Consider the following 55,760-nt stretch of genomic DNA (forward strand, 5'->3'; position numbering starts at 1 on the left):
GGTTGCGGTTGAGCTCCCACTCGCCGACCTCGATCAGCGGGTAGTCCTTCTTCGACCACACCTTGGTGAGGTCGAAGGGGTGGAAGCGGTAGTTCTCCGCGTCGGCCTCCGGCATGACCTGGATGAACAGCTTCCACTTCGGGAAGTCGCCGCCCTCGATCGCGTCGAAGAGGTCGCGCTGATGCGACTCGCGGTCCTTGCCGACCAGGGCCTCGGCCTCGGCGTCGGTGAGGTTCTTGATGCCCTGCTGGGTGCGGTGGTGGAACTTCACCCAGAACCGCTCGCCCTGGTCGTTGATCAGGCTGTACGTGTGCGAGCCGAAGCCGTGCATGTGCCGGTACGAGGCGGGGATGCCGCGCTCCGACATCACGATGGTCACCTGGTGCAGGGCCTCGGGGAGGTTGGTCCAGAAGTCCCAGTTGTTCTCGGGGTCGCGCAGGTTCGTGCGCGGGTCGCGCTTCACCGCGTGGTTGAGGTCGGGGAACTTCAGCGGGTCGCGGAAGAAGAACACCGGGGTGTTGTTCCCGACCAGGTCCCAGTTGCCCTCGTCCGTGTAGAACTTCAGGGCGAAACCGCGGATGTCGCGCTCGGCGTCGGCCGCGCCGCGCTCACCGGCGACGGTGGAGAAGCGGGCGAACATCTCGGTCCGCTTGCCGATCTCGGAGAAGATCTTCGCGTTCGTGTACCGCGTGATGTCGTGCGTGACCGTGAAGGTGCCGAACGCGCCGGAGCCCTTGGCGTGCATACGGCGCTCGGGGATGACCTCGCGGTCGAAGTGGGCGAGCTTCTCCAGGAACCACACGTCCTGCAGCAGCATCGGGCCCCGCGGCCCGGCGGTCACCGAGTTCTGGTTGTCGGGAACCGGCGCTCCGGCAACCGTGGTCAGCGGCTTCTGGTTGTTCTCGGGCAAGGCTGGCTCCTTCGTGCGATCGACGGATCGGATCGTGTTCCAGATCCTAACTTGGACGTTGTCTAAGTCAAGTAAGGATCCAAGCCAGGTGCCTACCCCGCCGCGCTCGGCAGCGTGACCTCGAAGCGGCAGCCGCCAGGGATGTTGTGGACCGTGGCCCGGCCCGCGTGCGCCTCGACGATGCCGCGCACGATCGCGAGGCCGAGGCCCGCGCCCGCCGGGGGAGTACGCGCGTGGGTGCCCCGCCACCCGGTGTCGAAGACGCGCGGCAGGTCCTCCTCCGGGATGCCGCCACAGGCGTCCGAGACCGACACCACGACACCCTCCGGCGAGCGGTGCGCGGCGACGGCGACCGTGCCGTCCGCGGGAGTGCGCCGGATCGCGTTGACGAGGAGGTTGCCCAGGACCCGGCTCATCTCCTTGCCGTCCACCTCCACCGGCACCGGCTCCACCTGCTCGCCGACGAGCCGCACCCCGTGCTCGCGCGCGAGTGGGTCCGCCCCCGCCAGCGCGTCGCTGACCAGGTCGTACAGCGACATGCGGGCCGGGGCGAGCGGCAGCGCGCCCGCGTGGATGCGGGACAGCTCGAAGAGGTCGCCCACCATGTCGTTGAGCCGCTCGACGTCCGTGCGCATCTGCCGCAGATAGCGGTCCGGGTCGGCCGCGACGCCGTCCTCCAGCGCCTCCGCCATGGCGCGCAGACCCGCGAGCGGGGTGCGCAGATCGTGCGAGATCCAGGCGACCAGCTCGCGCCGCGAGGTCTCAAGCGCGCGCTCGCGCTCCCGGGAGGCGGCGAGCTTGGCGCTGGTCGCCGCGAGTTCCCGGCTCAGTTCCTCCAGTTCGGCGGTGGCCGGGGCGTCGGGCGCGGCGAAGTCGCCGCCGTCCCCGAACGAGCGCGCGGCGACGGCCAGCTCGCGGCTGCGCGCCACCACCCAGCGGCCGAGGAGGAGCGCGGTCGCCAGTGACACGGCCGCCGCCATCGCGACCACCAGCGTCACCACCGTCAGGTCGTGCGCCGACAGGAACATCGCCCACGCCACGGCGAGCGTCCCCGCCAGCATCGCCACCACGCCGACGCTCGCGACCACGGCGATCGAGGCGGTCAGCGAGCGCCGCCGCAGCAGCCGCAGCGCGCCCGCCCCCGCCAGGCCCGTGGCGGCGGCGCCCGCGAACGCGTACAGGGCGATGAGGAGGATGTCGCGCACGGTCAGGCCTCCTGCTCGGCGGGCTCGGGGGCCGTGGAGGGCTCGAAGCGGTAGCCCACGCCCCACACCGTCTGGATCAGGCGCGGGCGCGCCGGATCGTCCTCGACCTTGCCGCGCAGCCGGCGGATGTGCACGGTGACCGTCGACAGGTCGCCGAACTCCCAGCCCCACACCTCGCGCATCAGGTCCTCGCGGCTGTACGCCCGTCCAGGGTGGCGCAGGAAGAAGACGAGGAGGTCGAACTCCCGCAGGGTCAGGGCGAGTTCGGCGCCGTCCCGCGTGACGCGGCGCGCCGCCGGGTCGACCGCGAGGCCCGCCGCGTAGAGCGGGCGCTGCCGGGCGGCGGCGGGGCGGGCGCGGCGCAGCACCGACTCCACGCGCAGCACCAGCTCGCGCGGGCTGAACGGCTTCGTCACGTAGTCGTCCGCGCCGACCTCCAGGCCGAGGATCCGGTCGTCCTCGTCGCCGCGCGCGGTCAGCATGATGACCGGGACGGGGCCGCGTTCACGCATTCGGCGGCACACCTCCAGGCCATCCATGCCGGGCAGCATCAGATCGAGCACCACCAGGTCAGGGCGGTGCGCGGCGGCGCGCGCGAGGGCCGCGGGGCCGTCGGCGGCGCGGTCCACGCGGTAGCCCGCGCGGTCCAGGTATCCCGCCACCACCTCGGCGACGGTCGGGTCGTCGTCGACGACCAGGACGCGGGCCGCGCCGCCGTCGGGGCCTGCCCCCGTGGGCTCGTATGACTGCTGCATGCCACCAGCCTCGCACCGCGGCGCGCGCACGAGGTGTCCCGGCGGGGGCCGAGCGGTCGACGTCCGTGTTTCGTAAGGATCTCGCACCCGAAATGTCCGAATCAGGCTCGTAGGGTGAGACCCGTGACAAGCCCACCCACCACCGTCGACGTGGTCCTTCCCTGCCTCAACGAGGCCGAGGCCCTGCCCTGGGTCCTCGACCGGATCCCGCCGCACTGGCGCGCCCTCGTCGTCGACAACGGCTCCACCGACGGCTCCGCGGGCATCGCCCGCTCGCTGGGCGCCCAGGTCGTGCGCGAGGAGCGGCGCGGATTCGGCGCCGCCTGCCACGCGGGCCTGACCGCGTCCGACGCCGACATCGTGTGCTTCTGCGACTGCGACGCCTCCCTCGATCCGGGCCACCTCGTCCCCTTCGTGCGCGAGGTGGAGGAGGGCGGGGCCGACCTGGTCCTCGGCCGCCGCCGCCCGACGGCGCGCGGCGCCTGGCCCGCGCACGCCCGCGCGGGCAACCTCGCGCTCGCCCGCATGCTGCGCCGCAGGACCGGTCTGCGCCTGCACGACCTGGGACCGCTGCGCGCCGCGCGCCGCGAGGCCCTGCTCGGACTCGACCTCACCGACCGGCGCAGCGGCTACCCGCTGCAGATGGTGGTGCGCGCCGCCGACGCCGGCTGGCGGATCGCCGAACACGACGTGCCGTACCTGCCGCGCACCGGCGCCTCCAAGGTGACCGGCACCTGGCGCGGCACCTGGCAGGCGGTGCGCGACATGAGCCGGGTGCTGAACGAGACACCCGTACGCGAAGGGAGCGTCCGGTGAGCGCCCCGCACGACATCCTGGTCATCGCCAAGGAGCCGCGCCCCGGCCGGGTCAAGACCCGGCTCACCCCGCCGTTCACGCCCCAGGAGGCGGCGGAGCTCGCCGAGGCCGCGCTCGCCGACACCCTGGAGGCCGTCGCGCAGGCCCCGGCCGCCCGCCGCGTGCTCGTCCTCGACGGCGCGCCAGGACCCTGGTTGCCGCCGGGCTTCGAGGTCGTGCCGCAGTGCGCGGGCGGCCTCGACGAGCGGCTCGCGGCGGCCTTCGCCCAGTGCGACGGGCCCGCGCTCCTCATCGGCATGGACACCCCGCAGGTCCGCCCCGACCTGCTCGCCGTCGACTTCGCCGACTGCGACGCCTGGTTCGGCCCGGCGCTCGACGGCGGCTTCTGGGCGCTCGGCCTGGCTCAGCCCGATCCGCGGCTGCTGCGGGGTGTGCCCATGTCCACCGCGCGCACCGGCGCCGCGCAGCGCGCCCGGCTCGTCGAGGCGGGCCTCACCGTGCGCGATCTGCCGCCGCTGCGCGACGTGGACACCGCAGAGGACGCCGCGGCCGTGGCCGCCGAGGCGCCGCACGGCCGGTTCGCCGCGCGCCTGACGCGATGGACGACGGGAGCGCACCGATGAGAGCGTCGATAGGCCCCACGGTGAGCACGCCCACCGCCCCCTGGGCGGGCGCCGACCCGTACTCCGCCGCCCTGCGCGCCGGCCGCGGCCCGCTCTTCCTGCGCCGCACCGACGGCTGGCTGCTGCCCCTCGAGGTCGAACGCTGGTGCGCGCGGGCCGACGCCGTCGACCGGCAGGTGCTCGACCGCTGCGAGGGCGCCGTGCTCGACGTCGGCTGCGGCCCCGGACGGCTCGTCGCGGAACTCGCCGCGCGCGGCCGCACCGCACTCGGCGTCGACGTCAGCGACGCGGCCGTCGCCCACAGCCGGGGACTCGGCGGCCAGGCGCTGTGCCGCTCGGTGTTCGACCCGCTGCCCGGCGAGGGCCGCTGGAACACCGTGCTGCTGATGGACGGCAACATCGGCATCGGCGGCGACCCGCGCACCCTGCTCGCCCGGGTCTCCCAACTCCTCGCCCCCAGCGGCCTGTTGATGGCCGAGACGGCGTCCGTCGACGTGGACGAACGCGCCAGCGTGCAGGTCACCGACTCACCGGGGCAGCCCGGGCGGCCCGGCGACCACCCCTTCCCGTGGGCCCGCCTCGGCACTCCCGCCCTGCTCCGGTACGCGGCCGGGGTCGGGCTGCGCCCCGTCGATCAGTGGTCCGTGGGCGGCCGCTGCTTCGCCGCGCTGCGCACCCGCACCGCGAGCAGCAGCGCGGAACCCGCGAACAGGGCGGCCGTGGCCAGCAGCCAGTGACCGAGGTACACGTCGGCCGAGCGGCCGGTCGCCGACCGGAAGCGCTCGTCCACCGCCCCGCTGATCAGCGGGAACCAGACGAGCAGCAGCAGCCCCGACAGGGCGGCGGGAACCCGCACGTACCCCACCCGCTCCCGCCGCCCTGCCGCCGCGAACCCGCGCACGAGCAGCCGGTCCACACCCGCGTACAGCGGCACCAGTACGAGGTCGTGCACGAGGGCCGCCCCCACGAACCACAGCGCCACCCCGAACCAGTCGTCGGCCAGCAGCCGCACACCCGCGTATCCGGCGAGCGCGAACGAGCAGAGCAGCAGCAGGAGTTGGAGCGGACTGCCCAACGGCACGCGACGGCCGCGCAGGAGAGACATCACGGTCACACCTTTCCGAAGGTGAGTCGAGCCACCCACTTGGTGTTGAGCACCCCCGGCGCGGCCGGCACGATCACGCGTGCCGGATGGCCGTGGTCGGGGGAGAGCGGCTCCCCGTTGACGTACAGGGCGAGCAGCGAACGCGGATCGGCGACCTGATTGGCGCGCAGCGCGGCGTGCCGGAAGGCGCCGCGCCGCTGCAGCGACTCCACGAGCACGTCCGGCGGATCGCCGTCGTGACCCACCAGCGCCGCCAGATCGCGCAGCCGCACCCCGCGCCACCACTGATCGGACGTCGACCAGCCCTCGACGCAGGCGATGGGCAACGCCGCGCTGTGCAAGGGGAGTTCCGCCAGCTCGGAGCGGCTGAGGCGGACCGTGCGGCCCGAGCTCCCGACCACGACCAGACGCCACGCGTCATCCGCCGTCTCCGCGCGGTCGATCCCCGCGTAGGCGGCGGTCTTGTTGATCTGGAAGCCGTTCGGGCCACGGGCCGGGTCGGCGCCGCCGTGCGGGGCGAGCAGCGCGGTGCGGCGCAGCGGCCCGTCGAAGCTCTGCCCCGCCGTCGTACCGAACAACAGCAGCGAGCCACCGCCGACGAACCACAGCGCGCCACGCCGCGACACGGTCGGCGGATCGGGGCGCGGAGCCACCAGCTCGCCCTCCTCGCGCGCCTTGCGCACGTTCCGCAGCGCCGCCGGCACCTTCAGCGCCGCATGCGCCACGAACGCGGCGAAGAACACCCACGCCCCGTAGAAGTGCAGCGGATAGAACGAACCGGGGAAAAGATAGTCGAGCTGCACATTGAGCACCCCGGTGACGAACTCGAAGAGCCCGCCGCCGACCAGCAGCAACAGCGAGACACGTTCGAGCGCGTGCGTCAGCGAACGGGCCGGCGGCAGCGCGAACAGCTTCGGCACCACCGACCACAGCTTCGCAAGCAGCACCGGGATCAGCGTGACACCGAGCGTGACATGCACACCCTGCGTGAGCCGGTACAGCCAGTGCGGGTCCGTCGGCCAGGCGAAGAGATAGAAGCCGAGGATCCCCTTGTCCGGGGTCTTGTCGTTGACCGGGGCGAGGCCCGGGTTGTACGCCGCGTACGAGACGAGTCCCGTCACGAACAGCACCGTGATGCCGACGAGCAGCACCAGACCGAGCACCGAGGTGAGCCAGGGGCCACGCAGGGGGCTGCGCCAGAAGGAGGGGGAGGCGGGGGTGTCGCGCATGTCTCGACGTTAGGCCGCGGAGACCGTCCATCGGGGTGCGCGACTCATGACGAAACGCTGACATCAGGGCCGGTCGGCGCAGTGCGGGACGCCTCTCGGCCTAGCGTTCCCCTGTGACCCCCCGCACCGAACCGCGCGGTACCCGCCGCGACCTGTACGCCGCCGTGGCCGCGCTCCTCCTCGTGGCGGCCGCCGCACTCGTCGGACGCCACATGGAGGACACCTACGGCACCCTGCACGTCGGCGCGCCCCCGCTGTACGGCAGATGGCTCCCGCACGTCGGTCCCGGCACGCCCGCCGCCCTCGCCGTGGCCGCCGTCGTCGTCGCGTACGGGCCCGCGCTCGCGGCCCGGCTGCGCTGGCGCGCGCTGCTCGCCACGGCCTGGGCCACCGCGACCGCCTGGATCCTCTCCCTCGCCCTGATCGACGGCTGGCACCGCGGCATCGCGAAGCGGCTCACCACCAAGTACGAGTACCTCCAGGTCATCGACCGCTTCCACGACATCCCGGCGGCCCTGCGCGACTACACGCGGCACATCCTCATCGACGCGCCCGACCACTGGCCCGCCCACACGGCGGGCCACCCGCCCGCCGCGCCGCTCACCTTCGTCCTGCTCGACCGGATCGGGCTCGGCGGCGGGGGCTGGGCGGCCCTGTGGTGCATCGTCGTCGGCGCGACGGCGTGCGTGGCCGTGCTCGTCGCCGTGCGCGCGCTCGCCGGGGAGGAACTGGCGCGCCGCGCCGCCCCGTTCCTCGTCGTCGTGCCGGGTGCGGTGTGGATGGGGGCCTCGGCCGACGCGTACTTCGCCGCCGTCGCCGCGTGGGCGGTCGCCCTGCTCGCGCTCGCGGTCAGCGGCCGTTCGCTCCGCTGGGCGGCAGGGGCGGGGCTGCTGTTCGGGCTGACCTGCTATCTGTCGTACGGGCTCACGCTGTTCGCGCTGATCGGCCTCGCGGTCCTCTTCCTCGGGCGAGGGAGGGTGCGGGAGCGGCCGGTGGCGCCGGCGGTGTTGTTCTGCGCCGGACTCGCGGTCGTGCCACTCGCGTTCACGCTCGCCGGGTTCAACTGGTGGGAGGCGTACCACCTGCTGACGACTCGTTACTACCAGGGCGCGGGCGGCATCCGCCCGTACGGCTACTGGGTGTGGGCCAACCTCGCGTGCACCGTCCTGGTCGTCGGCGTGGCGACCGTGGCGGGGCTGCGGCGAACGGTCGGGCTCCTGGTCAGGCCGGACGACAGGGAGAGCGGGCAGGCCCGGCTCGCGCTCCTCGCGGGAGCCGCGCTCCTCGCCCTGCTCGCCGCCGACCTGTCCGGCATGAGCAAGGCGGAGACCGAACGCATCTGGCTGCCCTTCGCCCTCTGGCTCCTCCCCGCCTGCGCCTTCCTGCCCCGGGCGAGACCCTGGCTCGCCGCACAGGTGGTGCTCGCCCTGCTCGTGAACCATCTGGTGCTCACGGGCTGGTGACCCGCAATCCTGGTGCGGTCAGCCGCCGCGCCCGCTCTTCTCATGGCTCGGCTCGTCGGCGTGGAACGCGTTCAGTACGTCCATCACCTCCGCGTCCGAGACCTGCGGGAACCGCTCGTAGCCCTCGCTCACGGCGTGGAAGTCCGGCGGCTGGTCGAGGCAGATCACGTCGCCCGTGTGCCCGCGCAGGTCCGCCACGGTCTGCGGGCTGCCGACCGGGGCCGCGAGGACGAGGCCGGCCGGGCCCTGGCGACGCAGCGAGAAGAGCGCGGCGGTGGCGGTGAGGCCGGTGGCGAGGCCGTCGTCGACCAGGATCACCGTCCGGCTCGCCACCGGCGGCTCGGGGCGACCCGCTCTGTACAGGTGGGTGCGGCGGTGCAGTTCCTTCCTGGCCTCGGCGACGTCGGAGCCGAGACCGTCCTCGCTCAGGCCGAGGAGTTCGAGGGCCACCCGGTCGAACAGCGGGGGCTCCTCGCCGACGACGGCGCCGATCGCGGTCTCGCGCCGGCCCGGCACGCCGATCTTGCGGGCGACCAGGACGTCGAGCGGCGCGTGCAGCGCGTGCGCGACGGGCGCCGCCACGGGGACGCCCCCGCGTGGCAGCGCGAGCACGACCGGATCCACGAGTTCGCTGGAGTCGGCCCATTCCAGCAGCCGCAGGGCGAGCTCTTCACCGGCGTGCGTACGGTCACGGAAGGGCACGGGGCCTCCTCTGTGGTCCTCAGTTGTGTCGGTGGGGGGTTCGGGGTCGGGGTCGGGCGGTCCGGCTCAGGAGCGGTGGCCGAGCAGCTCCCGTACGCCCTCGCCGTTGAGCGTCAGGGCGTCCGGCGAACCCGCGTCGATCGTCATCGACAGCTCCGTCGGCCAGCGCGAGGCGAGCGCGCCCAGCGGGACCGTCGTGCAGCGCGAGATGAACGGCAGCAGTTCCGACATGCGCAGCTCGGACGTGAACAACGGGACCAGCTGCTCGCCGCCCGGCTGCTCGATGACCGGCAGCGACAGTGCATGGGAGTCCGAATCCTGGTCCGCGCCCGCCTCTTCGGGCACGGGCACGAGGACCTCGCACTCGGCGAGCTTGTCGAGCGCGCCCTGGTCCTCCGTGTTCAGGCTGAGGGCGCTGAGCGCCTGCTGCGCGGGGGAGGGGCCGTTCTGCGGGATGGAGTTCTCGTGCATGGTCGAAGTCCCCTCTGGAGTACGGGCGGATGGCGCCCCGCGTACCCAGAGGGTGTCGGTCCATGCCAGGGAGATCCGGAGTCGACGGCGGCCGGGTCAGGCCGCCGCCCGTCTCGCCCAGGCCCGGCCCCACCGCCCCATCATGTGCGGGCACAGCGGCCGGCCGTGCAGCAGCTCCACACCCTCGGTGTCTCCCATGGCGACGAAGAAGCGGCGGCCCATGGACGACTGCAGTGTGGTGGTCCAGCGAAAGCCGTCACCGACGGCGATCGCGCCGCGCAGCAGCTCGTGCCCTATCCCCTCGCGGCGCCACGGCTCGTCGACCCAGATCGCTTGGATCCGGCCGACCGCGCACTCCTCGCACAGCCGGAACCTGACCTCGGCGATCTGCCGGCCGGCCTGGGTGCGGGCGGTGATCCGCCACTGGCCGTCGGCGCCGGGGCGCTGCTCGGCGAGCATCACCACGGTTCCGTCACCGGTCGTGAACAGCCCGCCCGTCCTCCTACGCATGCGGGCCTCCTGCGGGCGTGCTGTGTCGGAGTTGTGCCCGCGCATCCTTTCACGGGGTGGGGGTGTGACGACAGGGGGTGCGGGTGCCGATGAACGCCCGGCGCTCGCCCGCCGTACTCCAAACCGCCGTCACGGTTGCGCCGAATGCCATGGGAAGAGTGCGCCCCGCGTTCCGATCCGGAGGAACCGTCATGTACGTCTACCGCGCGAACAGGGCGAGCGAGCAGAGCACCGCGGCCGGCGGGCAGCTGCTGCCCGAATGCGCCGAGCGCTCCCGCCCGTTGCTGACCTGGAACCAGTCCGTCGAACTCGCCGCCGCGCAGGCCCGCGAGCGGGTGCGGCAGGCGCTCGACGGATACGCCGTCGATCCGCGCGCCGTCGACGCGGCCGTCCTCGTCGCCAGCGAACTCGTCGCCAACGCCTGCGAACACGCCCGCGGCCCCTACCAGTTGCGTCTCACCGTGAGCCGCACCCTGTGCGTCGAGGTCCTCGACCGCGGTCCCGGCCTGCCCGCCGCCGTCCTGCGCCGCTCGCCCGCAGTGCCGCCCTCCGTCGAGCGGGGCCGCGGTCTGCTGCTGGTGGACCGGGTGGCCGGCGGGGCGTGGGGCAGCAGGAGGCTCCCGGCCGGTCACTGTGTGTGGGCGGAGGTCCCGACGCGCTGAGGGGTCGCGTCAGAAGTGGTCGGGAAGCGGCAGCGGCCGCTTGAGCCGGCGCCCGAGCCGCCGGTCGATCCGTGCGAACAGCCAGGCCAGCACGCCCGCGACCACGAGCACCCCGGCGATGTTCCGCAGCGCGAGTCCGTACCCGCGCGCGTGCACGTCGAGGAACGGGTACGGGTACCAGTCCGTGACCGCTCCGTGCACGAGCGTGTACGCGATCCACAGTGCGGGCCATACGAACGCCCACCCCACGCTCGCGCCGTCGATCCGCCCGCGCGGCCCGAACAGCAGCCAGCCGACGAGCGTCATCGGCGGCGCGACGTAGTGCAGCCCCACGGTGATCCACAGGGAGACGCCTTCGAGGTGGATCTGCGGCGCGAGGACGAGCGCGAAGACCAGGCCGGTGATCGTGATGCCGAGCAGTGTGTCGAGCCGCAGCACCCGCCACAGGGGGCCGTCGCGGCCGGGGCACAGCACCAGGGAGAGCGAGCAGATCAGGACGAGGACGTTGCTCTGGATCGTGAAGTAACTGAGCATGCGCACCAGCCGGGTCAGCGCGTCGGCGTCGTCCCCCGTGGTGTCCCCGGCCCCGGCGGCGGACCCACCGCTGAACACGAGCACGAGCTGAGCGACGAGCGCCGCCGCGACGACGACGGCCAACACGCCGTGCCACGGCCGGGAGAGCCCGGGATTTCGGTCAACGGCTGCGGTGGGCGCGGGTCCTGTGATGGTGATGGCGGACTCCTCGACGTGCGGTGGTGTGCGGGTGCGTGTGCATGTTTCGTCGAGTATGACCGATATGGGGATGGCGGTGAAGGTGAGGGTGGTGGCGAGGGAAGGTGGCGCTCCGTCAGTCGCCTGCCCTGTTCGACGGAACGTGCGCCGAATCCGAGGTCTGTCCACGGGGGTTCACGGTCGGCGGAAGGAGCAGGCGCGGCGGAGGGGCCTCCCAGGCGTCGAACTCCGGGGGAGTCCCGAGACGGTCCCGGTCGGCCTCGGACAGGTCGACCTCTCCTCCCGTGAAGCGTGCTCCGAGGAAGGACACTTGGGCACCGTTGAACTCGGCTCCGTGGAACGTGACCTGCCCCTTGCTGAAGGTCGTACGCGCGAAGGTGACCCGGCCGTCGGCGAAGTCCGTGCCCCCGAATGTCACCCGGCTGCCGCTGAAGTGGGCGTCGTCGAAGGACGCCCAGCCACCGGTGAAGCGCACCAGGCTGAACGAGACGCGCCCACCCGAGAAGCGCGCGCCGCTGAAGTCCGCCGCGCGCAGGACGGCGCGGGTGAAGTCGAAGTCGTGGCCCTCCCAGCTCGTCGAGGCGCCTGCACGCAGATGCTCGGCGATGATCCTGGTGAGGGAGAGGCGGATCTCCGACTCCTCGTCGTGGTGCCACGGCGCGTCGGAGGGCGTATGAGGCATGCGGAGACACGCGCAGAGAACGTTGATGCAGACCTGGCGCTGCTCGGGCCAGTCGTCGGCGAGCCCGGCCAGGGCGTGGATCCCGGCGAGCCGGACCATCGGCAACTCGTGCCCGAGCTGAGAACTCGCGGTGACGAAGCGTTCGTTCAGCAGCCGGGTGTCCTCCCTCCGCTCGGCCGCTTCGGACAGGCGCTGCTTGCGGTAGGCGACGACCAGGGCCAGCACGCCGCCGACACCGGCGACCACGGACAGCGAGATCTTGATCAGGTCGAACCGCTTGTCGGCCGCCAGCGCCCGCGGGCCCGTGAGCGCCGGAAAGCCCAGCGCGGCCCACACCAGGCAGGCGCTCAGCAGGAACAGGGCGACACCGGCAGCGAGTACGACCGTGATGTGTCGAGGCAGGGTCCACATGCGGTCGTTGCGGTCAGGCGGGCGAACGCCCCCAGAGGCGCCGCGAGTTGGAGTCGGCATGGTCGGCACGGTCCTAGGGTGCCAACGAGCGCACGACGTCGAACTCGTTGCCCTCGGGGTCCGCCATGACCACCCAGCTGCGTCCCGGGCCCTGGCCCACGTCCACCTTGGTGGCGCCGAGGGCGAGCAGCCGGGTCGCCTCGTCCTCGGTGCTGCGGTCGACCGGGCTGACGTCGAGGTGCAGCCGGTTCTTCACGGCCTTGCCCTCGGGGACCCGGATGAACATCAGGGTCGGCGGCATCTGGCGGGCCCTGACCTCCTCGACGGTCGGCTCCCAGGAACCGATCTCGACCTTGTCCTCGCTCCGGTCGATCACCTTGAAGTCGAGGACCGCGCACCAGAACCGGGCGAGCCCGTCCGGGTCGTGACAGTCGACGGTCAACTCGGTGAATCTACTGGCCACTTGGCCCCCCCTGGTGGTGTGGACGGGGGATCACCCTATCCAGGTGGCCGCCGCACTTGTCAGCAGCCGCAACTCGCCCTGCGCACCACCGAAACCGGCAGCGTCACCGACTCGGGTTCCTGGTCCGCCCGGCCGCCCAGGCGCCGCACCAGCAGTTCCACCGCCTCCTCGCCCATGCGGCGCATCGGCTGGCGGACCGTCGTGAGCGCGGGACGCGCCATCCGGCCGAGGGGGATGCCGTCGAAGCCGGTGACGGTCACGTCCCGCGGCACGCGCAGGCCGCGCCGCTCCAGTGTGTGCAGGGCGCCGACCGCCATCTGGTCGTTGGCGAAGAGGAGCGCCTCGGGGCGTTCGCCGGGGCGGTCGAGGAGGGTGGCGGCGGCCCGCGCGCCCTCCGCCTGCGTCATCATGCCGACGCGCAGATCGGGCGCGTCCGCCACGCCGACACCGGCGGCGCGGCAGGCCTCGGTGTGGCCGCGGAAACGGGCCTCCACGTCCGGGGAGTCCTCCGCCGAGCCCACGTACGCCAGCCGGCGCAGGCCGTGGTCCTCGATGAGGTGGCGGGTCAACTCGCGCTGGCCGTCGGCGTTCGCGACCTGGATGTGGTCGAGCCGCACCGGGCGGTCGAGGTCGCCGGGTTCGCGCGGGCCCGCCAGCATCACGACGGGCTGGCGGCGCGAGATGACCTCCAGCTCCTCCGTCGGAACGGTGCGGGCGAGCACCGCGAAACCGTCGACGCGCCCCGCGACCTTCGCGACGAGGGTCTCCGGGCCGCTCTTCAGCGAGGCCGCGATCAGCAGCGCGTAGCCGTGCCGGCGCGCGGCGCGCTCCATGCCGCGGATGATCTGGTCGGAGTAGAGCATCGCGGCGTTGTCGTCCGGCTCGTCGCCGACCCCGGCCTCCGCCTCCGACTCGGCGTCCGGATCCGAGTAGTCGGGAAAGCACAGGCCGAGCACGCCGGTCGAACGGCTGGCCAGCCCGCGGGCGTTGCCGCTCGGGACATAGCCGAGCGCGCGGGCGGCGGCGAGCACCTTGTCGCGGGTCTGCGCGCGCACGGAGTCGGGATTGCGGTAGACCCGCGACACGGTGGCGATCGAGACGCCGGAGCGCTCGGCGACGTCGTACACCGTGGGCGTGGTGGTCATCTGGGCGGCCCCCGAGTCTGCTGCGGGGGCGCCGTGGCCCGCCGACGGATGAAAGCGCATTCACCATAGGCGGGCGACTGTGCGGGGGCAAGGCCGGCGGGCTTCGCAGGTCAGGAGGGGGAGGGGCTCAGTCGCGGCGGTACCCGGCCCAGCACGGTCCACCGGCCGCGTCCAGGATCTCGCGCACCACACCGGCGAAGTGTCGCGCGGCGTCGTCGGCGCCGGACATGGTCGCCGCGGCGCCGGCCGTCAGCCGCTTGTGCAGGTCGGCGTCCGCGTCCGCGAGCCGCCGCGAGAGCCACTTGCCGCCGCCGAGCCAGTGGCCGCCCGCGAGGAGCGCGAGTTCCGAGGCGAGGCCCAGCAGGTGTGCGACCAGGTAGGTGCGTTCCAGGGGGTCGGCGCAGCCTTCGAGGTCGTCGAGGGCGTCGGTCAGGGCGTAGCGCTTGTCCTCCAGTTCGCGCTCCGAGGCCGGTGGGGGCCCGGCCGCCCAGCGCCGCCGGGCCTCGGCCCGCAGGGCCGCGCCGATCCCGTCCGCGTCGGACAGCAGCAGCCCCTCCGCGCACATGGCCAGGAGCGGGGAGCGGCGTGCCGCGGTCTCCCGTTCGACGAAGCGGTGCCAGTCTGTCTCGGTCTGTACGAACAGCTCCACCGGCCAGCCTTGGTGGTGGAGGCTCTCGCGGCAGGGCGCGGGCGGCCCCGACAGCAGGACCACGATGTCCAGGTCGGAGCGTGGTGTGCGGCGTTCCGTGAGGACGCTGCCCGCGAGGAAGGCGGCGCGCGCGTCGGGGAAGCGGTCGCGTACCAGTTGCTGGGCGGTGCTCACGTGATCCATGTCGGCAGTGTGCGGCCGACCGTGTGTCCCAGGCACTCGGTTTTCTCCGCGCGCCCCGACGCTCCCGCCTTTTCCGCGTTCAGGGCGCGCCCCTCCGACTGCCCTCCCCACGCCCCCAGTTCAGCAGGTTTACCCAAGCGTTACCTCTGTGGCTCTTGAGCTGACCCAAACCGTGCGTCAGGGTCGTGCCTGCATCGTTGTGTAAGCGCATACAGGCAGCGCATACAACGGCTGTTGCCGCTTGCTCGCCCCAGTCCGAGCACGAGCGCGTACTGCGCGTCTAGGAGGAGCCATGTCACGCACCACCCTGTCCGCCGGTCTGGCCCTGACCCTCGTGTCGGCCATCGCCCTGACCGGGTGCGGAAGCGGAGGGGGCGAGGAGGTCGCGGCCGACGCCAAGCAGACGCTGACCGTGTGGGCGATGGGGGAGGAGGGGGCGCGACTCAAGCCCGTGGCCGAGGAGTTCACCAAGGGACACCCCAACATCAAGGTGAAGATCACCCCGGTCGGCTGGGACGTCGTGCACCAGAAGCTGGTGTCCTCCCTGGCGGGCAAGAAGCTCCCCGACATGGCGCAGATGGGCTCGACGATGATGGGTGAGTTCATCGCCCTCGATGCCCTGGAACCGGTCGACACCAAGGCCTTCAAGCGCTCCGACTTCTTCCCCGCCACGTGGGACAGCAACGTCAAGGACGGCACGGCCTACGGCGTCCCCTGGTACGCCGACGTCCGCGCGCTCTACTACCGCACCGACCTCGCCAAGAAGGCCGGTGTCACCAAGGCCCCGGCCACCTGGGCCGATCAGCAGGCGCTCGCCACCGCGTACAAGAAGCACGGCGCGGAGTACGGCACCCTTCTGCAGCCCGGCAGCACCGGCGCCTGGCAGGGCTGGCTCCAGTACCTGTACTCGACCGGCGGCGAGCTCATCGGCAAGGACGGAAAGCCCGCCCTCGACTCGCCGCAGTCCGTCAAGGCGCTGAAGGCGTGGGGGAGTTACTTCGACAAGGGACTTGCCAAGAAGAACTTCACGCCCGGCGAGGACGCCGCCAAGGACTTCTCCAACGGGAAGCGGCCGATGTTCCAGTCCGGCCCCTGGATGGTGCAGAACATCAACGACCAGCACCCGGAGCTGAAGGGCAAGTGGGCCGTCGCGCCCGTGCCCGGCGACACCTCGTCCACCTCCTGGGTCGGCGGCTCCTCCCTCGTCACCTTCAAGGACAGCGCGCGCAAGGCGGCCGCCGAGGAGTTCACCAAGTACCTGGCCACACCAAAGGCGCAGGCCCACTGGTACGAGGTGGACAAGACGCTGCCCGCCGCGAAGGCGGCCTGGGACCAGCCCGCGATGAAGAAGGGCGACAGCTCGCTGCCCGTCTTCGAGAAGGCGCTGGACTCGGCCAAGGCCGTCCCGCCGGTGGAGAAGTGGAACGAGTTCGCGGTGCAGATCGAGACCTCCCTGGAGAAGATCGCCCGCGGCGCCGACGCGAGCGCCACCGCGAAGCAGCTCCAGAAGTCCACCGAGGGACTGGTGGGCTGACGCCATGAGCTCCACCACCGCGGCCACCGGCGCCGAAGGCCGCGTGCGCAAGGACCCGGAGGGGGCGGGACGTACCGACGACGTCCCGCCCCGTCCGGCCGGCGACGGCCTCCGCAAGGACCGGCTGGCACGCCACAACCTCGCCGGCTGGCTGTTCTCCACGCCGTTCCTGGCCGTGTTCCTCACCTTCATGGCGTTCCCGATCGTCGCCACGCTCGTGATGAGCTTCACCGACTTCGGCCTGCGCAACGTCACCGACCCGCTGTCCGCGCAGTTCGTCGGCCTGGACAACTACACGAAGCTGTTCCAGGACGACAAGTTCGTCCGCGCCCTGCTCAACACCCTGTACTTCGTGGTCCTCGGTGTGCCGCTGACCATCGGCTCGGGCCTCGTGGCGGCCGTCCTCCTCAACTCGGGCATCGACCGCTTCCGCACCTTCTTCCGCGTCGGCTTCTACGCCCCCGTGGTCACGGCCATCGTCGCGGTCGCCGTCATCTGGCGCTTCGTCCTCGACCCCAGCGAAGGCCTGATCGCGGGGCTCGGCCACCAACTCGGCTTCTCCACCCCGGACTTCCTCGGCTCCGAGACACTCGCGATGCCGTCCCTGATCGTGATGGCGGTCTGGCGCAACATGGGCACGGCCATGGTGCTCTTCCTCGCCGGCCTCCAGGCCATCCCGACCGAGGTACGGGAAGCGGCCCGGATCGACGGCGCGGGCCCCTTCCAGGAACTCCGCAGGATCACGGTGCCGCTGCTGCGCCCGACCATGCTGTACGTCGCCGTGATGACCACCATCGGCTTCCTCAACGTCTTCGAGGAGCCGTTCGTGATGACACAGGGCGGACCCAACGAAGCCACCATGACGCTGTCGCTCGACATGTACCGCGAGGGCTTCGACTTCTTCCACATGGGCTACGCCAGCGCCATGGCGTACGTCCTCTTCGTGATCGTCCTGGCCGTCACCTCGCTCCAGCTCCGCCTCCTGAAGGACAAGACCAAATGAGCGCCACCACGACCGACACCCGGGTCCGCGGCGGCAGGTCGCGACTGTCGCGCACGTCCGTCTACGTGCTCCTGAGCGCCGGACTGCTCGTGATGGTCGCGCCGTTCCTGTGGATGGCGCTGTCCTCCTTCAAGACCCCGCGCGAGCTGGGCGCGAGCCCGCCGGTGTGGATCCCCACCGAGTGGACGCTCGCCAACTTCGGCAAGCTCGCGGACCTGATGAACGTCGGCCAGGCGTTCTTCAACTCGGCCCTGGTCGCCGTCTTCGTCACCGCCTGCAATCTGCTGTTCTGCTCGATGCTCGGCTACGCGCTCGCCAAGCTGAACTTCATGGGCAAGCGGCCGATCTTCGCGATGGTGCTCGGCGCGCTGATGGTGCCCGACAACCTCATGCTGCTGCCGAAGTTCGTGATGATGAGCGGGATGGATCTCGTCGACAGCTACGCGGCCCTGATCCTGCCGTTCGCCGCCGGCGCCTTCGGCGTCTTCCTGATGCGCCAGTTCATCCAGGCCGTGCCCGACGAACTCCTGGAAGCGGCCCGGATGGACGGCGCCCGCGAGTGGTACATCTTCTGGCGCATCGTGCTGCCCCTGGTCAAGCCGGCCCTGGCGACACTGACGATCTTCACGTTCCTGGGCTCGTGGAACAACTTCCTGTGGCCGCTCGTCGTCACGAACGACCCCTCGAAGTACACGCTGCCCGTCGCCCTCGCCACGTTCGCCACCGACCCGACCCAGGCGGACGGCTCCAACGGTGTGCTGATGGCGGGCGCCTTCCTGGTCGTCCTGCCGGTGCTGCTCGTCTTCGTGCTGCTCCAGCGCTTCTTCACGCAGGGCATCGCCACGGCGGGCCTCAAGTGACCCGGCGCACCGGAGGCGACCGCCGCCCCAACCTCGTCCTCTTCATGACCGACGACCACGCGGTCCCGGCCATCGGCGCGTACGGCAGCGTCATCAACACCACCCCGGCCGTGGACCGGCTCGCCGCCGAGGGCATGCGGTTCGACAACGCCTTCTGCACCAACTCGATCTGCTCCCCGGCCCGCGCGAGCCTGCTCACCGGCACGTACAGCCACATCAACGGCATGACGACGCTGGAGCAGCCCGGCCAGAAGTTCGACTCCTCGCAGCCCTCCTTCCCGGCGATGCTGCAGGCGGCCGGCTACCAGACGGCCATCGTCGGCAAGTGGCACCTGGGCCACGGACCGGCGAGCGACCCGGTCGGCTTCGACCACTGGGAGATCCTGCCGGAGCACGGCGTCTACCACGACCCGAGCTTCCTCACCCGCGACGGCGAACGCCAGTACCCCGGCTACGTCACCGACATCATCACCGACCTGGCGCTGAACTGGCTCGACCGCCGGGACCCCGACAAGCCGTTCGCCCTGCTCATCCAGCACAAGGCCCCGCACCGCCCGTTCGAACCGGCGGAGCGCCACCGCCACTTGTACGAGCACGAGGACATCCCGGCGCCGGCCACCCTGCACGACGACTACAGCCACCGCTCGACGGCCGCCGTCGAGGCCGAGATGCGGATGAGCGACCTCCAGGACAGCGACCTCAAGGCGCCCGTTCCCGAAGGCCTCTCGGAGCGCGAGGAGCGGGAGTGGCGCCACCAGCGCTACATCAAGGAGTACCTGCGGGTCATCGCCGCGCTCGACGAGAACGTGGGCCGCGTCCTGCACCACCTCGATGTCACGGGCGACGCCGCCGACACCGCCGTCGTCTACACCTCCGACCACGGCTTCTACCTCGGTGAACACGGCTGGTTCGACAAACGGTTCATGTACGACCCGTCGCTGCGGATCCCGCTCGTGGTGCGCTGGCCCGGCGTGGTCGAGCCGGGCTCCGCCTGCGACGAACTGGTCGTGAACGTCGACTACGCGCAGACGATCCTCGACCTCGCCGGCGCCGAGGCCCACCCGCGCATGCAGGGCCGCAGCCTCCTCCCGCTCCTGCGCGGCGAACACCCGCGGGACTGGCGGCAGTCCGTCTACTACCGCTACTTCGAACACCTCGACGTCTGCCACAACGCGCAGGCCAGCTACGGCATCCGCACCCACACCCACAAGCTGATCCACTACCCGGGCCACGGCTCGGGCCAGGTCGGCGCGAAGAACGAGCACCGCACACCCGAGTGGGAACTCTTCGACCTGATCCGTGACCCGGACGAACTCCACAACCGCTACGACGACCCCGCCTACGCGCACACCGTGGCGGACCTGACGGAGCGGCTCACCGGGCTCCAGCTGCAACTCCAGGACTCGCCCGCGCACTTGTGACGGGCGCCGCCCCTCCTCCCCGCACAGGAGTGTTCATGCCCCCTGCCCCGACCGCGCCCGTGGAGAGAACCGGTGCGAGCCGTCGCGCCGTGCTCGCCGGGATGGCCGCCGCCCCGGCCGCCCTCGCGACGGATGTCGGTACGTCACCCGCGGCGGCCGCCACGCCGACGCGGGACACCGACACCGCGGCCGCTGTCACCTTCCGCGACCGGCAGTTGTGGATCGACGGCGAGCCCACCGTCGTGATGGCCGGCGAGATCCACTACTTCCGGCTGAAGCGCGCGGACTGGCAGTCCCGCCTCGACCGCGCGAAGGAGGCGGGACTCGACACCATCGCCACGTACATCCCCTGGATGTGGCACGAGACCGGCGACGGCAGCCTCGACGTCACAGGCCGCACCCGTCCCGAACGCGACCTCGGCGCCTTCCTCGACCTGTGCCGCGACAACGGCTTCAAGGTCATCGCCCGGCCGGGCCCGTTCACCATGGCCGAGCTGAAGGGCGAGGGCGTGCCGCTGCGCGTCCGTGAGGACCACCCCGAGATCGTCGGCACGGGCTGGGACGGCGCCAAGGCCACCACCGCCGCGCTCGACTACCTCGCCCCGGCCTACCTCAAAAAGGTCAAACGCTGGTACGCGGCCGTCATGCCGGTTCTCGCGAAGCGCCTGCACCGCAAGGGGCGGCCCGGCGTCATCGCCTGCCAACTCGACAACGAGATCGGCATGCTGGCGTGGGTCAGCAACGGACCGAACCTCACCACCGGCGCCCTGGCCGACTTCAACGACTGGCTCGACACGACGTACGGCGACGGTCTCGGCGACCGCTACCCCTTCGCGGACGCGCCCGCCGACGACCGCGACAAGGCGATCCGCGCCCCCAAGGACGCGTACGCGGCGGCGCTCATGCACGACCTCGGCAGCTTCATGCGCGGCCGGTTCGCGCGCTACGTCGAGGAGTTGAAGAGCTGCGCGCGCGACGGCGGTGTCTCCGGGATCCCCTTCCTCATCAACATCCACGGCACCGGCGGCGGCACGGCGGAGAACTTCCCGATCGGTATCAGCCAGCTCATGGAGACCTACGCGGGCCGGCCCGGCATGATCGCAGGCTCCGACTTCTACCTCGGCGACCTCGATCTCCACAACGTCACCGACCTGTACCTGATCAATGCCTTCATGGCCGCGGTCGCCGACGACGACCAGCCCCTGTCGGCCCTGGAGTTCGACGCGGGGCACGCCGACTACGGCAATAGCCTCTCGGCCCAGACCGACGCCGAGAGCACCTGGCTCAAGACCCACCTCTGCCTCGCCCAGGGCAACAAGCTGCTCAACTACTACTTGTTCGCCGGCGGATTCAACCCCAAGCTCGACAGGCCGACGGGCGACGGCAACGACCGCATCGGCATCACCGGCGAACGCCACGGCTTCGCCGCACCCGTCGACCCGGAGGGACGGCGCGGCGTCAGCTTCGAGCCGACCCGCCGCAGCGCCCGCTCGGTCCGCGCACTCGCCCCGCTCCTCGCGACGGCCCAACCCGAGCTCGACGAGGTGGCACTGGCCTTCGTCCCCGACCACTACCTGACCGAGTACCACCCGACCGGCCGGGACAAGGCCGACGCGGTCCTCGCCGATGTACAGGCCGCCCGCGGTTACGGGCCCGGCGGCGCCCTCACCCGCGGCATGCTGCTCGGCGGCTTCCGCTACCGCAGCGTCGATCTGCAGGCGGGCGACATCGCCCCGAAGAGCGTGCCGGTCCTCGCGCTCGCCACCGGCGAGTACCTCGCGGCCGCCCTGCAGAAGCGCCTCGTGCGCTACCTGGAGGCAGGCGGCAAGCTCGTCCTCTCGGGCAAGGTGCCCGGCAAGGACATGGCGGGCGACACCTGCACGGTCCTCCAGGACGCGCTCGGCCTGAAGCCCGAGAAGACCATGACCGACGCCAACCAGTTCTGGCTGTCCGTGTCCGCCCACGGCTGGGCCGAGGGCATCGCCGAAACCCGCGTGGGCTACGCGCAGTTGAGCACGGCGAGCCGGGGCGTCACGATCCTGCGGGAGATCACGACCGGCAAGGGCTGCGCCTTCGACATCCCCGTCGGCGAGGGGCGGGCCGTGGTCGTCGCCACGGACTACCGCTGCGACCTCGACTTCTGGATGGGCGCGTTCCGCCGACTCGGCGCGACACCCGCCGTGCGGCACTCCGCCACCCGCCCCGGCGTCTTCCTGCTCACCACGCGCGACGCCGACGGCGGCCGCCTGCTGCACGCCTTCAACGTCACCTCCGGGTACGCGGAGGACATCGCCGTGACCGAGAAGGGCAGGGCCCTCTTCGGCGGTGCACGCCTCCACCTCCGGGGCCGCGGCTCGGCGATCCTGCCGCTCGGTCTGCGCGCCGGCGGCCTGCGCATCGCGTACGCGACCGCCGAGATCACGGGGGTCGCCGAGGGCAGCGTCACCTTCCGCACCCTCGGCGACGAGGCCGTGGTCGCCGTCGACGGCACCGCCCACTGCGAGGGCGCACGGTCCTCGTCGGAGGGCGGGCGCACCGTGCTGCGGGTGAAGCGCCGGGAGTTCACGGTACGGAAGGGCTGAGGCCCGGTTCAGACCTCGAAGATCCCGAAGCCGAACCCCGCGGCCCGCACCCGGCCGTCGGACACCTCGACGCCCTGCGCGAGCAGCGGCGTCGCGGTTCCGGCGGCGGCCGCGTACTCGGGCGGCAGGTCGTACGAGGCCTCGGCCCGGCCCGGGTTGACGGCCACCAGGTGGTGTTCACCGCGCACGTACACCAGCGGGTACCCGTCGTGCAGCACGCGCGCCGCGCCACGCGAGCCCAACTCCGGGCGTGACGTACGCAGTTCGACCAGACGTCGCACGAGGTTGAGCAGGGAGCCGGGGTCGGCCCGCTGGTCGGCGACGTTCGGCCGGTTCGGTGCCGGGTCGAGCGGCAGGTACAGCTCGTCGGCGGGCGCCGTGGAGAAGCCCGCGTTCCCGGTGGCGTCCCACTGCATGGGCGTACGCGAACCGGCACGGTTGTAGCGCGGGCCGAGCCGGCTGCCCTCGTGGTCGGGCAGGCCCGGGACGTAGCGCATGCCGATCTCGTCGCCGTAGTAGATCGCCGGCAGCGTCGGCCAGGTCAGCTGGAAGGCGAACGCGGCGGGCAGTTGGTCCGCGGTGCGCGGGCCGCAGCACAGCCGGGAGAAGTCGTGGTTGGCGGTGGGCAGGCAGGAGAACCCGGCGTCGCCGATGGTGTCGGTCGTCGAGCGCCAGATGTCGAGGAACGTACGCGGCGAGCCCAGCGCCTCCGCCCCGAAGTACGGCTCCAGGGGCTCCCACGGCTCGCTCACCGTGCCCTCGAAGTTGTTCCAGAGGGAGCGCAGCGCGATGCCGTCCCGGACGGGCCCGAACTGGAGGAAGAAGTCGCCGTGGAAGCCGGAGGGGACCGATGTCGCCGGGTCGCCCCACTCGGAGAGCAGCGCGGCGTGCGGGTGCGCGGTGTCCAGCCAGCCGCGCAGCTCCCGCCACAGGGCCGAGGTGGCCGACTGGTCGGGGTCGTCCTTGACCAGCGATGCCGCCATGTCGACGCGGAAGCCCGACAGGCCGAGGGACAGCCAGTGGTCCATGACGTCGCGCAGCGCCTGCCGGTTGGCGCGCGGGCCCTCGGCGTCGACCGGCAGGCGCCACGGCTCGGCCGGATCCCGGCGCGCGTAGCCGAAGTTGAGGGCGGGCTGCGACTCGAAGAAGTTCGGCAGGTAGTGGCCGGGGCGGCTGCCGGGGGATGCGACGAAGCCCTCGGGGAGGGCGGCCGGGTCCTCGGGGTTCGCCCAGATGTAGCGCTGGTCGTCCGGGTCGTTCGCGGACGCCGTGAACCAGGGGTGGGCGTCGGAGGTGTGTCCGGCCACGAGGTCGAGCAGCACCCGGATGCCGCGGCGGCGGGCGGCCTCGACGAGGCGGGCCAGGTCGTCGTTGGTGCCGTAGCGGGGCGCGACGGAGAAGTAGTCGCTGACGTCGTAGCCGGCGTCGCGGAACGGCGAGGCGAAGCAGGGGTTCAGCCACACGGTGTTGACCCCGAGCCACGACAGGTGGTCGAGCCGTGACTCGATGCCGGCGAAGTCGCCGATGCCGTCCCCGTTGGAGTCGGCGAAGCTCTGCGGATAGATCTGGTAGAGCACGGCGTCGGCCAGCCACTCGGTGGCGGGGCGTCGGTCGGACAGCGGCACGGTGAACGTCCTTCGGAGTGAGAGCGGAGTGAGAGCGGGGCGAGAGCAGGGCGGGTCGGGTCAGGGGTGGTGCGGGTGCGGGAGCCGGATCTCCGCGCGTACGGGCAGATGGTCCGTCGGACGCAGGCCGTCGCGTGCGAACTCGTCGAGCACCACCTCGCGGACGCGGGTCCCGGGCGAGACCAGGATCCAGTCGATGCGCTCGCCGTCCGGCTCGGGCGGACCGTAGTCGTGGAAGGTGCCGAGGGCGGGCCCGCGCCGCTCGGCCGTGTCCCAGGTGTCCACCAGGTGGGCCGTGGACAGCAGAGCCGTGTGCACCTCGCCTCCCGCCGCGGTGTTGAAGTCGCCGGTCACGATGCAGGGGAGGCCGGGGGCGAGGGCGTGCAGACGGTCGCCGAGAAGGCGGGCCGCCCGGGTACGCGCGTGCGCGCTGGCGTGGTCGAAGTGTGTGTTCGCGGCCAGGAGTTCGGCACCGGTCGCCAGATCGCGGAGCCGCAGCCATGTCACCATCCGCGGGCAGCCCCCGCCCCAGGTCTCCGAGCCCGCCACCTCCGGTGTGTCGGACAGCCAGAAGTGCCCGTGCTCCAGGGCCGACAGGCGCGCGCGGTCGTAGCCGACGGACATGAACTCGCCCCGGTCGCCGCCCTCCCTGCCCTGGCCCACCCATCCGTAGCGCTCGCGCCCGAGGTCGTCGGCGAGCTCGCCCAGCGGGCCGCGCAGACCCTCCTGCGTGCCGAGCAGATGGGGCCGCGCCCCGCGCAGCAGCTCCGCGACCAGCGGGCGGCGCTCGCGCCACGGATGCGGCGAACCCGGCCAGTCCACATGCAGGTTGAGGGACATGACCCGGAGCGGGGCCGATGCTTCGTCCGTCACGGGAAACCTCCGGGAAGGCCCGGTGGGGGGCCTTGTCGCCACCAATTGAATGCGCTTACATTCATGCCGCGCGAGAACGTTAACTTCGCGGACATCGATACGGCAACAGGCAGAGAAGGCTTCGAGGTCACCCCGTGCTGCGAGCGTACGAACCACAAGTCAAGGAACTGCTGGACCGGATGACGGTCCAGGAGAAACTGGGGCAGCTCCAGCAGCTGACGTGGACCGATGAGACAGGACCCGGCGGCGGGCAGACCGCCGAGATCGAGGAGGCCGCGCGGGCGGGACGGCTCGGTTCCGTCCTGAACATCCACGGCGCGGCGCACACCAACGCGCTGCAGCGCATCGCCGTGGAGGAGTCGAGGCTCGGCATCCCGCTCCTGTTCGGCCTCGACGTCATCCACGGCTTCTGGACCACGTTCCCGATCCCGCTCGCCCAGGCCGCCGCCTTCGACCCCGAGGTGTCACGGAGCGACGCCGAGGTGGCGAACCGTGAGGCCAGGACGAACGGTGTGCGCTGGACGTTCGCCCCGATGATGGACGTGACGCACGAGCCGCGCTGGGGCCGGATCGCCGAGGGCTCCGGCGAGGACCCGTACCTCAACGCGGTCTACGCCGTTGCCAAGATCCGGGCCCATCAGGGCGCGGCTGACGGCAGCGAGCTGGCGCACGACGACCGGCTCGCCGCCTGCGCCAAGCACTTCGTCGCGTACGGGGGTGCGGAGGGCGGCCGCGACTACAACACGGTCGACGTGTCCGAACAGCGGCTGCGCAACCACTACTTGCCGCCCTTCAAGGCCGCGATCGACGCGGGCGCGGCCACCGTGATGGCCGCGTTCAACACGGTCGGCGGCGTCCCCGCGCACGGCAACGCGCACACGATGCGGGCGATCCTCAAGGACGAGTGGGACTTCGACGGCTTCGTGGTCAGCGACTACACGGGCGTCGAGGAGCTGATCGCGCACGGCTTCGCCGAGGACGGCGCGGACGCGGCGGCCCTCGCCTTCGGCGCGGGGATGGACATGGAGATGGTCTCCACGAACATCACCGAGCACGGCGAGAGCCTGGTCGAGTCGGGCGCGCTGCCGCTCGCACGCCTCGACGACGCAGTCGCCCGGATCCTCCGCCTGAAGTTCGCCCTCGGCCTGTTCGACAGCCCGTACTGCGACGAGTCCGCCGAGATCACCGAGCCGGGCCGCGCCGCCCGCACGGCCGCCCGCGCGGCCGCGGCGCGCTCCATGGTGCTGCTCAAGAACGAGGCGCAGGCGCTGCCGCTCGCGCCGGACACCGGATCGATCGCCGTGGTCGGCCCCTTCGCCGACTCGACCGACCTGCACGGCACATGGGCGGGTCCGGGCTGCCGCCGCTTCCCCTCCGTGAGCGTCGTGGACGCGGTGCGCGAGGCGGCCCCGGCGGCGACGGTCGCGCACGCGGGCACGGACCCCTCGCAGGCGGCGGACGCGGCGCGCCGGGCGGACGTCACCGTGGTCGTCGTGGGCGAGGACCCGGCGCTCAGCGGCGAGGCCGCGGTGCGCGCCGACATCGGGCTGCCCGCGGGCCAGGAGGAGCTGATCGCCGCGGTCGCCGCGACCGGCAGACCGTACGTGGTGGTGCTCGTCAACGGCAGGCCGCTGGTCCTCGGCGACTGGTACGACGCGGCGCCCGCCGTCCTCGAGGCCTGGCACGGCGGCATCGAGGCGGGCCACGCGGTCGCCGACGCCCTGTTCGGCGCGGTGAACCCGGGCGGCAAGCTGCCGGTGACGTTCCCGCGCGCGGTGGGCCAGATCCCCGTCTACTACAACCACGAGAGCACGGGCCGCCCGTACGACCCGGACGAGAAGTACACATCCAAGTACCTCGACCTGGAGGACGGCCCGCGGCTGCCCTTCGGTCACGGCCTGAGCTATACGACGTTCACGACGTCGGCCCCGGCGCTGAACCGCGCGTCGCTCACCCGCGCGGAGCTGGCCGACGGCGCCACGGTCGAGGTGTCCGTCAGGGTCACCAACACCGGCGACCGCCCCGGCGACGAGGTCGTCCAGCTGTACGTCCACGACGTCACGGCCAGCATCGCCCAGCCCGTCCGCAAGCTTCGCGGCTTCCGGCGCGTCACCCTCGCCCCAGGCGCCACCACCACGGTCTCCTTCCCGCTCGGCGAGGAGGACCTCGGCTTTTGGACCAACGACCCGGCGGGCACCTTCCGCGTCGAGCGGGGCCGCTTCGACGTGTACGCGGGCACGAGCTCGACGGCCTCGGAGTACGGGACGCTGCGGGTGCTGTGACCTGGGCCGCGCGCCGGTCCGGCCTCCGCTCCGTGGGCGCCCACATGCGCGCCCCGCCCACAGGCGTGATCCTGGAGGTCAGGAGAGGCCCACGAGGAGGTTGCCATGTCCGCGTTGGACAAGATCAAGCAGATGATCAAGGGGCACGAGTCCCAGGCCGGCAAGGGTGTCGACATGGCGGGCGATGCCGTGGACAAGAAGACCGGGGGCAAGTACAGCTCCCAGGTCGACTCCGCCCAGGACCAGGCCAAGAAGCACCTCGGCATGGACCAGGGCAAGGGGCAGGACGAGTCGCAGAAGTAACAGGCGGCCGGGGACTGTCCCGGCGCGGCCGGGGAAGGCCAGTGGTGCGGGAGGGGCGGGTGGACGCCGCCCCGCCCGGAGCGGACCCGTGCCACGAGGAGGCCCACCGATGTACCGGATGACCGTCATCTACGATCACCCCGCCGACCCCGACAAGTTCCTGACCCACTACCGCGAGGTGCACGCGCCGCTGGCGTCGGAGATGCCGGGGCTGCGGTCCTTCCAGTGGAGCGTGTCCGAGATGCCCGACGGGTCGAAGCCGCCGCACTTCCTGGTGGCGGCGCTCGACTGGGACTCCAAGGAGGACGCGCTCGCCGCCCTCGGCACACCGGCCGGGCGGGCGGGCGCCGAGGACATCGGCAACTTCGTCGCGCCGGGCGGCGTCAGCATGAGCTTCTCGGAGGTCGTCACCTTTCCGCTCTGACGCGCCGGTGCGCGGGAAGCCGGTGACACCCCTGCGAGGCGCTGGCCCCCGCAGGGGTGTCCCCGTGTGTGCCGGCGGTCAGTGCCCGAAGGAGAACCAGTTCACGTTCACGAAGTCGGCCGGCTGGCCGCTCGTGAAGGTGAGATACACGTCGTGCGTGCCGGTCACCGGGGCGATGTTGGCCGGAACCGTCCGCCAGGACTGCCAGCCGCCGGTGTTGGCGAGGGAGAAGCTGCCGATCGGCGCGCTGGTGCGGCTGTCGAGGCGCACCTCCACCAGGCCGCTGACCCCGCTCGGCGCGCCGCTCGCCACCCGCGCCTTGAACTGCGTGGCCGCCGTGGAGCCGAAGTCGACGCCCTTGTAGAGGGCCCAGTCACCGCCTGCCAGATTGCCCAGGTTCTGGCCGCCGCCCGAGTCCGTGGTGCTCTCGGTGGCCACGCCGGACTGGCTGTCGTACGACTCGGCCTGGATCGATCCGTAGGCGTCACGGTTGCCGGACGGCGGCGGAGTGGTGCCGCCGCCGTCGGCCGACAGGACCTGCACGTAGTCCACGACCATCGGCTTTCCGGGCTGGGTGTCGCCGTCGAGGCCGCCGCCGAAGGCGTCGGGGAAGCCGCCGCCCATCGCCACGTTCAGGATCAGGAAGTAGCCGTGGTTGGTGGCGTTGGCCCAGGTCGTCGCGTCGACTTGATTGGCCTTGACCGTGTGGTAGGTGACGTCGTCGACGGAGAAGCGGATCGCCTCGGGGCTGGCCGAGCGGTCCCACTCCATGCTGTACGTGTGGAAGCCGGACTGGCAGGTGCTGCCGGGGCAGGCGGTCGAACCGCCGATGCCCGTCGTCTCGTTGCAGGGTCCGCCGGGGTTGGTGCCGCAGTGCATCGTCGCCCAGACCTTGTTCAGGCCTTGCACGTTCTCCATGATGTCCAGCTCACCGACGCCGGGCCAGTTCTGGTAGTTGCCGCGGTACGGGGCGCCCAGGGCCCAGAACGCCGGCCAGTAGCCCTCGGCCGCGGTGCCGGTGACGTTCGGCATCTGGATGCGCGCCGAGACGCGCAGCTTGCCGCCCGCCGGGGGCTGGAAGTCGGTGCGCTTGGTCTCGATGCGGCCGGACGTCCAGTGGCCCGAGGAGTCGCGCAGCGGGGTGATGCGCAGATTGCCGCTGCCGTCGAGGGAGACGTTGGCCGTGCTGCTGGTCATCGTCTCGACCTCGCCGGTGCCCCAGTTGGCGGGGCCGCCCGGGTACGAAGTCCCCGTGTCGTACTGCCAGTTGGAGGTGTTGACACCGGTGCCCGCGGAGCCGTTGAAGTCGTCGAGGAAGAGCTGGTTCCAGCCCGACGGGGGAGGCGGGGCGGCGGCTCCGGCGGACTGGGTGGTGGCGGTCGTGGCGGCCGCGACCAGTCCGAGGGTGGCGGCCACCGAGGCCAGGGTCCTGCGCAGTACGTGCCGTCCGCGATGGCCACGCGTACGGGTGCGGGTGCGCGTGTGCATGCCGGGTCTCTCGTGCATGGGGGGTGCCTCCAGGGATCGGGTGGGATGCGAGCTGGACAGCCTGCTGCCTGGAACTTTCTGGGAGCGCTCCCAGAGCGGTCTCAATGTGCTCTCGACCGCCCAGTGCGTCAAGAGTTGAAACAGGCGAAGTTCCTTCGTGGCTGGTGAGTTCACCCCATGAAGGCGCGACGAGGCCGCGCGCGGCAGTCGTCGACGTACGGGGATCAGTGCCCGGCGAGCAGCTTCACGAAGACCACGCCCAGGCCGATCGCGGCGTTGAGCGCCGAGGTCACCACGGCGTGCAGGGCCCCGGCACCGGCCCGGCGGCCGCCCACGAAACCCCACAGGGCGAGCGTGAGGACCTCGCTGCCCGCGGCGATCCACAGCGCCGTCGTGAGGTCCACGGCCCCGAGCGCGGACACACCGATCAGCAGCAGCGGCCCGATGGCACTGGTCAGCAGCGGGCTGCTGGTGAACAGCTCGTGCTTGATCTCGTGCAGGGTGGGCCGGCTGCCGTGCACGACCGGGTGGGCCTGCATGTCCGCCACCAGGGTCGCCAGCCACAGGCCGAGCGCGGTGGCCGCCACCGCCACCGTCGCTCCCTTGTGGCTGCTGTGCCCGCCCTGCGCGAGGCCGACCAGGACGGCGAGCAGGGTCAGGGAGGCGTAGATGCGCTCCTTCAGGCGCTCGCCGAGCACCGCGGCGCGGTCGTACGGGGCGGCCTCCGGCGGCGTGCTTTCGCTCATGATCGAACCCTATAGCGGCGGGGCGGAGGGGCCCCGGCGATGCGCCCTGGCGAACGGCCGGTTCAGCGCAGCCCGGCCACGAACTTGCCCAGCCGCTCCAAGCCCTCGCGGAGTTCGCCGGACGACGCCGCGTACGACAGGCGTACGTGGGTGTCCGCCGTGTGGGTCCCGAAGTCGCGGCCCGGGGTGAGGGCGACGTGCGCGTCCCGCAGGGCCCGTTCGCAGAACTCCCAGGAGGTCAGGCCCGTGCCGGCGACGTCGAAGTAGACGTAGAAGGCGCCGTCGGGCGGGACCGGGACCGGCAGGCTGATCCGGCGCAGTCCTTCGAGGACGAGCGCGCGCCGCTCGGTGAACTCGGTGCGGCGCTCCTCGCAGATCGCGAGGGACGCCGGGGTGAAGCACTCCAGGGCGGCCTGCTGGGCGGGGGCCGAGGCACACAGGAAGTAGTTCTGGGCGATCCGCTCCATCGCGGCGACGAGTGGCTCCGGCGCGATGCACCAGCCGAGCCGCCAGCCGGTCATGCCGAAGTACTTCGAGAAGCTGTTGACGACGACGGCGTCGGGGTCGACCGACAGCGCGCTGCGCGGCGGCCTGCCCTGCTCGTCGTGGTCGCCGAGGTCGAGGTAGATCTCGTCGACGAGCCGCCACGCGCCGCGCTCGCGCGCGAACCGGCAGATCGCGTCCAACTCGTCGAGCGGCACGGAGGTCCCGGTCGGGTTCGAGGGCGTGGCGACCATGACGCCCGCCGTCCGGTCCGTCCAGTGCGCGCGCACCGACGCCGCGTCCAGCTGGAAGCGGGTGGCCGCGTCCGTGGGGACGAGGGTGACGTCCGCGCCGAAGCTCTCGACGATCTGCCGGTTGCACGGGTACGAGGGGTCCGCGATGAGCACCTCGTCGCCCTGGTCGACGAGGGCCGCGGTGGCCAGCACCAGTGCCGCGGAGGCACCCGCGGTCACGACGACACGGGCCGGGTCGACCTCCACGCCGTGCCGCTCCATGTAGAAGCGGGCGATGGCCTCCCTGAGCGCGGGCAGTCCAAGGGCCGCCGTGTAGGCCAGCGGCCGCCCGTCCATGGCCTCGCGCATCGCCTCGCGGACGGCAGGCGGCGCCCCGGAGTCCGGCTCGCCGAGGTTGAGCTTGACGACTTGGTGGCCCTCGGCCTCCAGCGCCGCGGCCTGCTTGGCGAACTCCATGGCGTAGAACGGGGCGATGTTCCGCGCCCGCTGCGCGATCTTGATGTCGGGCGTGGACTCGGTCGTGTCGGGCATGGCGCGATCCTATTTCAGCGGGTCGGTGTGCGGTCCAGGTGCCTCCTCAGCGCCTCCAGCAGCGGCGATGCCGCCTCGGCGGCCAGATGACCGCACTCCAGTACCTCCAGGTGACCGCGCTCGACACCGGCCGCGAGTTCCTGGGCGTGGGGGAGCGGTGTCGCCACGTCCCGCGAGCCGCCCACGACGAGCGTCGGCGCGCTGATGTCCGCGAGGCGGTGGCGCAGGTCGTATGCGGCCAGGGCGTCGCAGCAGGCCGCGTAGCCCTCCGTGTCCGTCGCCGCCAGGGCGTCGAGCAGGCGGCGGCCGGTGGACGTGGCGGCGAGGGTCCCGTCGCTGAACCAGCGGTCGGGAGCGGTCGCGAGGAGCGCGGCCGTGCCCTGCTCGCGGACGAGGCGGGCCCGCTCGTGCCAGGGTTCCGGCGGCCCGAAGTGTGACGAGGAGCAGACCAGGGCCAGGGACGCGATCCGGTCCGGGTGGTGCGCGGCGAGGTGTGCCCCGACGGCGCCGCCCAGGGAGATCCCCGCGTAGTGGAAGCGGTCCAGGCCGAGGCGGTCCGCCAGGGAGACGACCAGGGCCGCCAGGTCGGCGACCGTGGTGGCGCCCGCCTTCGTGTTCGGCAGGAGCCCGGTGGCGGACCCGCCGTGACCCGGCAGGTCGTAGGCGATCGTCCTGAAGTCCCGCGCCAGGCCCGGGATCTGCTGGTCCCAGACCCTTGTGGACGTGCCCAGGGACGGGCCCAGGAGCAGCGGCGGCCCGTCCGCCGGGCCGCTCACCACGTGATGAGGCAGTGCCGTCACACCGGGTCCCCGGCCGCGAGGTCGGACGGGTGCTGCGCGAGTGGTGTCACCTCGATGGACATGAAGGGGAACAGTGGCAGGTTCCACAGGATCTTGTGCAGCGCCTCGTTGTCGGCGACGTCGAAGACGCTGAGGTTGGAGTACTGGCCGACACACCGCCAGATGTGCGCCCACTCACCGGACTTCTGCAGTTCGTGGCAGTAGGCCTTCTCCCGGGCCACCAGGTCGGCGCGCTCGTCCGGAGCGAGGTCGCGCGGGATGTCGACGTCCATGCGTACAGCGAACAGCACCGTGCATCACACCTTGTCGAGAACGAAGTCGTACGTCACCTCGCGGCCGCCGCCCGTGGCACGGGGCGTCGGGTCGAGGATCAGCTCGGGCTTGACGGCGGAGGCGATGTCGTCGGCCACGTGCTCGCCGCCGTTGAAGTACAGCTGGGTGGTGACGAGTTGATGGCCGGGCGCCGACACCTTGAGGTGCAGATGGGCGGGGCGCCAGGCGTGCCAGCCCGCGGCCGAGATGAGCCTTCCGCAGGAGCCGTCGGTCGGGATCTGGTACGGGGCCGGCTGCACCGTGTGGATCCTGAAGTGGCCCTGGTCGTCGGCGACGACCGTGCCGCGCAGGTTCCACTCCGGCAGGCCGGGCGCGTACTGGGAGTAGAAGCCGTCGTCGTCGGCGTGCCACATCTCGACGGTGGCGCCGGCCAGCGGGGTGCCGTCGACGGCGCGCACCTGGCCCTGGAACAGCAGCGGTGTGCCGCCCTCGTCCGCGCGCATCGGCAGCGTGGCGTCGGCGGTCAGTTCGGGCGCGTCCGGAACGTAGTACGGGCCCTCGATGGTGCCCTTGCTGCCCTCGCGGTTCTCGTTCGCGACCTCCTCGACGACGTGCTCGACCCACACGTCGAGGAAGAGCGGCCACTCGCCGTCCTCGCCGACCTGGATCAGCCACGCCTTGAGGGCGTCGTACTCGGCGTAGCTCACCTTGTGGCGGCGGATGATGTCGTGGGTGGCGGCGAGGAGTTCGGAGACCAGGGTGTTCACCCGCGCCGTGTTGGCGGCGGGTGTGTCGGTGCGCTGCTTGCTGCGGAACTGCTCGGTGGCCGCGTTGCCCGACGCGGAGGCCGTGGCCTGCTCGGTGGCGGTGTCCGTCATGGTGTGTCCCGTCCTTGATGGGGTGATGGTGTGCATCAGGTGTCCTGGCGGTAGCGGGCCAGCTTCTCGGGGTCGATGTCGATCCCGAGGCCCGCGCCCTCGCGGACGCGCAGCGTGCCGTCCGCGATCGTGAGCGGCTCGGTGAGCAGGTCGTCGGACATGTCCAGGAAGTTGGAGAGTTCGCCCGCGTGCAGCGAGGAGGAGCGGTGCGCGGCGCCGAAGGCGACCGAGCACAACGTGCCGATCTGGCCGTCGATCTGATTGCCCATCACGACTTCGACGCCCAGGCCCTCGCACTGGTGCAGCACCCGCTGGGAGGCGGTGAAGCCGGTGCGGGCGGTCTTGATGCTGATGGCGGTCGCCGAGCCGCCGAGCAGCTCGCGGGTGACCTCGGCGGCCCGGGTCGCGCTCTCGTCCGCGATGAACGGGATCGGGCTCTGCGCGACCAGCCAGCGCCGCCCGAGCACGTCGTCGGCGGGGCACAGCTCCTCCGCGAACGTCAGGTCCAGGTCGGCCATCTCCCGCAGGGCGCGCGCAGCGTCGGAGGCCGACCAGCCGCGGTTCCCGTCGACGTACAGCTCCACGTCGGGGCCGAGGGCCGCGCGCAGCGCCCGGCAGGCGGCGACGTCCTCGGTGTACGGGTTGCGGCCCACCTTCACCTTGAACGTCGTGATGCCGTACGTGTCCCGGACCCGCTCTGCCTCCGCGACCATGGCCTCGGCCGGGGCGAAGCCCACCATGTGGCTGACGCGCATCCGGTCGCCGAAGCCGCCGAGAAGACCGGACACCGGCAGCCCCGCGCTCTGGCCGAGCAGGTCCCACAGGGCCATGTCGACGGCGGCCTTGGCGGCCGGATTGCCGACGGTCCGGTCCAGGCGCGCGTGCGCCAACTCCCGTTCGAGGACGGTGAGTCCCAGGAGCTGCGGCGCGAAGATCTTGTCGATCACCGCGACGATCGACTCCTGCGTCTCGCCGTACGTGTAGGGGCGGGGCGGCGCCTCGGCCGTTCCCACCAGGCCCTCGTCGGTGTGCACCCGGACCAGGACATGGTCGGCGGTGTGCACCTCGCCGCTCGCGAACCGCAGCGGCTTGACGTAGGGGATGGCGAAGGGAATCGCCTCCACCTTGACGATCTTCATGGCATTCCCTCGGTCCTCATGGTGTTGCCTCGGTCTCTGTCGCGAACAGGTCGTGCCGCTCCAGTACGTCGAGCAGCTGCCGGATCAGCGGTGTCTCGTCCTCGCGGCGCCAGGCCAGGGCCAGCGGCACCGTCAGGGCGTCCTCGACGGTCCTGCACACCACGCCCTCGCGGGGCGCGGAGCGCACGGAGTCGGGCAGCACCGCCACGCCGAGGCCCGCCGCGACCAGGGCCAGGGCGGCCGAGGTCTCGGTCACCTCGTAGGCGCGGTGCGGATAGAAGCCGGAGTTCAGGCAGCTGCGGACGACGGCGTCGTTGACGACGGAGCCGAGCGTGGCGCCGTACATGACGAAGTCCTCGTGGCGCAGCTGCTCGACGCGGACGGTCGTGGCGTCGGCCAGCCAGTGGCCCTCCGGGACGGCCGCGACGAGCGGCTCCTCGGCGATCAGCCGGTGCGCGATGCCCTCCTGGCGGATGGGCGGGCGCAGCACTCCGACGTCGAGGCGCCGCTCGTCGAGTCCGTGCTCCTGCGCGGGCGTCAGCATCTCCGTGTGCACCTCCATCCGTACGTGCGGCATCTCCTGCTTCACCAGGCGGGCCAGGGTGGGCAGTTGGCGGTACGAGGCGGATCCGGTCAGGCCGACCCGGAGCACCCCCTCGACGCCCGAGGCGAACCGGCCCACGCGGGCCACCGCCTCGTCGACGGACGCGAGGATGCGCTCCACGTCGGTGCGGAACACCTCGCCGGCGCCGGTCAGGGACACCTGCCGGGTGGTGCGGGTGAACAGCTCCACGCCCAGCTCCGTCTCCAGGCGACGGATCGCCTGGGAGAGCGGCGGCTGGGCCATGTGCAGCGCCTGCGCGGCCCTGCCGAAGTGGCGTGTCCCGGCGACCGCCGCGAAGTACCTCAGGTGCCTCAATTCCATCCGGCTGCCCCTTTGTTGCGTCTCGGTGGGGCCCTCGACGTGCCTCAGCGTAGGCAGCGGGCCCCATACCCCACAAATATCCACTTGCAGGCTATTGAGACTCCGGCGATATCAATACCCCCCTGGGTCAACCCTGGGGGAATGTCCGGGGCCGACTCTTCACCCGGCTGTCATCGTGCTGAAAAGCAGTCGCAACACGGCCGCCGACCAGGCAGGCCAGGTCGAGGCGAAGGGACGGGAACATGGCGGAGGGCAGCACCACAGGGCGCGCGCGGACCATCCTCGCGGACGCCCTGGAGGAGGACCCGGAGCGCGGGGTCCACCGCGTCAGGCGCAGCGTCTTCACCGACGAGGAACTGTTCGAGCTCGAGATGAAGCACATCTTCGAGGGGAACTGGGTGTATCTGGCGCACGAGAGCCAGATCCCGGAGATCGGGGACTACTTCACCACGTACATCGGGCGCCAACCCGTCGTCATTTCCCGTGACAAACAAGGCGAGTTGCACTGCCTGATCAACGCGTGCAGCCACCGCGGCGCCATGCTGTGCCGAAAGAAGACGGACAACAGGACCACGTTCACCTGCCCGTTCCACGGCTGGACGTTCAACAACACCGGCAAGCTCCTGAAGGTGAAGGACCCGCGCGAGGCCGGCTACCCCGAGCAGTTCAACACGGACGGCTCGCACAACCTGAAGAAGGTGGCCCGCTTCGAGAGCTACCGCGGCTTCCTCTTCGGCAGCCTGAACGCGGACGTCAAGCCGCTGACCGAGCACCTCGGGGACGCCGCCGTCGTCATCGACATGGTCGTCGACCAGTCGCCCGAGGGCCTGGAGGTGCTGCGCGGCTCCTCCACGTACTCCTACGACGGCAACTGGAAGCTGCAGGCGGAGAACGGGGCCGACGGCTACCACGTCTCCGCCACGCACTGGAACTACGCCGCCACGCAGGCCCGCCGCACCTCCGGCGAGTCGGAGAACGACACCCGGACGATGGACGCCGGCGGCTGGGCCAAGCAGCGCGGCGGCTTCTACTCCTTCGAGCACGGCCATCTGCTGCTGTGGACGCAGTGGCTCGACCCGGCGAACCGGCCGCTGTACGAGCGGCGCGAGGAGCTCGCCGCGCAGGTGGGCGAGGAGCGGGCCGACTGGATGATCGGTGTCTCCCGCAATCTGTGCCTGTACCCGAACGTGTACCTGATGGACCAGTTCAGCTCCCAGATCCGGCACTTCAGGCCCATCTCCGTCGACCAGACGGAAGTCACCATCTACTGCATCGCCCCCAAGGGTGAACCGGCCGAGCAGCGGGCCCAGCGCATCCGCCAGTACGAGGACTTCTTCAACGCCACCGGCATGGCCACCCCCGACGACCTGGAGGAGTTCCGCTCCTGCCAGAAGACGTACCTGGCCGGATCCATGCCGTGGAACGACCTCAGTCGCGGCGCCGTGCACCAGATCGAGGGCCCCGACGAGGAGGCCAAGAAGATCGGCATCAACCCGATCGCCAGTGGTGTGCGCACCGAGGACGAAGGGCTCTACCCGATCCAGCACCGCTACTGGGCCGACACCCTGACCGCCGCGCTCGACCTGGAGGACGCCAAGTGACCACCGCAGTCGAGAAGTTCACACTGGAGGACATCCGGCAGTTCCTGTACCGGGAGGCGAGGTACCTCGACGACCGCGAGTTCGAGAAGTGGCTCGACTGCTACCGCGCCGACGCCGAGTTCTGGATGCCGGCCTGGGCGGACGACGACGAGCTCACGTGCGACCCGCAGACCGAGATCTCCCTCGTCTACTACCCGACCAGGGCGGGCCTGGAGGACCGCGTCTTCCGCATCCGCACCGACCGCTCCAGCGCGACGAGCCTGCCCGAGCCCCGCACCGGCCACAACATCTCCAACGTCGAGGTCACGGCCCGCGAGGGCGACCTCGTGGACGTGCGGTTCAACTGGTTCACGCTCTACTACCGCTACCAGAGCACCGACACGTACTTCGGCACCTCGCACTACACCCTCGACGTGTCCGGGCCCGAGCCGCTCATCGCCCGCAAGAAGGTCGTCCTGAAGAACGACTTCGTGCACCACGTCGTCGACATCTACCACGTCTGATCCCCCCGCCCGCGCCGTCGAAATGAGCCGCCACATGTCCTTCCAGGTCGCCCTGAACTTCGAGGACGGCATCACCCGATTCATCGAGTGCCGCCCCGACGAGACCGTCGCCGAGGCCTCCTACAAGGCCCGCATCAACATCCCGCTCGACTGCCGCGACGGCGCCTGCGGAACCTGCAAGTCGCTCTGCGAGTCCGGGGGTTACGACGGCGGCGACTACATCGACGAGGCCCTCACCGACGACGAGGCCGCCGCCGGGTACTGCCTGCCCTGCCAGATGACACCGCAGAGCGACCTCGTGCTGAGCGTCCCCGCCTCCTCGGCCGCCGCCAAGACCGGGGCGGCCACCCACGCAGCCACCCTCGCCGACATCAAGCGGCACTCCGCCACCACCGTCGAGTTCACCCTCGACGTCGACGACCGCGACGCCCTGGACTTCCTGCCCGGCCAGTACGTGAACATCGCCGTGCCCGGCACCGACCAGACCCGCTCGTACTCCTTCAGCTCGGGGCCGAACCAGCGGCAGCTGTCCTTCCTGGTCCGCGTCGTCGACGGCGGCGCCATGTCCGGCTACCTCGCCGAGCGCGCCCGGATCGGCGACCGCCTCGAATTCACCGGCCCCATGGGCAGCTTCTACCTGCGCGAACAGTCCCGCCCCGCCCTGCTGCTCGCCGGCGGCACCGGACTCGCGCCGCTCCTGTCGATGCTGGAACGCCTCGCCCAGCAGCCGACGGGACAGCCCGTGCACCTGCTCTACGGCGTCACCACCGACGAGGACCTCGTCCACCTGGACACCCTGGAGGACTACGCCGAGGTGATCCCCGGACTCACCTTCGACCACTGCGTCGCCGACGCCGCCTCCACCGCCCGCAACAAGGGCTTCGTGACCGGCCTGATGGACGCGGCGACCCTGCACGACGGCGCCGCCGACGTGTACCTGTGCGGACCGCCCGCCATGGTCGAGGCCGTCCGCGGACACATCGACGCCCTCGGCGTGACCCCGGCGAGCTTCCACTACGAGAAGTTCACCCCGGCCACCGCCCGAGTCGCCGCGGAGGCCGCCGCGTGAGCGTCCGCACCGTGCACGTCGACCGGTTCGCGGGGAAGCGGGCCGTGGTCACCGGGGCCGGGCAGGGCATCGGCCTCGCCGTGGCCCGCCGCCTCGTCGCCGAGGGTGCGGACGTCGTCCTCGTCGACCGCGCCGACACCGTCCGCGAGGCCGCCGACGAGCTGAAGGCGCACGCCGTCCGCGCCGATCTGGAGAGCTACGAGGGCGCGCACGCCGCCCTGACGGAGGCGGAGCAACTCCTCGGCACCATCGACGTGTTGGTGAACAACGTCGGCGGCGCGATCAACTTCAAACCGTTCACCGAGTTCACCGCCCCCGAGATCCAGGCGGAGATCACCCGCTCCCTGATGACGACGCTGTACTCCTGCCGCGCCGCCCTGCCCGGAATGAAGGACCAGGGGCACGGTGTCATCGTGAACGTCTCGTCGGCCGCCACCCGGGGCATCCACCGCATCCCGTACTCCGCGGCCAAGGGTGGCATCAACGCCCTCACCGCCTCGCTCGCCCTGGAGTACGCCGAGGCCGGCATCCGCGTCGTGGCCACCGCGCCCGGCGGCACCGACGCCCCGCCGCGCCGGGTCCCGCGCGGCACACCACCACAGCACACCGAGCAGGAGAAGGCCTGGTTCCGGGCACACATCGACCAGACCCTCGCGCACAGCCCGCTGGGGCGCTACGGCACCCTCGACGAGCAGGCCGCCGCCATCTGCTTCCTCGCCTCCGACGAGGCCTCGTACATCACCGGCAGTGTCCTGCCGGTCGCGGGCGGCGACCTTGGCTGACCGAGGCCCCCTGCTAGCGTGCTGGACCATGGACGGGCGCCCTGAACAGCGGCGCGACCTCGTCGGACGCACCGCCGAGGCCGCGGTACTGACCCGAGCGCTGAGCGCGGCGCGTGCCGGCCGGCCCGGGCTGCTGCTCGTCGAGGGGCCTGCGGGCATCGGCAAGACCGCCCTGGTCCGGCACGCGCTGCACGACCTCCGCACAGCGGACGTCCACGTGGTGACCGTCTCCGGTGTCCCGTGGGAGTGCGAGGTGCCGTTCGGCCTCGCCCGCCAGCTCGCCCTGGCGCTCGGGGCCGCCCTGCCCGACACCGGCGCGGTCCTGGAGGTGGCGGAACACCTGCGCAGGCAGTGGGCGGCCCGGCAGGAGCGCGAGCCGGTCGTCGTGGTCGTCGACGACGCGCACTGGGCCGACGTGGAGAGCCTGCGCGCGGTCGGCTCCGCGCTGCGCGGGATGTCCGACGAGCGGGTCCTGGTCGTGCTCCTCGCACGGGACCGCCCCGACGAGCTGGGTCCGGAGCCGGAGGCACCGGCCGCCGCCCTGCTGCGCACCCGCGCGTTCCTCGACGGCTGCGAAGGAGCCGCCCTCCGGCTCGGCCCGCTCGACCCCCACGACGCCCGCGCCCTCGCCCGCGACCACCACGGCCTCACCCTGGAACTCCCGGCCGCCCGGCACCTGTGCGAGCGCACCCGCGGAAACCCCCGGCACATCTCCCGGCTCCTCGCCGAACTGCCCCGCGACACCTGGCGCGACTGGCGCCCCGAACTCCCCGCGCCCGCCCGCAGCGCCGACGCCGTGCGCCACCGCATCGAGCGGTGCGGTCCTGCCGCCCGCCGCCTCGTCGAGGCCTGCGCCGTGCTCGGCGACGAGGCGTCCCTGACCGAGGCGGCGGCGCTCGCCGCGCTGACCGGCGACCCGCTGCCCGCCGTCGACGAGGCCCGCGCCGCCGGGCTGCTCACCGCCGCGGTCGACCCCGGACGGGCCCAACTCGCCTTCTCCCACCCCCTCGTACGGGCCGCCGTCCTCACCGGCATCGGCCTGACCGACCGGGCCGCCCTGCACCGGCAGGCCGCCGACCTCGTCCAGGACACCGGCCGCGCCCTGCTGCACAAGGTCTCCGCCCTCGCCGCCCCCGACGAGGCCCTCGCCGACGAACTCGACCGGTACGCCACGCAGCGGGCCAGCGCGGGGGAGTGGTCGGCGGTGGCCGACACCCTCGTACGGGCCGGTCGGCTCAGCACCGGGCGGGCGAGCCGCGAGGACCGGCTGCTGCGCGCCGTCGACGCCATGATCGGGGCGGGCGACATCCCGCAGGCCGCCATGTTCGCCCCGGAGCTGGAGAGCTTCCCGGCGAGCGCCCTGCGCGACACCGTGCTCGCCTACCTCGCCATCATGCGCGGCCGGCCCGCCGAGGCCGAGACACTCCTGGACGCCGCCGAGGCGCACTGCGACGCCACGCGCAGGCCGGAGCTGATGGCGAGGATCAGCCAACGGCGCGTGCTGCACGCCCTCGCCCGCTGGGACGGCGACCAGCTCGTCACCTGGGCCCGGCGCGCCGTCGGCCTGGCGCAGGCGGACGACCCCTCCGGCATCGAGTCGGAAGCCGTGCTCGGCCTCGGACTCGCGATGACCGGTCGGCACACCGAGGCCGCTGCCGCCTACGCGGAGGCCGCCGCGGGCCACCCGGCGGGCGCCCAGCCGCAGCGCTTCCAACTGGGCCTGGGCTGGGTCGACTTCGCCACCGACGCCCCCGAGTCCGCCCGCCGCAGACTGGAGGCCGCCGTCCCCACCGGCTACCGGATGGGCTCGACCCGCATCTCCCTGTGGGCGCAGGGCTGGCTGGCCCGCACCCAGTTCGCCCTCGGCGCCTGGACGGAGGCCCTGGAGACGGCGCAACGCGCGGCCGAACGGCTCGGCGTCGTCCGCATCGAAATCGTCCGCCCGCTGGTGCACTGGACCGCCGCCCAGATCCACGCCCTGCGCGGCGACGCGGCGGCCGCCGACCACCATGTCGCCGCGGCCCAGGCCGACATCCACCCGTACGCCTGCATGCTGGTGCCCTCGTGCCTGGCCCGCGCCCAGGTCGCGGAGTCGCGCGGCGAGTACGAGCGCGTCGTCGAGGCCCTGACCCCGCTCGTCCAGCTCGACCCCCGCGGCTCCGTCGACGAACCCGGCTTCTGGCCCTGGCCCGACGTCTACGCCAACGCGCTGGTGATGACGGGCCGCCTCGACGAGGCCGACGGCTTCCTGCGCCCGCACGAGCAGTGCGCCGACGCGCGCGGGCAGCGGTCGGCGCAGGCCCGGCTCGCCATCGCGCGCGGCCGGCTGACGGCGGCGCGCGGCGACGTGGATGCCGCCCGCGGCCAGTTCGACGGGGCGCTCGCACGGCTCGACGGGCTGCCGCTGCCGTACGACCGGGCCCGTGTGAACTTCGCGTACGGCCAGACCCTGCGCCGGGTCGGCAAGCGCCGCGAGGCCGACACCGTCCTGCGGAACGCGCGGGACGCCTACGCCACGCTGGGCGCCCGCACCTATGTCGAGCGGTGCGAGCGCGAACTCCAGGCGGGCGGCCTGCAGTCCGGGAGGGCCGAGGCGGGCCTGGCCCGGCTCACACCGCAGGAGCGGGCCGTGGCGAAGGTGGTCGCGGCCGGAGCCACCAACCAGCAGGCGGCGCTGGAACTGTTCATCTCGGTCAAGACGGTCCAGTACCACCTGACACACGTCTACTCCAAGCTCGGCATCCGCTCACGCAGCGAACTGGCCGCGCGCTTCCGGGAGTCGGCCGGGAGCGGCGATCGCGCCTAAGGGAAGCCGGCCCCGGCCTCACTCGTACATCACGTACGACGGGCGCGGGCGCAGGCCGAGGACCTGGTCGGGGGTCATCATGTCGGTGCCGCCCTCCGTGTCCTCCTCGAGGAACAGCTTGAAGCCGGTGTGGAGCCGGTCGGGCATCCGGTCGACCAGGCGGTCCCAGGTGTGACGCTTGAGCTGGGGGCTGCCTATGCCGTCGGCGCTCTTGACGACGGCGACGCCCTCGGGGACGTCGAGGGCCCCTTCGTCGTGGACGACCGACTCGGCGACCTGGTGGTAGACGAAGGCCTTCTCCGGCAGGTCGTGGTCGTCCACGAGCGAGGCGAGGTGGTCGGCGATGCGGGTGAGTTCGGGGCCGCTGGTGTGTCCGTAGGTGTCGCCGGGGATCTGGCCGGGATCCATCTCCCACTCGGGGTCGAGGGCGATGCCCACGTCCGGGTGGGCGAGCCACTTGTCCAGGGCCTTCACCTCGTCGAGGGCGTCCGCGCGGCCGGGCTGGATGTTGAGGAGCAGCAGCGCCTTGTGGCGGCGCGCGGTCTCGTGGAAGGTGCGGATCGTCGCGTCGGGCGTGCGGGTGCGGTACGTGCCGTCGGGGCCCGCTCCCGGGTTGGCGACGGTGGCGAGCAGCTCCAGGACGGGCAGTACGCGGCGGCCTTCGGCGTACGCGCGCCCGCGCCGTTCCAGCTCCTTGACCCGGTCGTCCAGGTCGCCCGTGCCGAGCCGGCCGAGCGCCGTCGCGCCCGGCAGTCCGCAGTAGCCGACGAGCCGGTGCTCGGGGAACAACCGGCGCCCGCCGCGCGGCAGTTCGGGGCGCTTGCGGGTGGGGCTCGGCGAGGGGGAGCGGGAGGACTCCGAGGGGCGGCGCGCGGCCCGCTCGGTGCCGGCCGGCCGGTCGTCGGCCCCGGACGTGCCGCATCCGGCGACGAGCGCGGCGGCGGACGTGACCCCGGCGGCGAGCAGTGCCCGCCGCCGCGAACCACCCGTTCCGGGGTCCGTGTCGTCGTCGTGGCCGGCGCTGTGACCGACTGTCCGCATCTGGCCTCCCCACGCAGTGATCATCGTCCGTGGGGTGCCTTGCCGACGTGTGCGGGGCGAAACGTGCGCCGGGGGCGGAGGCGGTGCTGATCAGCCACGCGGCTGTGGGGCTGCGCTACGCCGACGCCTCGCGCGGGCGCAGCGCGTCCACCACCAGGTCGAGCAGCGGGCGCACGCGGTCCCCGCGCTCGCCCGCCGTCGTGGACAGGAACACGCCGAGCAGCATGGTGATCACGTCGTCGGCCGGTACGTCGCCGCGCAGTGTGCCCGTGCGCGCCCCGGCGTCGAGGAAGGCGGCGACCGACGCGGTCAGCCGCTCCCGGGTGTTCGCCGTGACGCCGCGCCCGGAGGCCGGGGCGAGGGTGAGGCTGCCGGCCATCGCGCGCTTGGCCGTGACGAGGTCCGCGTACCGGTCCATCCAGGCGCGCAGCGCCTCGTGCGGCGGCAGCTCGCCGAGCAGGGGCTCGACGGCGGAGGTCACGGCGTCCAGTTCGGCGGAGTAGACGGCCTCGACGAGGGCCTCGCGGGTGGGGAAGTGCCGGTAGAGGGTGCCGATGCCGACGCCCGCCTCGCGGGCGATCGCCTCCAGGGCCACCGTCGTGTCGTCCCGGGTGAAGGCGGTGCGGGCGGCGGCGAGGAGTCGCTCACGGTTGCGGCGCGCGTCCGCGCGGGCGGGGCGGTCGGCCTGGCCCGCGCCGGGGTTCGGACTCTGGTCGGATGGGGACGCAGGCAAAGCGGAGGCTCCTCCGGTTGTGCTACCTTCGGTGTAACGGAGGTTCCTCCGTTTCCTCTATCTTCGCACGAGGTGGCATTCCCATGACCTCTTCCGCGTCTTCTTCTGCTTCTTCCTCCACCGCAGTCACCGCGAACGGCGCCCCGCGCCCCGGCGGCGCCGGCCGGCTGCTCGGCCGGGACGTCTCACGCGTCGGATTCGGCGCGATGCAGCTGCCCCGCCTCGACCCGGACCGCGCCACAGCCGTCGCGCTGCTGCGCCGTGCCGTCGAGCTGGGTGTCGACCACATCGACACCGCCCAGTTCTACGGCGACGGCTTCTCCAACGAGATCATCCGCGAGGCGCTGCGCCCCGAGGACGACGTCCTCGTCGTCAGCAAAGTCGGCGCCACCCCCGACTCCGGTGGCCCGCTGCCGCTGCGCCTCGCCCAGCGGCCCGAGGAACTGCGGGCCGGCGTCGAGGACAACCTCAAGAGCCTCGGCGTCGACCAGGTCCCGCTGGTCAACCTGCGCCGTGCCGAGACGGGACCCGGGCTGCGGGCCGAGGGCGACCAGGTCGTCGACATCGACGACCAGCTCGCCGTCATGACCGCCCTGCGCGACGAGGGCAAGATCGGCGCCATCGGGCTCAGCAACGTGGGCCTCGACGAACTGCGCCGGGGCCTGCCCGCCGGGATCGCCTGCGTACAGAACGCGTACAGCCTCGTCGCCCGCGACGACGAGGAGCTGCTGGACCTCTGCCGCGCCGAGGGCATCGCCTGGGTGCCCTACTTCCCGCTGGGCAGCGCCTTCCCCGGCATGCCCAAGGTCACCGACGAGCCCGCCGTCGCCGCGGCCGCAGAGGCGCTGGGCGCGAGCCCGGCCCAGGTCGGCCTCGCCTGGCTGCTGCACCACGCACCGAACGTCCTCCTGATCCCGGGCACCGCCAACGCCGACCACCTCGCGGCGAACGTCGCGGCGGGTGCGCTCGCCCTCGACGCGGCGACGCTGGCGGAGCTGGACGCGGTGCCGACGCGGGTGGGCGACATCCACATCGAGGACCACGAGTGAGGAACGCGCGGCGGTCCTGACCGCCGCCGCACGGCGGGGCGCGCACGGACGCCCCGCCGTGCGAAGGGCCGCCCGTCGGGTCAGTCTGGACAGTGGGGACACCCAGTCAGGACGCAGCACCGACGAAGGAGCGCACACATGGCGGGCCACGTGCTGGTCGGGGCCGACGGCTCGGAGTCGAGCCTGGAGGCGGTCGCGGTCGCCGCGCACGAGGCGCGGCAACGCGGGCTCGGCGTGCGCATCGTGAACGCGTTCACCTGGCCGATGCTGAAGATCCGGCACGGCTCGACGTCCGCGGAGACCGCCGAGCCGGCCATGCGCCGCCGGGCCGAGGAGGTCGTGGCCGAGGCGGTCGAGCGGGTCAGGGCCGAGGAGCCGGGCCTCGCCCCGGTCGAGGGCGAGGTCGTCACGGGCGAGGCGCTCACCGTCCTGGCCACCCGTTCGCGCGACGCCGCCCTGGTCGTCGTCGGCAGCCGCGGCCTGGGCGCCTTCTCCGGCCTGCTGATCGGCTCGGTCGCCGTGCACCTCGCCGCGCACGCGTACTGCCCAGTCCTCGTCGTACGCGGCCGGGAGCGGCCCGAGGGCCCCGTGGCGGTCGCCGTCGACGGCTCGGACGCCGCGAAGACGGCCGTCGAGGAGGCCTTCGACGATGCCGCGCGCCGCGGGAGCGGCCTGCTGGCCGTGCACGTGTGGAACACCTGGAGCGGCACGGGACCCGCGGGGCCCGGCGGCCCCGCCCCGCTCTGGTTCGACACGGACAAGCTCCGCGAGGACAGCGAGGCGACCCTGTCCGGGGCGCTGGCCGCCGGCCGGGGCCGCCACCCCGACGTCGAGGTAGAGGCGCGGTCGGTGCACGGCCGGGTGCGCCCGAGCCTGATCGAGACGTCGCGGGAGGCGAGCCTCCTCGTGGTCGGCGCGCGCGGCCGGGGCGGCTTCCAGGGGTTGCTGCTCGGCTCGGTCAGCCAGGCACTGCTGCACCACGCGGAGTGCCCGGTCCTCGTCACGCGCCGCTGACGCGCCGGCAGGGGCAGCGGTGGCCCCCTCGGTGAACACCCCTGGCGTCCCCCGGAATTGATCACGGGTCTGGACAGGCCCGCACCCATCCTCGTAGCTTAACGATTGTTCAATGCGGGGTGGGTGAGGCCGAGCCGTGCCGGGCGGAGCGGTCGTCGGTCGCTCCGTCGCAGCGTACGCAGTCCGCGACCCACTCCGGGAGCCACGCCATGACCGACGCCGTGCTCAGCGAATTCCGCGCCGACGGGATCACCGTCATCACGCTCAACCGGCCCGAGGCCCGCAACGCGGTCAACCGGGTCGTCGCCGAAGGCGTGGCCGCCGCGCTCGACGAACTCGACCGCAGGGACGACCAGGTGGTCGGCGTCATCACCGGCGCGGGCGGCAGCTTCTGCTCCGGGATGGACCTCAAGGCGTTCCTCAAGGGCGAGACCCCGACCGTCGAGGGGCGCGGCCTCGCCGGCATCACCGAGGCGCCGCCCCGCAAGCCGGTCATCGCCGCCGTCGAGGGATACGCCCTGGCCGGAGGCTGCGAGATCGCGCTCGCCTGCGACATGGTCGTAGCGGCCCGCGACGCCAGGTTCGGGATACCCGAGGTCAAGCGCGGGCTCGTCGCCGCGGCGGGCGGGCTGCTGCGGCTGCCGCGGCGCATCCCGTACTCCGTCGCCCTGGAGATCGCCCTGACCGGCGACTTCCTCGACGCCGAGCGCGCCCACACCTACGGCCTCGTCAACCGGGTCACCGAACCCGGCGCCGCCCTCGACGGCGCCCTCGAACTCGCCCGTGCCATCGCCGCCAACGGCCCGCTCGCCGTCCGCGCCACCAAGGAGATCGTCGCGAACGCGCCGAACTGGTCGGCGGACGAGGAGTGGCAGCGCATGCGGGAGCTCGCGGCCCCCGTGATGCAGTCCGAGGACGCGCGGGAAGGCGCCCGCGCCTTCGCCGAGAAGCGCGCCCCGCGCTGGACCGGCCGGTGAGCGCCGGACCGCTCGCCGGAATACGGGTCGTCGAACTGGGCGGCATCGGACCCGCCCCGTTCTGCGGGATGCTGCTCGCCGACCTCGGCGCCGAGGTCATCCGGGTCGAGCGCCCCGCCGAAGCGGGCAAGGACAGCCCGCACCCCGTCATCCTGCGCGGGCGCAGCTCGGTCGCCGTGAACCTCAAGGACGCCGAAGGCGCCGCCGTCGTACGGGAGTTGATCGCGCGCTCCGACGCCGTCATCGAGGGCTTCCGGCCCGGCGTCGCCGAACGACTCGGCCTCGGCCCCGACGTCCTGCTCGCCGCGAACCCGAAACTGGTGTACGGGCGGATGACCGGCTGGGGCCAGGACGGTCCGCTCGCCCAGGAGCCGGGACACGACATCAACTACATTGCCGTGGCCGGGGCGTTGCACGCCATGGGCCCCGCGGACGGGGATCCCGTGCCGCCGCTCAACCTGGTGGGCGACTTCGGCGGGGGCGGCATGCTGCTCGCGCTCGGCCTCGTCAGCGCGCTGCTGCACGCCCGCGCCGGCGGCGAGGGGCAGGTCGTCGACGCCGCCATGACCGACGGCACCGCGCTGCTGCTCGCCATGACCTACGGGTTCCTGGCCAAGGGGGGCTGGGAGGACCGGCGCGGCGTGAACATGCTCGACGGCGGCGCCCCCTTCTATGCCGTGTACCGGTGCGCCGACGACCGGCACGTCGCCGTCGGCGCCATCGAGCCGCAGTTCTACGCGGCGCTGCTGCGCGTGCTCGATCTCGAAGGCGACGAGCGGTTCGCGCGCCAGCACGACCGCGCCAACTGGGCGCCGATGAAGGATGAATTGGCGCGTCTCTTCGCCACGCGCACCCGCGACGAGTGGGCCCGCGCCTTCGAAGGACAGGGCGCCTGCGTGTCCCCGGTCCTGTCGCTGAACGAGGCGCCCGAACACCCCCACAACAGTGCCCGCTCGACCTACCGGCGCGGCCCCCACGGCGGCCCCGAACCCTCGCCCGCGCCGCGCTTCACCACCACACCGCCCGGCGAGCCCGCACCCGCCCCGTGTGTCGGCGCCGACACCACGCGGGTGCTCACCACGCTGGCCGGGCTCGCCCCCGACGACATCGACACACTCCGCGAGAAGGGAATCGTCGGTTGACGACGCGCTACGTGCCCCCGGGCATGCCCCAGAGTCTCGACTACCCCGACGCCGCCGTCGGCGACCTGCTCGCCGGAACCGCCCACCGCCACCCCGACCGCACCGCCCTGCGCGACGGCGAACTCGCCCTCACCTATGGGGAGTTGTACGACACCGCGCTGCGGCTGGCCGCCGGGCTGCGCGCACGGGGCATCAGCAAGGGCGACGCGGTCGCGCTGCACCAGCCCAACTCGGCCTGGTTCACGGTCTCGTACTACGCCATCCTGCTGGCGGGCGCGGTCGTCGTCCCCCTCAACCCGGCGCTGCCGCCAGCTGCGTTGCGCGACCAGCTCGACGAGGCGCGCGCCGTCGCCGCGCTCAGTCACCCGGCGACCGCGCCCGCCCTCGCCAAGGCCGCGGCACCGGGCGTCCGCCTGACCGCCCTCGTCCCGGCGACGGCCACCGCGCCCGCCCCCGACGGCGCCGCCGAACCCGGCGGCGTACCGATCGAGGAACTGCTGGCGGCCGAACCGGGGGAGCGGGCGGACGTCAGCGGGGCCGATCTGGCGCACCTGGCCTTCACCGGAGGCACCACAGGGCGCTCCAAGGCGGTCCGCGTACTGCACCGCAACGTCCTGGCCAACGCCCTGCAGATGGCCTGCTGGCGCGGCGCCGCCGTCCCCGTCACCGACGACGAAGGCCGGGTGGCGCTCGAATCCGTGCCCGCCGCCCGCACCGCGCACACGATGGACCTGGGCGCGACCACCGCCGTGGCGCTCGCCCCGCTCTTCCACGCCATGGGCCTGGTCGGCCAGTCCGTCAGCGTGGCGGTGGCCAGCACGGTCGTGATGGCGGGCCGCTTCGAACCACGCCGCTTCGTGGGACTCATCGAGGAGCACGGCGTCACGTCCGTGCCCGGCTCGCCCGCCCTCTTCCACGCCCTGCTCGCGCTGCCCGGCGTCGAGGAACTCGACCTCTCCTCGGTGCGCAGCGTCAACTCCGGTGCCGCGCCCGTCGACACGGACACCATGCGCCGCCTCGGCGCGCTCTTCCCGAACGCCACGATCGTCGAGGGATACGGGCTCACCGAGGCCACCATGGCGCTCGCCGCGCACCCGCTGGTGGACGACAATCCGGTGCCGGAGGGCAGCGTCGGCGCCCCCGTCTTCGACACCGAGGTCGAGATCAGGGACCTCGGCTGCGGCCCCGCGCTGCCCGTCGGTGAGACCGGCGAGGTGTGGGCGCGCGGCCCGCAGATCACCGACGGCTACCAGGGGCACCCCGAGCTGACGGCCGAACAGTTCCAGGACGGCTGGCTGCGCACCGGCGACCTGGGACGGGTCGACGAGGACGGCTGGCTGTACCTGGTCGGGCGGGCCAAGGACATGCTGATCTACAAGGGGTACAACGTGTACCCGACGCCCCTTGAGGACCTGCTGCACCGGCACCCCGCCGTCGCGGGCGCCAGCGTCATCGGCGCGCCGCGCGCCGACGTCGGCGAGATCCCCGTCGCGTACGTCGTGCCGCGCGCCGGGCATCCGGCCGGGCCCGAACTCGCTGAGAAACTCATGGCGTTCGTGGCCGAGCACGTCGCCCCGTACCAGCGGCTGCGGGAGATCCACTTCCTGGAGGCGCTGCCGGTCTCGGCTGCCGGGAAGATCCTCAAGACGGACCTGCGGCAGCGGTACGCGGCCGCCGACGGAGCGGGAGTGACGCACACGTGAGCGGCGGCATGGTCGACGAGGCGACGGTCGAGCGGGCCCCGGACGGAGGCGGTGCGCGACCCGCCGCCCCTCTGGGCGAACTCGGCCAGGGGCGACACATCAGCGTCGAGGCGGCCGACAACGGCGCCTTCCACGGGTACTGCCACTCCGGCCGCGCGGCCGCCCGCAGCTACGGCGGCGCCGTCCTCGCCCAGGCCCTGGACGCCGCCCACCGCACCGTGGCGGACGACCGGGTCGTGCACTCGCTGCACGCCTACTTCCTGCGCGCCCTGTCGCCGGAACGGCCCGTGCGCTATGAGCCCGAGGTCGTCCGCGACGGCCGCAGCTACTCGATGCGCCAGGTCACCGCGTTCCAGGACGGCAAGGAGTCGCTCACCATGAGCGTCTCGTTCAAGCAGCCGCAGCACGGCGGTAGTTGGCGCCAGCCCGGCATGCCCGACGTGCCCGGACCGGAGGGGCTTGGCAACGGCTGGGCGCACCGGCCGCAGGACCATCCGCTGAGCACCTCCGTCGAGTACCGCGAAGTGTCCCTCGAGCGGGATCCGGACGCCGGGCGCATCGACCGCTACGCCTGGATGCGCACCACGGGCGCGATGCCCGACGAGCCGGGCCTGCACGCCGGCGTCCTCGCCTACATCTGCGACGCCCCGCTCGCCCCCACCGCCCTGGTGGCCTACGGGGAGCCGCGACCGCGCGGCATCTCGCTCGCCTCTCTCGACCACGCCATGTGGTTCCACCGGCCGGTCCGCACCGACGCATGGCTGCTCTTCGCGTGCCACAGCGTTCTGGCGGGCGACGGACGGACCCTGGCGCACGGCGAAGTCTGGAGCAGGGGAGGGGAGTTGGTCGCCTCCGTCACCCAGGAGGCGCTGCTCCACGTGCCCGCACCCCGGTGATCCGCGCAAGGGTTGTCAGGGCCCGGCACGCCGACGTAATTTAACGATCGTTCTACACAGGCAGAAGGGGCCGTTGTGCGCCGTACGCTGTTCAACGAGGACCACGAGGCGTTCCGCTCGATGCTGCGGGACTTCATCGCCAAGGAAGTCACCCCCGTCCACCAGGAGTGGGAGGAACAGGGGCACCCGCCGCGCGACTTCTACCGCCGGCTCGGCGAACTGGGCGTGCTCGGCATCCAGGTGCCCGAGGAGTTCGGCGGCGCGGGCGAGGCCAGTCTCAAATTCGCGGCGGTGGCCGTCGAGGAGACGACGCGCGCCGGAGTCACCTTCGGCAACTACTCCGTGCACTCGAACCTGATCCTGCCGTACCTGATGCGGTACGCCACACAGGAGCAGAAGGAGCGATGGCTGCCCGGCTTCGTCTCCGGCGACCTCATGACGGCGATCGCCATGACCGAACCCGGCACCGGCTCGGACCTCGCCAACATCCAGACGAAGGCCGAACGCTCCGCCGACGGCACACACTACGTCCTCAACGGCGCCAAGACCTTCATCACCGGCGGGGCCCTTGCCGACCTGGTCCTCGTCGTCGCCCGCACCGCGCCCTACGATCCCGAGGACCGCCGCGGCGGCCTGTCCATCCTCGTCGTGGAGTCCGCGAGCGAGGGCTTCTCCGTCGGCCGCAAGCTCCAGAAGATCGGCCTCAAGGCCTCCGACACCGCCGAACTCGCCTTCGTGGACGTCAAGGTGTCCGCCGAGAACCTGCTGGGCGAGGAGGGCAAGGGCTTCTCCTACCTGTCCCACAACCTCGCCCAGGAACGCCTCATGATCGCCCTCGGCGGCTCGGGCACGGCCGCGGCGGCGCTGCGCTTCGCCACCGACTACGTGAAGGAGCGCACGGTCTTCGGCAAGCCCGTCGCCCACTTCCAGAACACCAAGTTCGTCCTTGCCGAGTGCGCCACCGAGGTCGAGGCCGCCCAGCTGATGGCCGACCGCGCGCTCGAACTGCACGACGAGGGCGAACTCTCGGTCGCCGACGCCGCGAAGGCGAAGCTGTTCTGCACCGAGGTCGCGGGCCGCGTCATCGACAAGTGCCTGCAGCTGCACGGCGGTTACGGCTACGTCACCGAGTACCCGATCGCCCGCCTGTACGCCGACACCCGCGTCTCGCGGATCTACGGCGGCACCAACGAAGTGATGAAGACCATCATCGCCAAGTCGCTCGGCCTCTGACCCACTTCCTCCCTGCGACCCCCGTCCCCAAGAAGGGATCTGCCATGCAGCTCGACGCCCAGTCCTCCGCCCTCGTCACCGGAGGCGCCTCCGGCCTCGGCCGCGCCACCGCCGAGCGGCTCGCCGCCACGGGCGCCAAGGTCGTCATCTTCGACCTGCCCACCTCCGACGGCGAGAACGTCGCCAAGGAGCTCGGCGCCACCTTCGTCGCCGGTGACGTCACCAGCGAGGCCGACGCCACCGCCGCCGTCGAGGCCGCCGTGGCGCTCGCCCCGCTGCGCGTCGCCGTCAACTGCGCGGGCATCGGCTCCGCCGGGCGCACCGTCGGCAAGGAGGGCCCGTACGTCCTCGACACCTTCCGCAAGGTCGTCGAGATCAACCTGATCGGCACCTTCAACGTCATCCGCCTCGCCGCCCAGGCCATGACCGGCAACGAACCGGTCGACGGCGAGCGCGGTGTCATCGTCAACACCGCCTCCGTCGCCGCGTTCGACGGGCAGATCGGCCAGTGCGCGTACTCGGCGTCCAAGGGCGGCATCGTCGGCATGACCCTGCCGATCGCCCGCGACCTCGCCCGCATGAACATCCGCGTGATGACCATCGCCCCCGGCCTGTTCGAGACCCCGCTGCTCGGCCGCCTTCCGCAGGAGGCCAAGGACTCGCTCGGCGCCCAGGTGCCGCACCCGGCCCGCCTCGGACAGCCCGCCGAGTACGCCCACATGGTCGACTCCATCGTCACCAACCCGATGCTCAACGGCGAGACCATCCGCCTCGACGGCGCGATCCGCATGGCCCCGAAGTAGACCGGGCGCGACGCCAACCCTCGTATCCCACCAAGGAGTTCAGCATGCGTGACGCAGTCATCGTCGATGCCCTGCGGACCCCCGTCGGCAAGGGCAAGCCGGGCGGCGCGCTGTCCGACATCCACCCCGTCGACCTCTCCGCCCACGTCCTCAAGGCGCTCGCCGAGCGCAACGGCCTCGACCCGGCCACCGTCGATGACGTCATCTGGGGCTGTGTCTCCCAGGTCGGCGAGCAGGCGGGCGGCGTCGGCCGGTTCGCGGTGCTGGCCGCGGGCTGGCCCGAGTCCGTGCCCGGACTGACCATCGACCGGCAGTGCGGCTCCTCGCAGCAGTCCGTGCACCAGGCCGCCGCCGGGGTCATCGCCGGTCAGTACGACATCGCCATCGCGGGCGGCGTCGAGTCCATGTCCCGCGTCCCGATGGGCTCCACGCGCGCGGGCGGCCAGGTCGGCAAGCCGTTCGGCCCGCTCGTCGGCGAGCGCTACGACCACGTCGTCTTCAACCAGGGCATCGGCGCCGAGATGATCGCCGAGGAGTTCGGCCTCACCCGCGCCGAACTCGACCAGCACGCCGCCGACTCGCACGAGAAGGCCGCCCGTGCCATCGACGAGGGCCGCTTCAAGAACCAGATCACCCCCGTCCCCCTCGCCGACGGCACGCTCTTCGACACCGACGAGGGCGTACGGCGCGGCACGACGGTCGAGAAGCTGGCCGGGCTGAAGACCCCGTTCAAGGAGGACGGAGTCATCTCGGCGGGCAACGCCTCGCAGATCTCCGACGGCGCCGCGGCCCTCCTCGTCACCACCTCCGAGGTGGCCGCCCGCAACGGCTGGACGCCGCTGGCCCGCTTCCACACGGGTGTCGTCACCGGCGTCGACCCGATCACCATGCTCAAGGGACCGATCCCGGCCACCGCCAAGGTCCTCGACCGCGCGGGCCTCTCCCTCGACGAGATCGGCACCTACGAGATCAACGAGGCCTTCGCCTCCGTCTCGCTGGGCTGGCAGCGCCAGACCGGCGCCGACTACGCGCGCCTGAACCCCAACGGCGGCGCCATGGCCCTCGGCCATCCGCTCGGCGGCTCCGGTGCCCGCCTCATGACCACCCTGGTGCACCACATGAAGGACAACGGCATCCGCTACGGCCTGCAGTCCATGTGCGAGGGCGGCGGCATGGCCAACGCGACGGTGCTCGAACTGCTCTGACACCGTCCCGGCCCGGGAAGCACCTCGAGCGGGCGTTGCGTCAGCGGCTCGACGGGGGAGGAGGCTCATCATGACCGATGACACAGCCCCCGCCCCCGAGTCCGCCGGCGCACGTCCGCCGCTTCCGCCGTTCACGCGCGAGACGGCCGTACAGAAGGTGCGCCTTGCGGAGGACGCCTGGAACACCCGTGACCCACAGCGCGTCGCGCTCGCCTACACACCCGACAGCCGGTGGCGCAATCGCGCCGAGTTCCCCGCCGGGCGCGCCGAGATCGTCGCCTTCCTCACCCGCAAGTGGAACCAGGAGCTCGACTACCGGCTGATCAAGGAGCTGTGGGCGTACGACGGCGACCGCATCGCGGTCCGCTTCGCGTACGAGTGCCACGACGACGCGGGGAACTGGAAGCGCGCGTACGGCAACGAGAACTGGGAGTTCGACGAGAACGGGCTGATGCGCAGGCGCCACGCCTCCATCAACGACCTGCCGATCGCCGAGGCGGACCGACTGTTCCACTGGCCGCAGGGCCGCCGCCCCGACGACCACCCGGGTCTCAGCGACCTCGGTCTGTAGGGACGCTGCGGCTGCGCCCCCGGAACTCGGCGATCACCGACTCACCCCGCGTCACCCGCACGTCGTACAGGCCGCTGCGGCCGAAGCGGGTGACCTCGTGGGCGGCGGCCTCCAGCACGTCGCCCTCGTGCGCGGGAGCGACGAAGGTGACGTCGGCGCCGGAGGCCACGGTGACGGGGCCCTCGCTGTTGCAGGCGCACGCGAAGGCCGTGTCGGCGAAGAGGAACACATAGCCGCCGTGCGCGATGCCGTGGCCGTTGACCATCGACGGCGTCACCTTCATCCGGAGCCGGGCGTGACCCGCGCCGTGCTCCAGGAGTTCGATGCCGAGGAGCTGGGAGGCCAGGTCCGCGGCGAACATGCGCTCCGCGGGGCCCGGTTCTGCGGATTCCGTCACGCTGCTTCCCTCCCGCTCGGCGTACCGACCGATCATTCGGTGTGTGGTGGGGCCAAGCAATCAAGCGGCGCACGGCTTGTCAAGGGTGTCCGGGCGGGCCGCGGTGCCCGGTGTGTCCCGCGGGCGACATCCAGGTGAACGCCGAACCCGGACAGAACGGTCCCGCGCCACAGCCGTGCAACAGCGCCCGCCCCGCGGACAACTCCCGCCCCGCCCCGTCCATCGAACCGTGTGTGATGCACACACGCGCCGCGGCGGGACCGGTACCGCCCGGTGCAACTCCTCACGCACTGACCGAACTTGGAGTTGAACCGTGTCCGGAAACACCCTTCCCAAGCGGCCGGCCGTCCTCGCCGCGCTGCTGCTCGCCGCAGGCGTCCTGTCCGCGCCCGCCGCCGCGGCGCAGAGCGCGGACGCCGCGCCCGGCGACGCCTACGTCCTGCACGTGAGCACCAACCCGACCAGCACCGACTACGACGACCGCCGGGTCGACGTCACCGGCACCGTCACCAAGGCCGACGGCACCCCGGCCCCGAACATCCCCGTCACCGTCAAGGAGGTCGTCCGCTTCACCACCTGGAACCCCTGGGGCGACCCGATCGACCCGAACTACTACGAGCCGCGGGAACTGGGCACACCGGTCAGCGACGCCGACGGCAAGTTCACCGTGCCGAACGTCAACATCGACCACGTGGGCGCCGGCAGCCTGCTCAACGCCGAGCACGAGGTGGAGATCTCGGCCTCCTACGACGAGGACGGCGACCCCGACACCCCGCAGGACGGATACTTCGCCGACACCACCGTGGGCGTCCAGACCCGGTCCAGCTCCGTCAGCTACCAGGTCAACAAGCGGAAGGTGAAGGCGGGCGACATCCTCACCGTCCAGGGCCGCGTCACCACGCCCGAGGGGGTCGACCCCTACGACACCGAAGTCTTCTTGCAGACGTACTGGGAGAGCCAGTACGACGTGAAGACGACCACCGAGCACGACGGCTTCTTCGTCATGTCCGTGCGGGTCGACAAGGACGACACCACGTTCGTGCTGCGCACGGCCCCGCGCGACCTCTACGTGACGGGCGCGGAGAAGACACTCCC

55 protein-coding genes (2 of these 55 running past the window's edge) are annotated in these 55,760 nt (G+C 72.2%); 29 read left to right on the forward strand and 26 right to left on the reverse strand.

Annotation, left to right across the window (positions count from 1 at the left end; genetic code table 11):
- The 3 genes from ACZ7L4_RS02630 to ACZ7L4_RS02640 all read right to left on the reverse strand — a co-directional run.
- Positions 1-910: the 5' portion of a catalase gene (locus ACZ7L4_RS02630; protein WP_472099066.1), read on the reverse strand. It extends 554 nt beyond the left edge of the window; the window shows 910 of its 1,464 coding nt (coding positions 1-910); it begins with the start codon at positions 908-910; its stop codon lies off the left edge, out of view.
- A 92-nt stretch (positions 911-1,002) separates the two neighbouring features.
- A complete protein-coding gene (locus tag ACZ7L4_RS02635; RefSeq protein WP_472099068.1) occupies positions 1,003-2,115 on the reverse strand; it encodes a sensor histidine kinase in 1,113 nt (370 codons plus the stop codon).
- A gap of 2 nt (positions 2,116-2,117) precedes the next feature.
- Positions 2,118-2,870, reverse strand: a complete 753-nt coding sequence (locus ACZ7L4_RS02640; RefSeq protein WP_472099070.1) for a response regulator transcription factor — start codon at positions 2,868-2,870, stop codon at positions 2,118-2,120.
- 123 nt (positions 2,871-2,993) lie between these two features.
- On the opposite strand from ACZ7L4_RS02640, the gene ACZ7L4_RS02645 reads away from it, so the two are divergent.
- The 3 genes from ACZ7L4_RS02645 to ACZ7L4_RS02655 are packed head-to-tail and all read left to right on the forward strand — an operon-like array spanning position 2,994 to position 5,046.
- Positions 2,994-3,686, forward strand: a complete 693-nt coding sequence (locus tag ACZ7L4_RS02645) for a glycosyltransferase family 2 protein (RefSeq protein WP_472099072.1) — start codon at positions 2,994-2,996, stop codon at positions 3,684-3,686.
- Positions 3,683-4,309: a TIGR04282 family arsenosugar biosynthesis glycosyltransferase gene (locus ACZ7L4_RS02650; protein WP_472099074.1), complete on the forward strand. Its 627-nt coding sequence runs from the start codon at positions 3,683-3,685 to the stop codon at positions 4,307-4,309. Before ACZ7L4_RS02645 ends, ACZ7L4_RS02650 begins: the two co-directional genes overlap by 4 nt.
- Entirely contained in the window at positions 4,306-5,046 is a 741-nt protein-coding gene (locus tag ACZ7L4_RS02655; RefSeq protein WP_472099076.1) for a class I SAM-dependent methyltransferase, read from the forward strand. Before ACZ7L4_RS02650 ends, ACZ7L4_RS02655 begins: the two co-directional genes overlap by 4 nt.
- On the opposite strand, the gene ACZ7L4_RS02660 is transcribed toward ACZ7L4_RS02655, so the two are convergent.
- Both ACZ7L4_RS02660 and ACZ7L4_RS02665 read right to left on the reverse strand, forming a co-directional pair.
- A complete protein-coding gene (locus tag ACZ7L4_RS02660) occupies positions 4,944-5,414 on the reverse strand; it encodes a hypothetical protein (RefSeq protein ID WP_472099078.1) in 471 nt (156 codons plus the stop codon). The two genes, ACZ7L4_RS02655 and ACZ7L4_RS02660, sit on opposite strands and share 103 nt — an antisense overlap.
- 5 nt (positions 5,415-5,419) lie before the next feature.
- Positions 5,420-6,643, reverse strand: coding sequence for a molybdopterin-dependent oxidoreductase (locus tag ACZ7L4_RS02665; protein ID WP_472099080.1), 1,224 nt, complete (start codon positions 6,641-6,643; stop codon positions 5,420-5,422).
- 113 nt (positions 6,644-6,756) lie between these two features.
- Between ACZ7L4_RS02665 and ACZ7L4_RS02670 the strand changes: the two genes are divergently transcribed.
- Positions 6,757-8,106: a hypothetical protein gene (locus tag ACZ7L4_RS02670; protein WP_472099082.1), complete on the forward strand. Its 1,350-nt coding sequence runs from the start codon at positions 6,757-6,759 to the stop codon at positions 8,104-8,106.
- Between the two features lie 18 nt (positions 8,107-8,124).
- On the opposite strand, the gene ACZ7L4_RS02675 is transcribed toward ACZ7L4_RS02670, so the two are convergent.
- From ACZ7L4_RS02675 to ACZ7L4_RS02685, 3 genes are all read right to left on the reverse strand, one after another.
- Positions 8,125-8,808 (reverse strand): phosphoribosyltransferase, encoded by a 684-nt coding sequence (locus ACZ7L4_RS02675; RefSeq protein WP_472099084.1) that lies wholly within the window; start codon positions 8,806-8,808, stop codon positions 8,125-8,127.
- 66 nt (positions 8,809-8,874) lie between these two features.
- Complete coding sequence (locus tag ACZ7L4_RS02680; protein ID WP_472099086.1) at positions 8,875-9,279, reverse strand: SseB family protein; 405 nt, start codon at positions 9,277-9,279, stop codon at positions 8,875-8,877.
- A gap of 96 nt (positions 9,280-9,375) precedes the next feature.
- Complete coding sequence (locus tag ACZ7L4_RS02685; RefSeq protein ID WP_450813448.1) at positions 9,376-9,789, reverse strand: hypothetical protein; 414 nt, start codon at positions 9,787-9,789, stop codon at positions 9,376-9,378.
- 191 nt (positions 9,790-9,980) lie between these two features.
- On the opposite strand from ACZ7L4_RS02685, the gene ACZ7L4_RS02690 reads away from it, so the two are divergent.
- On the forward strand, positions 9,981-10,451 hold the full coding sequence (locus tag ACZ7L4_RS02690; RefSeq protein WP_472099088.1) for an ATP-binding protein: 471 nt from the start codon (positions 9,981-9,983) through the stop codon (positions 10,449-10,451).
- 9 nt (positions 10,452-10,460) lie between these two features.
- Here ACZ7L4_RS02690 and ACZ7L4_RS02695 read toward each other — a convergent pair whose 3' ends face one another.
- The 5 genes from ACZ7L4_RS02695 to ACZ7L4_RS02715 all read right to left on the reverse strand — a co-directional run bounded on the left by ACZ7L4_RS02695 (position 10,461) and on the right by ACZ7L4_RS02715 (position 14,716).
- Positions 10,461-11,111 carry a Pr6Pr family membrane protein gene (locus tag ACZ7L4_RS02695; RefSeq protein ID WP_472099090.1) on the reverse strand — a complete coding sequence of 217 codons (651 nt, stop codon included), beginning with the start codon at positions 11,109-11,111 and terminating at the stop codon, positions 10,461-10,463.
- A 187-nt stretch (positions 11,112-11,298) separates the two neighbouring features.
- Complete coding sequence (locus tag ACZ7L4_RS02700) at positions 11,299-12,336, reverse strand: pentapeptide repeat-containing protein (protein WP_472099092.1); 1,038 nt, start codon at positions 12,334-12,336, stop codon at positions 11,299-11,301.
- A gap of 13 nt (positions 12,337-12,349) precedes the next feature.
- The gene (locus ACZ7L4_RS02705; protein WP_472099094.1) at positions 12,350-12,739 is read right to left on the reverse strand and encodes a VOC family protein; all 390 of its coding nucleotides are present in this window, start codon (positions 12,737-12,739) and stop codon (positions 12,350-12,352) included.
- Positions 12,740-12,798: 59 nt separating this feature from the next.
- Complete coding sequence (locus ACZ7L4_RS02710; RefSeq protein ID WP_472099096.1) at positions 12,799-13,884, reverse strand: LacI family DNA-binding transcriptional regulator; 1,086 nt, start codon at positions 13,882-13,884, stop codon at positions 12,799-12,801.
- Between the two features lie 127 nt (positions 13,885-14,011).
- Positions 14,012-14,716: a nucleotidyltransferase domain-containing protein gene (locus ACZ7L4_RS02715; protein ID WP_472099097.1), complete on the reverse strand. Its 705-nt coding sequence runs from the start codon at positions 14,714-14,716 to the stop codon at positions 14,012-14,014.
- Positions 14,717-15,008: 292 nt separating this feature from the next.
- On the opposite strand from ACZ7L4_RS02715, the gene ACZ7L4_RS02720 reads away from it, so the two are divergent.
- From ACZ7L4_RS02720 to ACZ7L4_RS02740, 5 genes are read left to right on the forward strand one after another with little or no spacing between them, the layout of a single operon-like run.
- Positions 15,009-16,250, forward strand: coding sequence for an extracellular solute-binding protein (locus tag ACZ7L4_RS02720; protein ID WP_472099098.1), 1,242 nt, complete (start codon positions 15,009-15,011; stop codon positions 16,248-16,250).
- Positions 16,251-16,254: 4 nt separating this feature from the next.
- Positions 16,255-17,253 (forward strand): carbohydrate ABC transporter permease, encoded by a 999-nt coding sequence (locus ACZ7L4_RS02725; protein WP_472099099.1) that lies wholly within the window; start codon positions 16,255-16,257, stop codon positions 17,251-17,253.
- On the forward strand, positions 17,250-18,113 hold the full coding sequence (locus tag ACZ7L4_RS02730; RefSeq protein WP_472099100.1) for a carbohydrate ABC transporter permease: 864 nt from the start codon (positions 17,250-17,252) through the stop codon (positions 18,111-18,113). Before ACZ7L4_RS02725 ends, ACZ7L4_RS02730 begins: the two co-directional genes overlap by 4 nt.
- A complete protein-coding gene (locus tag ACZ7L4_RS02735; protein WP_472099101.1) occupies positions 18,110-19,534 on the forward strand; it encodes a sulfatase family protein in 1,425 nt (474 codons plus the stop codon). Before ACZ7L4_RS02730 ends, ACZ7L4_RS02735 begins: the two co-directional genes overlap by 4 nt.
- 35 nt (positions 19,535-19,569) lie before the next feature.
- Positions 19,570-22,116, forward strand: coding sequence for a beta-galactosidase (locus ACZ7L4_RS02740; RefSeq protein ID WP_472099103.1), 2,547 nt, complete (start codon positions 19,570-19,572; stop codon positions 22,114-22,116).
- An 8-nt stretch (positions 22,117-22,124) separates the two neighbouring features.
- Here ACZ7L4_RS02740 and ACZ7L4_RS02745 read toward each other — a convergent pair whose 3' ends face one another.
- On the reverse strand, positions 22,125-23,735 hold the full coding sequence (locus ACZ7L4_RS02745; RefSeq protein ID WP_472100361.1) for an alpha-amylase family glycosyl hydrolase: 1,611 nt from the start codon (positions 23,733-23,735) through the stop codon (positions 22,125-22,127).
- A 66-nt stretch (positions 23,736-23,801) separates the two neighbouring features.
- On the reverse strand, positions 23,802-24,614 hold the full coding sequence (locus ACZ7L4_RS02750; protein WP_472099105.1) for an endonuclease/exonuclease/phosphatase family protein: 813 nt from the start codon (positions 24,612-24,614) through the stop codon (positions 23,802-23,804).
- A 179-nt stretch (positions 24,615-24,793) separates the two neighbouring features.
- Between ACZ7L4_RS02750 and ACZ7L4_RS02755 the strand changes: the two genes are divergently transcribed.
- The 3 genes from ACZ7L4_RS02755 to ACZ7L4_RS02765 all read left to right on the forward strand — a co-directional run bounded on the left by ACZ7L4_RS02755 (position 24,794) and on the right by ACZ7L4_RS02765 (position 27,623).
- Positions 24,794-26,896 carry a glycoside hydrolase family 3 N-terminal domain-containing protein gene (locus tag ACZ7L4_RS02755; RefSeq protein WP_472100363.1) on the forward strand — a complete coding sequence of 701 codons (2,103 nt, stop codon included), beginning with the start codon at positions 24,794-24,796 and terminating at the stop codon, positions 26,894-26,896.
- Positions 26,897-27,001: 105 nt separating this feature from the next.
- The gene (locus ACZ7L4_RS02760; RefSeq protein WP_472099107.1) at positions 27,002-27,199 is read left to right on the forward strand and encodes an antitoxin; all 198 of its coding nucleotides are present in this window, start codon (positions 27,002-27,004) and stop codon (positions 27,197-27,199) included.
- Between the two features lie 109 nt (positions 27,200-27,308).
- On the forward strand, positions 27,309-27,623 hold the full coding sequence (locus ACZ7L4_RS02765) for an EthD family reductase (protein ID WP_472099109.1): 315 nt from the start codon (positions 27,309-27,311) through the stop codon (positions 27,621-27,623).
- A 78-nt stretch (positions 27,624-27,701) separates the two neighbouring features.
- Here the strand turns inward: ACZ7L4_RS02765 and ACZ7L4_RS02770 are convergent, their stop codons facing one another.
- From ACZ7L4_RS02770 to ACZ7L4_RS02805, 8 genes are all read right to left on the reverse strand, one after another.
- A complete protein-coding gene (locus ACZ7L4_RS02770) occupies positions 27,702-29,111 on the reverse strand; it encodes a glycoside hydrolase family 16 protein (protein ID WP_472100364.1) in 1,410 nt (469 codons plus the stop codon).
- Positions 29,112-29,335: 224 nt separating this feature from the next.
- The gene (locus tag ACZ7L4_RS02775) at positions 29,336-29,857 is read right to left on the reverse strand and encodes a hypothetical protein (protein ID WP_472099111.1); all 522 of its coding nucleotides are present in this window, start codon (positions 29,855-29,857) and stop codon (positions 29,336-29,338) included.
- A 62-nt stretch (positions 29,858-29,919) separates the two neighbouring features.
- A complete protein-coding gene (locus tag ACZ7L4_RS02780) occupies positions 29,920-31,125 on the reverse strand; it encodes a pyridoxal phosphate-dependent aminotransferase (protein WP_472099113.1) in 1,206 nt (401 codons plus the stop codon).
- Positions 31,126-31,139: 14 nt separating this feature from the next.
- The gene (locus ACZ7L4_RS02785) at positions 31,140-31,925 is read right to left on the reverse strand and encodes an alpha/beta fold hydrolase (protein ID WP_472099115.1); all 786 of its coding nucleotides are present in this window, start codon (positions 31,923-31,925) and stop codon (positions 31,140-31,142) included.
- Positions 31,922-32,197 (reverse strand): muconolactone Delta-isomerase, encoded by a 276-nt coding sequence (locus ACZ7L4_RS02790; RefSeq protein WP_472100366.1) that lies wholly within the window; start codon positions 32,195-32,197, stop codon positions 31,922-31,924. Before ACZ7L4_RS02790 ends, ACZ7L4_RS02785 begins: the two co-directional genes overlap by 4 nt.
- Before the next feature lie 24 nt (positions 32,198-32,221).
- Positions 32,222-33,076 (reverse strand): catechol 1,2-dioxygenase, encoded by an 855-nt coding sequence (gene catA, locus ACZ7L4_RS02795; protein WP_472099117.1) that lies wholly within the window; start codon positions 33,074-33,076, stop codon positions 32,222-32,224.
- Between the two features lie 35 nt (positions 33,077-33,111).
- Positions 33,112-34,215 (reverse strand): mandelate racemase/muconate lactonizing enzyme family protein, encoded by a 1,104-nt coding sequence (locus ACZ7L4_RS02800; RefSeq protein ID WP_472099119.1) that lies wholly within the window; start codon positions 34,213-34,215, stop codon positions 33,112-33,114.
- A gap of 16 nt (positions 34,216-34,231) precedes the next feature.
- Positions 34,232-35,140: a LysR substrate-binding domain-containing protein gene (locus tag ACZ7L4_RS02805; RefSeq protein WP_472099121.1), complete on the reverse strand. Its 909-nt coding sequence runs from the start codon at positions 35,138-35,140 to the stop codon at positions 34,232-34,234.
- A gap of 242 nt (positions 35,141-35,382) precedes the next feature.
- On the opposite strand from ACZ7L4_RS02805, the gene benA reads away from it, so the two are divergent.
- From benA to ACZ7L4_RS02830, 5 genes are read left to right on the forward strand one after another with little or no spacing between them, the layout of a single operon-like run.
- Entirely contained in the window at positions 35,383-36,741 is a 1,359-nt protein-coding gene (benA, locus tag ACZ7L4_RS02810) for a benzoate 1,2-dioxygenase large subunit (RefSeq protein WP_472099123.1), read from the forward strand.
- On the forward strand, positions 36,738-37,244 hold the full coding sequence (benB, locus tag ACZ7L4_RS02815) for a benzoate 1,2-dioxygenase small subunit (protein ID WP_472099125.1): 507 nt from the start codon (positions 36,738-36,740) through the stop codon (positions 37,242-37,244). The genes benA and benB overlap by 4 nt, the downstream gene beginning before the upstream one ends.
- Before the next feature lie 34 nt (positions 37,245-37,278).
- A complete protein-coding gene (benC, locus tag ACZ7L4_RS02820) occupies positions 37,279-38,313 on the forward strand; it encodes a benzoate 1,2-dioxygenase electron transfer component BenC (protein WP_472099127.1) in 1,035 nt (344 codons plus the stop codon).
- Complete coding sequence (benD, locus tag ACZ7L4_RS02825; protein ID WP_472099129.1) at positions 38,310-39,095, forward strand: benzoate diol dehydrogenase BenD; 786 nt, start codon at positions 38,310-38,312, stop codon at positions 39,093-39,095. Before benC ends, benD begins: the two co-directional genes overlap by 4 nt.
- A 28-nt stretch (positions 39,096-39,123) precedes the next feature.
- Positions 39,124-41,901, forward strand: a complete 2,778-nt coding sequence (locus ACZ7L4_RS02830; RefSeq protein ID WP_472099131.1) for an ATP-binding protein — start codon at positions 39,124-39,126, stop codon at positions 41,899-41,901.
- 18 nt (positions 41,902-41,919) lie between these two features.
- On the opposite strand, the gene ACZ7L4_RS02835 is transcribed toward ACZ7L4_RS02830, so the two are convergent.
- Both ACZ7L4_RS02835 and ACZ7L4_RS02840 read right to left on the reverse strand, forming a co-directional pair.
- Entirely contained in the window at positions 41,920-42,942 is a 1,023-nt protein-coding gene (locus tag ACZ7L4_RS02835) for a hypothetical protein (protein ID WP_472099133.1), read from the reverse strand.
- Positions 42,943-43,057: 115 nt separating this feature from the next.
- Entirely contained in the window at positions 43,058-43,675 is a 618-nt protein-coding gene (locus ACZ7L4_RS02840) for a TetR/AcrR family transcriptional regulator (protein WP_472099135.1), read from the reverse strand.
- Positions 43,676-43,758: 83 nt separating this feature from the next.
- On the opposite strand from ACZ7L4_RS02840, the gene ACZ7L4_RS02845 reads away from it, so the two are divergent.
- From ACZ7L4_RS02845 to ACZ7L4_RS02890, 10 genes are all read left to right on the forward strand, one after another.
- Positions 43,759-44,724 carry an aldo/keto reductase gene (locus tag ACZ7L4_RS02845; RefSeq protein WP_472099137.1) on the forward strand — a complete coding sequence of 322 codons (966 nt, stop codon included), beginning with the start codon at positions 43,759-43,761 and terminating at the stop codon, positions 44,722-44,724.
- Positions 44,725-44,862: 138 nt separating this feature from the next.
- Entirely contained in the window at positions 44,863-45,738 is an 876-nt protein-coding gene (locus tag ACZ7L4_RS02850; RefSeq protein ID WP_472099139.1) for a universal stress protein, read from the forward strand.
- A 209-nt stretch (positions 45,739-45,947) separates the two neighbouring features.
- On the forward strand, positions 45,948-46,715 hold the full coding sequence (locus ACZ7L4_RS02855) for a crotonase/enoyl-CoA hydratase family protein (RefSeq protein ID WP_472099141.1): 768 nt from the start codon (positions 45,948-45,950) through the stop codon (positions 46,713-46,715).
- Positions 46,712-47,857 carry a CaiB/BaiF CoA transferase family protein gene (locus tag ACZ7L4_RS02860; protein WP_472099143.1) on the forward strand — a complete coding sequence of 382 codons (1,146 nt, stop codon included), beginning with the start codon at positions 46,712-46,714 and terminating at the stop codon, positions 47,855-47,857. Before ACZ7L4_RS02855 ends, ACZ7L4_RS02860 begins: the two co-directional genes overlap by 4 nt.
- Before the next feature lie 23 nt (positions 47,858-47,880).
- Positions 47,881-49,560 carry a class I adenylate-forming enzyme family protein gene (locus tag ACZ7L4_RS02865; protein WP_472099145.1) on the forward strand — a complete coding sequence of 560 codons (1,680 nt, stop codon included), beginning with the start codon at positions 47,881-47,883 and terminating at the stop codon, positions 49,558-49,560.
- Positions 49,557-50,456 (forward strand): acyl-CoA thioesterase, encoded by a 900-nt coding sequence (locus ACZ7L4_RS02870; RefSeq protein WP_472099147.1) that lies wholly within the window; start codon positions 49,557-49,559, stop codon positions 50,454-50,456. Before ACZ7L4_RS02865 ends, ACZ7L4_RS02870 begins: the two co-directional genes overlap by 4 nt.
- Positions 50,457-50,531: 75 nt before the next feature.
- Complete coding sequence (locus tag ACZ7L4_RS02875; protein WP_472099149.1) at positions 50,532-51,689, forward strand: acyl-CoA dehydrogenase family protein; 1,158 nt, start codon at positions 50,532-50,534, stop codon at positions 51,687-51,689.
- A 44-nt stretch (positions 51,690-51,733) separates the two neighbouring features.
- Positions 51,734-52,492: a 3-hydroxyacyl-CoA dehydrogenase gene (locus ACZ7L4_RS02880; protein WP_472099151.1), complete on the forward strand. Its 759-nt coding sequence runs from the start codon at positions 51,734-51,736 to the stop codon at positions 52,490-52,492.
- A gap of 44 nt (positions 52,493-52,536) precedes the next feature.
- Complete coding sequence (locus ACZ7L4_RS02885; RefSeq protein WP_472099153.1) at positions 52,537-53,697, forward strand: thiolase family protein; 1,161 nt, start codon at positions 52,537-52,539, stop codon at positions 53,695-53,697.
- Between the two features lie 70 nt (positions 53,698-53,767).
- A complete protein-coding gene (locus ACZ7L4_RS02890; protein ID WP_472099155.1) occupies positions 53,768-54,268 on the forward strand; it encodes a nuclear transport factor 2 family protein in 501 nt (166 codons plus the stop codon).
- Here the strand turns inward: ACZ7L4_RS02890 and paaI are convergent.
- Positions 54,249-54,629: a hydroxyphenylacetyl-CoA thioesterase PaaI gene (paaI, locus tag ACZ7L4_RS02895; RefSeq protein ID WP_472100367.1), complete on the reverse strand. Its 381-nt coding sequence runs from the start codon at positions 54,627-54,629 to the stop codon at positions 54,249-54,251. The genes ACZ7L4_RS02890 and paaI overlap by 20 nt on opposite strands.
- A 349-nt stretch (positions 54,630-54,978) precedes the next feature.
- Between paaI and ACZ7L4_RS02900 the strand changes: the two genes are divergently transcribed.
- Positions 54,979-55,760, forward strand: the 5' portion of a protein-coding gene (locus ACZ7L4_RS02900; protein ID WP_472099156.1) for an acyl carrier protein. It continues 31 nt past the right edge of the window; the window shows 782 of its 813 coding nt (coding positions 1-782); it begins with the start codon at positions 54,979-54,981; its stop codon lies off the right edge, out of view.

The sequence above is a fragment of the Streptomyces sp. NPDC107575 genome, assembly GCF_055657265.1.

What these genes read in the sequence shown, in the direction of transcription:
- benA (WP_472099123.1), top strand. Translation starts at nt 35,383, where the DNA reads ATGGCGGAGGGCAGCACCACAGGGCGCGCGCGGACCATCCTCGCGGAC.
- catA (WP_472099117.1), bottom strand. Translation starts at nt 33,076, where the DNA reads ATGACGGACACCGCCACCGAGCAGGCCACGGCCTCCGCGTCGGGCAAC.
- ACZ7L4_RS02655 (WP_472099076.1), top strand. Translation starts at nt 4,306, where the DNA reads ATGAGAGCGTCGATAGGCCCCACGGTGAGCACGCCCACCGCCCCCTGG.
- ACZ7L4_RS02755 (WP_472100363.1), top strand. Translation starts at nt 24,794, where the DNA reads ATGACGGTCCAGGAGAAACTGGGGCAGCTCCAGCAGCTGACGTGGACC.
- ACZ7L4_RS02770 (WP_472100364.1), bottom strand. Translation starts at nt 29,111, where the DNA reads ATGCACACGCGCACCCGCACCCGTACGCGTGGCCATCGCGGACGGCAC.
- ACZ7L4_RS02710 (WP_472099096.1), bottom strand. Translation starts at nt 13,884, where the DNA reads ATGACCACCACGCCCACGGTGTACGACGTCGCCGAGCGCTCCGGCGTC.
- ACZ7L4_RS02640 (WP_472099070.1), bottom strand. Translation starts at nt 2,870, where the DNA reads ATGCAGCAGTCATACGAGCCCACGGGGGCAGGCCCCGACGGCGGCGCG.
- ACZ7L4_RS02775 (WP_472099111.1), bottom strand. Translation starts at nt 29,857, where the DNA reads ATGAGCGAAAGCACGCCGCCGGAGGCCGCCCCGTACGACCGCGCCGCG.
- benC (WP_472099127.1), top strand. Translation starts at nt 37,279, where the DNA reads ATGTCCTTCCAGGTCGCCCTGAACTTCGAGGACGGCATCACCCGATTC.
- ACZ7L4_RS02765 (WP_472099109.1), top strand. Translation starts at nt 27,309, where the DNA reads ATGTACCGGATGACCGTCATCTACGATCACCCCGCCGACCCCGACAAG.
- ACZ7L4_RS02660 (WP_472099078.1), bottom strand. Translation starts at nt 5,414, where the DNA reads ATGTCTCTCCTGCGCGGCCGTCGCGTGCCGTTGGGCAGTCCGCTCCAA.
- ACZ7L4_RS02680 (WP_472099086.1), bottom strand. Translation starts at nt 9,279, where the DNA reads ATGCACGAGAACTCCATCCCGCAGAACGGCCCCTCCCCCGCGCAGCAG.
- ACZ7L4_RS02740 (WP_472099103.1), top strand. Translation starts at nt 19,570, where the DNA reads ATGCCCCCTGCCCCGACCGCGCCCGTGGAGAGAACCGGTGCGAGCCGT.
- ACZ7L4_RS02865 (WP_472099145.1), top strand. Translation starts at nt 47,881, where the DNA reads ATGCCCCAGAGTCTCGACTACCCCGACGCCGCCGTCGGCGACCTGCTC.
- ACZ7L4_RS02665 (WP_472099080.1), bottom strand. Translation starts at nt 6,643, where the DNA reads ATGCGCGACACCCCCGCCTCCCCCTCCTTCTGGCGCAGCCCCCTGCGT.
- ACZ7L4_RS02760 (WP_472099107.1), top strand. Translation starts at nt 27,002, where the DNA reads ATGTCCGCGTTGGACAAGATCAAGCAGATGATCAAGGGGCACGAGTCC.
- ACZ7L4_RS02855 (WP_472099141.1), top strand. Translation starts at nt 45,948, where the DNA reads ATGACCGACGCCGTGCTCAGCGAATTCCGCGCCGACGGGATCACCGTC.
- ACZ7L4_RS02835 (WP_472099133.1), bottom strand. Translation starts at nt 42,942, where the DNA reads ATGCGGACAGTCGGTCACAGCGCCGGCCACGACGACGACACGGACCCC.
- ACZ7L4_RS02805 (WP_472099121.1), bottom strand. Translation starts at nt 35,140, where the DNA reads ATGGAATTGAGGCACCTGAGGTACTTCGCGGCGGTCGCCGGGACACGC.
- ACZ7L4_RS02690 (WP_472099088.1), top strand. Translation starts at nt 9,981, where the DNA reads ATGTACGTCTACCGCGCGAACAGGGCGAGCGAGCAGAGCACCGCGGCC.
- ACZ7L4_RS02780 (WP_472099113.1), bottom strand. Translation starts at nt 31,125, where the DNA reads ATGCCCGACACGACCGAGTCCACGCCCGACATCAAGATCGCGCAGCGG.
- ACZ7L4_RS02830 (WP_472099131.1), top strand. Translation starts at nt 39,124, where the DNA reads ATGGACGGGCGCCCTGAACAGCGGCGCGACCTCGTCGGACGCACCGCC.
- ACZ7L4_RS02890 (WP_472099155.1), top strand. Translation starts at nt 53,768, where the DNA reads ATGACCGATGACACAGCCCCCGCCCCCGAGTCCGCCGGCGCACGTCCG.
- ACZ7L4_RS02800 (WP_472099119.1), bottom strand. Translation starts at nt 34,215, where the DNA reads ATGAAGATCGTCAAGGTGGAGGCGATTCCCTTCGCCATCCCCTACGTC.
- paaI (WP_472100367.1), bottom strand. Translation starts at nt 54,629, where the DNA reads ATGTTCGCCGCGGACCTGGCCTCCCAGCTCCTCGGCATCGAACTCCTG.
- ACZ7L4_RS02725 (WP_472099099.1), top strand. Translation starts at nt 16,255, where the DNA reads ATGAGCTCCACCACCGCGGCCACCGGCGCCGAAGGCCGCGTGCGCAAG.
- ACZ7L4_RS02685 (WP_450813448.1), bottom strand. Translation starts at nt 9,789, where the DNA reads ATGCGTAGGAGGACGGGCGGGCTGTTCACGACCGGTGACGGAACCGTG.
- ACZ7L4_RS02845 (WP_472099137.1), top strand. Translation starts at nt 43,759, where the DNA reads ATGACCTCTTCCGCGTCTTCTTCTGCTTCTTCCTCCACCGCAGTCACC.
- ACZ7L4_RS02885 (WP_472099153.1), top strand. Translation starts at nt 52,537, where the DNA reads ATGCGTGACGCAGTCATCGTCGATGCCCTGCGGACCCCCGTCGGCAAG.
- ACZ7L4_RS02715 (WP_472099097.1), bottom strand. Translation starts at nt 14,716, where the DNA reads ATGGATCACGTGAGCACCGCCCAGCAACTGGTACGCGACCGCTTCCCC.
- ACZ7L4_RS02700 (WP_472099092.1), bottom strand. Translation starts at nt 12,336, where the DNA reads ATGCCGACTCCAACTCGCGGCGCCTCTGGGGGCGTTCGCCCGCCTGAC.
- ACZ7L4_RS02880 (WP_472099151.1), top strand. Translation starts at nt 51,734, where the DNA reads ATGCAGCTCGACGCCCAGTCCTCCGCCCTCGTCACCGGAGGCGCCTCC.
- ACZ7L4_RS02850 (WP_472099139.1), top strand. Translation starts at nt 44,863, where the DNA reads ATGGCGGGCCACGTGCTGGTCGGGGCCGACGGCTCGGAGTCGAGCCTG.
- ACZ7L4_RS02790 (WP_472100366.1), bottom strand. Translation starts at nt 32,197, where the DNA reads ATGGACGTCGACATCCCGCGCGACCTCGCTCCGGACGAGCGCGCCGAC.
- ACZ7L4_RS02730 (WP_472099100.1), top strand. Translation starts at nt 17,250, where the DNA reads ATGAGCGCCACCACGACCGACACCCGGGTCCGCGGCGGCAGGTCGCGA.
- ACZ7L4_RS02720 (WP_472099098.1), top strand. Translation starts at nt 15,009, where the DNA reads ATGTCACGCACCACCCTGTCCGCCGGTCTGGCCCTGACCCTCGTGTCG.